Annotated in this window: 54 protein-coding genes and 1 tRNA gene (2 of these 55 cut by a window edge); 37 read left to right on the top strand and 18 right to left on the bottom strand. The window is 69.8% G+C overall.

Going from position 1 to position 56581, the window contains the following annotated elements; all coding sequences use genetic code 11:
- From eccA3 to eccE, 11 genes are all read left to right on the top strand, one after another.
- Positions 1–1195, top strand: the 3' portion of a protein-coding gene (eccA3, locus tag QGN31_RS01855; protein ID WP_009952520.1) for a type VII secretion system ESX-3 AAA family ATPase EccA3. Its footprint begins 659 nt before the window's first position; 1195 of the gene's 1854 nt are visible here — the last part of the coding sequence; its start codon lies beyond the left edge, outside the window; the stop codon is at positions 1193–1195.
- On the top strand, positions 1192–2811 hold the full coding sequence (eccB, locus tag QGN31_RS01860) for a type VII secretion protein EccB (RefSeq protein WP_008261687.1): 1620 nt from the start codon (positions 1192–1194) through the stop codon (positions 2809–2811). The genes eccA3 and eccB overlap by 4 nt, the downstream gene beginning before the upstream one ends.
- Positions 2808–6797, top strand: coding sequence for a type VII secretion protein EccC (locus QGN31_RS01865; RefSeq protein WP_014385965.1), 3990 nt, complete (start codon positions 2808–2810; stop codon positions 6795–6797). The genes eccB and QGN31_RS01865 overlap by 4 nt, the downstream gene beginning before the upstream one ends.
- Before the next feature lie 2 nt (positions 6798–6799).
- On the top strand, positions 6800–7108 hold the full coding sequence (locus tag QGN31_RS01870; protein ID WP_008261668.1) for a PE family protein: 309 nt from the start codon (positions 6800–6802) through the stop codon (positions 7106–7108).
- A 2-nt stretch (positions 7109–7110) separates the two neighbouring features.
- Positions 7111–8601, top strand: coding sequence for a PPE family protein (locus QGN31_RS01875; RefSeq protein ID WP_043955456.1), 1491 nt, complete (start codon positions 7111–7113; stop codon positions 8599–8601).
- Between the two features lie 64 nt (positions 8602–8665).
- The gene (gene esxG / locus QGN31_RS01880) at positions 8666–8959 is read left to right on the top strand and encodes a type VII secretion system protein EsxG (protein WP_008261664.1); all 294 of its coding nucleotides are present in this window, start codon (positions 8666–8668) and stop codon (positions 8957–8959) included.
- Positions 8960–9002: 43 nt separating this feature from the next.
- Positions 9003–9293: a WXG100 family type VII secretion target gene (locus tag QGN31_RS01885; protein WP_008261663.1), complete on the top strand. Its 291-nt coding sequence runs from the start codon at positions 9003–9005 to the stop codon at positions 9291–9293.
- 20 nt (positions 9294–9313) lie between these two features.
- Positions 9314–10216 (top strand): ESX secretion-associated protein EspG, encoded by a 903-nt coding sequence (locus QGN31_RS01890; protein WP_008261661.1) that lies wholly within the window; start codon positions 9314–9316, stop codon positions 10214–10216.
- Positions 10217–10294: 78 nt separating this feature from the next.
- Positions 10295–11719: a type VII secretion integral membrane protein EccD gene (gene eccD, locus QGN31_RS01895; RefSeq protein WP_085978390.1), complete on the top strand. Its 1425-nt coding sequence runs from the start codon at positions 10295–10297 to the stop codon at positions 11717–11719.
- The gene (gene mycP, locus QGN31_RS01900) at positions 11716–13125 is read left to right on the top strand and encodes a type VII secretion-associated serine protease mycosin (protein WP_014381361.1); all 1410 of its coding nucleotides are present in this window, start codon (positions 11716–11718) and stop codon (positions 13123–13125) included. The genes eccD and mycP overlap by 4 nt, the downstream gene beginning before the upstream one ends.
- A gap of 2 nt (positions 13126–13127) precedes the next feature.
- Positions 13128–14159, top strand: a complete 1032-nt coding sequence (gene eccE / locus QGN31_RS01905) for a type VII secretion protein EccE (protein ID WP_041785830.1) — start codon at positions 13128–13130, stop codon at positions 14157–14159.
- On the opposite strand, the gene QGN31_RS01910 is transcribed toward eccE, so the two are convergent.
- Positions 14149–15336: an alpha/beta hydrolase family protein gene (locus QGN31_RS01910; RefSeq protein WP_085978357.1), complete on the bottom strand. Its 1188-nt coding sequence runs from the start codon at positions 15334–15336 to the stop codon at positions 14149–14151. The genes eccE and QGN31_RS01910 overlap by 11 nt on opposite strands.
- Positions 15337–15512: 176 nt before the next feature.
- Between QGN31_RS01910 and QGN31_RS01915 the strand changes: the two genes are divergently transcribed.
- Positions 15513–16292, top strand: a complete 780-nt coding sequence (locus QGN31_RS01915; protein WP_009955670.1) for a trans-aconitate 2-methyltransferase — start codon at positions 15513–15515, stop codon at positions 16290–16292.
- 28 nt (positions 16293–16320) lie between these two features.
- On the opposite strand, the gene QGN31_RS01920 is transcribed toward QGN31_RS01915, so the two are convergent.
- Together QGN31_RS01920 and bluB are read right to left on the bottom strand one after the other, a co-directional pair.
- A complete protein-coding gene (locus QGN31_RS01920; protein ID WP_014943065.1) occupies positions 16321–17718 on the bottom strand; it encodes a sulfatase family protein in 1398 nt (465 codons plus the stop codon).
- Positions 17719–17787: 69 nt separating this feature from the next.
- Positions 17788–18456, bottom strand: coding sequence for a 5,6-dimethylbenzimidazole synthase (gene bluB, locus QGN31_RS01925; protein WP_014381357.1), 669 nt, complete (start codon positions 18454–18456; stop codon positions 17788–17790).
- Positions 18457–18503: 47 nt separating this feature from the next.
- Here bluB and QGN31_RS01930 point away from each other — a divergent pair, with 47 nt between their 5' ends.
- Positions 18504–18788 carry a hypothetical protein gene (locus QGN31_RS01930; RefSeq protein WP_014943064.1) on the top strand — a complete coding sequence of 95 codons (285 nt, stop codon included), beginning with the start codon at positions 18504–18506 and terminating at the stop codon, positions 18786–18788.
- On the opposite strand, the gene QGN31_RS01935 is transcribed toward QGN31_RS01930, so the two are convergent.
- Positions 18772–19254, bottom strand: a complete 483-nt coding sequence (locus QGN31_RS01935) for a hypothetical protein (protein WP_014385961.1) — start codon at positions 19252–19254, stop codon at positions 18772–18774. The two genes, QGN31_RS01930 and QGN31_RS01935, sit on opposite strands and share 17 nt — an antisense overlap.
- Positions 19255–19334: 80 nt before the next feature.
- Here QGN31_RS01935 and QGN31_RS01940 point away from each other — a divergent pair, with 80 nt between their 5' ends.
- Together QGN31_RS01940 and QGN31_RS01945 are read left to right on the top strand one after the other, a co-directional pair.
- The gene (locus QGN31_RS01940; protein ID WP_043955451.1) at positions 19335–20021 is read left to right on the top strand and encodes a phosphatase PAP2 family protein; all 687 of its coding nucleotides are present in this window, start codon (positions 19335–19337) and stop codon (positions 20019–20021) included.
- A 55-nt stretch (positions 20022–20076) separates the two neighbouring features.
- Positions 20077–20736 (top strand): L,D-transpeptidase family protein, encoded by a 660-nt coding sequence (locus QGN31_RS01945; RefSeq protein ID WP_009955662.1) that lies wholly within the window; start codon positions 20077–20079, stop codon positions 20734–20736.
- A 4-nt stretch (positions 20737–20740) separates the two neighbouring features.
- Here the strand turns inward: QGN31_RS01945 and QGN31_RS01950 are convergent, their stop codons facing one another.
- On the bottom strand, positions 20741–21217 hold the full coding sequence (locus tag QGN31_RS01950) for a nuclear transport factor 2 family protein (RefSeq protein ID WP_014383424.1): 477 nt from the start codon (positions 21215–21217) through the stop codon (positions 20741–20743).
- A 58-nt stretch (positions 21218–21275) separates the two neighbouring features.
- The gene (locus QGN31_RS01955; protein WP_014381353.1) at positions 21276–21908 is read right to left on the bottom strand and encodes a TetR/AcrR family transcriptional regulator; all 633 of its coding nucleotides are present in this window, start codon (positions 21906–21908) and stop codon (positions 21276–21278) included.
- A gap of 38 nt (positions 21909–21946) precedes the next feature.
- Here QGN31_RS01955 and QGN31_RS01960 point away from each other — a divergent pair, with 38 nt between their 5' ends.
- The 4 genes from QGN31_RS01960 (at position 21947) to QGN31_RS01975 (ending at position 27302) form a co-directional block, all read left to right on the top strand.
- On the top strand, positions 21947–23176 hold the full coding sequence (locus tag QGN31_RS01960; protein ID WP_009955659.1) for a hypothetical protein: 1230 nt from the start codon (positions 21947–21949) through the stop codon (positions 23174–23176).
- Positions 23177–23330: 154 nt separating this feature from the next.
- Positions 23331–25322 carry an Hsp70 family protein gene (locus tag QGN31_RS01965; RefSeq protein ID WP_014381351.1) on the top strand — a complete coding sequence of 664 codons (1992 nt, stop codon included), beginning with the start codon at positions 23331–23333 and terminating at the stop codon, positions 25320–25322.
- Positions 25323–25454: 132 nt separating this feature from the next.
- A complete protein-coding gene (locus tag QGN31_RS01970) occupies positions 25455–26849 on the top strand; it encodes a DUF7159 family protein (RefSeq protein WP_014943062.1) in 1395 nt (464 codons plus the stop codon).
- A 66-nt stretch (positions 26850–26915) separates the two neighbouring features.
- On the top strand, positions 26916–27302 hold the full coding sequence (locus QGN31_RS01975; RefSeq protein ID WP_008261626.1) for a hypothetical protein: 387 nt from the start codon (positions 26916–26918) through the stop codon (positions 27300–27302).
- Between the two features lie 14 nt (positions 27303–27316).
- Here the strand turns inward: QGN31_RS01975 and QGN31_RS01980 are convergent, their stop codons facing one another.
- Positions 27317–27976 (bottom strand): DUF3060 domain-containing protein, encoded by a 660-nt coding sequence (locus QGN31_RS01980; protein WP_008261624.1) that lies wholly within the window; start codon positions 27974–27976, stop codon positions 27317–27319.
- 57 nt (positions 27977–28033) lie between these two features.
- On the opposite strand from QGN31_RS01980, the gene QGN31_RS01985 reads away from it, so the two are divergent.
- A complete protein-coding gene (locus tag QGN31_RS01985; protein WP_026071147.1) occupies positions 28034–29053 on the top strand; it encodes an NADP-dependent oxidoreductase in 1020 nt (339 codons plus the stop codon).
- A gap of 116 nt (positions 29054–29169) precedes the next feature.
- On the top strand, positions 29170–29997 hold the full coding sequence (locus QGN31_RS01990; RefSeq protein WP_009956078.1) for a glycoside hydrolase family 16 protein: 828 nt from the start codon (positions 29170–29172) through the stop codon (positions 29995–29997).
- A 3-nt stretch (positions 29998–30000) separates the two neighbouring features.
- Here the strand turns inward: QGN31_RS01990 and QGN31_RS01995 are convergent, their stop codons facing one another.
- Positions 30001–31536 carry a glycosyltransferase family 39 protein gene (locus QGN31_RS01995; protein WP_036429635.1) on the bottom strand — a complete coding sequence of 512 codons (1536 nt, stop codon included), beginning with the start codon at positions 31534–31536 and terminating at the stop codon, positions 30001–30003.
- Between the two features lie 71 nt (positions 31537–31607).
- Here QGN31_RS01995 and QGN31_RS02000 point away from each other — a divergent pair, with 71 nt between their 5' ends.
- The 3 genes from QGN31_RS02000 to QGN31_RS02010 all read left to right on the top strand — a co-directional run bounded on the left by QGN31_RS02000 (position 31608) and on the right by QGN31_RS02010 (position 33356).
- Positions 31608–31913 (top strand): hypothetical protein, encoded by a 306-nt coding sequence (locus tag QGN31_RS02000; protein WP_008261617.1) that lies wholly within the window; start codon positions 31608–31610, stop codon positions 31911–31913.
- A gap of 30 nt (positions 31914–31943) precedes the next feature.
- The gene (locus QGN31_RS02005; protein ID WP_008261616.1) at positions 31944–32618 is read left to right on the top strand and encodes a GAP family protein; all 675 of its coding nucleotides are present in this window, start codon (positions 31944–31946) and stop codon (positions 32616–32618) included.
- 66 nt (positions 32619–32684) lie between these two features.
- Positions 32685–33356 (top strand): GAP family protein, encoded by a 672-nt coding sequence (locus QGN31_RS02010; protein WP_008261614.1) that lies wholly within the window; start codon positions 32685–32687, stop codon positions 33354–33356.
- Here the strand turns inward: QGN31_RS02010 and QGN31_RS02015 are convergent.
- Entirely contained in the window at positions 33344–34117 is a 774-nt protein-coding gene (locus QGN31_RS02015; protein WP_014943061.1) for a hypothetical protein, read from the bottom strand. The two genes, QGN31_RS02010 and QGN31_RS02015, sit on opposite strands and share 13 nt — an antisense overlap.
- A 41-nt stretch (positions 34118–34158) precedes the next feature.
- Here QGN31_RS02015 and QGN31_RS02020 point away from each other — a divergent pair, with 41 nt between their 5' ends.
- Positions 34159–35667 carry a bifunctional phosphatase PAP2/diacylglycerol kinase family protein gene (locus QGN31_RS02020; protein WP_014943060.1) on the top strand — a complete coding sequence of 503 codons (1509 nt, stop codon included), beginning with the start codon at positions 34159–34161 and terminating at the stop codon, positions 35665–35667.
- On the opposite strand, the gene QGN31_RS02025 is transcribed toward QGN31_RS02020, so the two are convergent.
- The 4 genes from QGN31_RS02025 to QGN31_RS02040 form a co-directional block, all read right to left on the bottom strand.
- Complete coding sequence (locus QGN31_RS02025; RefSeq protein WP_008261608.1) at positions 35603–37042, bottom strand: FGGY family carbohydrate kinase; 1440 nt, start codon at positions 37040–37042, stop codon at positions 35603–35605. The genes QGN31_RS02020 and QGN31_RS02025 overlap by 65 nt on opposite strands.
- Complete coding sequence (locus tag QGN31_RS02030) at positions 37039–38442, bottom strand: mannitol dehydrogenase family protein (protein WP_014385954.1); 1404 nt, start codon at positions 38440–38442, stop codon at positions 37039–37041. The genes QGN31_RS02025 and QGN31_RS02030 overlap by 4 nt, the downstream gene beginning before the upstream one ends.
- Positions 38443–38486: 44 nt before the next feature.
- The gene (locus QGN31_RS02035; RefSeq protein ID WP_008261604.1) at positions 38487–38831 is read right to left on the bottom strand and encodes a DUF732 domain-containing protein; all 345 of its coding nucleotides are present in this window, start codon (positions 38829–38831) and stop codon (positions 38487–38489) included.
- A gap of 153 nt (positions 38832–38984) precedes the next feature.
- On the bottom strand, positions 38985–39323 hold the full coding sequence (locus tag QGN31_RS02040; RefSeq protein WP_008261601.1) for a DUF732 domain-containing protein: 339 nt from the start codon (positions 39321–39323) through the stop codon (positions 38985–38987).
- Positions 39324–39714: 391 nt separating this feature from the next.
- Here QGN31_RS02040 and QGN31_RS02045 point away from each other — a divergent pair, with 391 nt between their 5' ends.
- Positions 39715–40212, top strand: coding sequence for a hypothetical protein (locus QGN31_RS02045; RefSeq protein ID WP_036389690.1), 498 nt, complete (start codon positions 39715–39717; stop codon positions 40210–40212).
- A 148-nt stretch (positions 40213–40360) separates the two neighbouring features.
- On the opposite strand, the gene QGN31_RS02050 is transcribed toward QGN31_RS02045, so the two are convergent.
- Positions 40361–41167 carry a L,D-transpeptidase gene (locus QGN31_RS02050; RefSeq protein ID WP_014943058.1) on the bottom strand — a complete coding sequence of 269 codons (807 nt, stop codon included), beginning with the start codon at positions 41165–41167 and terminating at the stop codon, positions 40361–40363.
- 265 nt (positions 41168–41432) lie between these two features.
- Between QGN31_RS02050 and QGN31_RS02055 the strand changes: the two genes are divergently transcribed.
- Positions 41433–42212: a hypothetical protein gene (locus QGN31_RS02055; protein WP_014385952.1), complete on the top strand. Its 780-nt coding sequence runs from the start codon at positions 41433–41435 to the stop codon at positions 42210–42212.
- A 113-nt stretch (positions 42213–42325) separates the two neighbouring features.
- Here QGN31_RS02055 and QGN31_RS02060 read toward each other — a convergent pair whose 3' ends face one another.
- Together QGN31_RS02060 and QGN31_RS02065 are read right to left on the bottom strand one after the other, a co-directional pair.
- Positions 42326–43462 (bottom strand): LLM class flavin-dependent oxidoreductase, encoded by a 1137-nt coding sequence (locus QGN31_RS02060; protein ID WP_014943057.1) that lies wholly within the window; start codon positions 43460–43462, stop codon positions 42326–42328.
- 283 nt (positions 43463–43745) lie between these two features.
- Positions 43746–43819: transfer RNA gene (locus QGN31_RS02065), tRNA-Gly, on the bottom strand.
- A gap of 175 nt (positions 43820–43994) precedes the next feature.
- Here QGN31_RS02065 and QGN31_RS02070 point away from each other — a divergent pair.
- The 7 genes from QGN31_RS02070 (at position 43995) to QGN31_RS02100 (ending at position 52457) form a co-directional block, all read left to right on the top strand.
- Positions 43995–44630 (top strand): hypothetical protein, encoded by a 636-nt coding sequence (locus QGN31_RS02070; protein WP_026071149.1) that lies wholly within the window; start codon positions 43995–43997, stop codon positions 44628–44630.
- A 29-nt stretch (positions 44631–44659) separates the two neighbouring features.
- Entirely contained in the window at positions 44660–45232 is a 573-nt protein-coding gene (dcd, locus tag QGN31_RS02075; RefSeq protein ID WP_008261591.1) for a dCTP deaminase, read from the top strand.
- 48 nt (positions 45233–45280) lie between these two features.
- The gene (locus QGN31_RS02080) at positions 45281–47551 is read left to right on the top strand and encodes a DUF7159 family protein (protein ID WP_050989398.1); all 2271 of its coding nucleotides are present in this window, start codon (positions 45281–45283) and stop codon (positions 47549–47551) included.
- Positions 47552–47721: 170 nt separating this feature from the next.
- Positions 47722–48828 (top strand): DUF7159 family protein, encoded by a 1107-nt coding sequence (locus QGN31_RS02085; RefSeq protein WP_008261587.1) that lies wholly within the window; start codon positions 47722–47724, stop codon positions 48826–48828.
- Between the two features lie 164 nt (positions 48829–48992).
- Positions 48993–50459, top strand: coding sequence for a DUF7159 family protein (locus QGN31_RS02090; RefSeq protein ID WP_420029137.1), 1467 nt, complete (start codon positions 48993–48995; stop codon positions 50457–50459).
- A 96-nt stretch (positions 50460–50555) separates the two neighbouring features.
- Positions 50556–51881, top strand: coding sequence for a UDP-glucose dehydrogenase family protein (locus QGN31_RS02095; RefSeq protein ID WP_008261583.1), 1326 nt, complete (start codon positions 50556–50558; stop codon positions 51879–51881).
- Between the two features lie 114 nt (positions 51882–51995).
- Complete coding sequence (locus QGN31_RS02100) at positions 51996–52457, top strand: TauD/TfdA dioxygenase family protein (protein WP_014385948.1); 462 nt, start codon at positions 51996–51998, stop codon at positions 52455–52457.
- Positions 52458–52475: 18 nt separating this feature from the next.
- Here QGN31_RS02100 and QGN31_RS02105 read toward each other — a convergent pair whose 3' ends face one another.
- Together QGN31_RS02105 and QGN31_RS02110 are read right to left on the bottom strand one after the other, a co-directional pair.
- Entirely contained in the window at positions 52476–53798 is a 1323-nt protein-coding gene (locus tag QGN31_RS02105) for an MFS transporter (protein WP_014943053.1), read from the bottom strand.
- A 239-nt stretch (positions 53799–54037) separates the two neighbouring features.
- A complete protein-coding gene (locus tag QGN31_RS02110; protein WP_014385946.1) occupies positions 54038–54694 on the bottom strand; it encodes a class I SAM-dependent methyltransferase in 657 nt (218 codons plus the stop codon).
- A gap of 100 nt (positions 54695–54794) precedes the next feature.
- Here QGN31_RS02110 and QGN31_RS02115 point away from each other — a divergent pair, with 100 nt between their 5' ends.
- The 3 genes in view from QGN31_RS02115 to rfbA are tightly spaced (at most 34 nt apart) and all read left to right on the top strand, a layout consistent with a single transcriptional unit that may run on beyond the window.
- Complete coding sequence (locus QGN31_RS02115; RefSeq protein ID WP_008261574.1) at positions 54795–55550, top strand: maleylpyruvate isomerase family mycothiol-dependent enzyme; 756 nt, start codon at positions 54795–54797, stop codon at positions 55548–55550.
- Positions 55551–55579: 29 nt separating this feature from the next.
- On the top strand, positions 55580–55954 hold the full coding sequence (locus tag QGN31_RS02120; RefSeq protein ID WP_009954015.1) for a nuclear transport factor 2 family protein: 375 nt from the start codon (positions 55580–55582) through the stop codon (positions 55952–55954).
- A 34-nt stretch (positions 55955–55988) separates the two neighbouring features.
- A protein-coding gene (gene rfbA, locus QGN31_RS02125; protein ID WP_014943052.1) for a glucose-1-phosphate thymidylyltransferase RfbA crosses the window boundary here: on the top strand, positions 55989–56581 show its 5' portion. Its footprint extends 283 nt past the window's final position; 593 of the gene's 876 nt are visible here — the first part of the coding sequence; its start codon is at positions 55989–55991; its stop codon lies beyond the right edge, outside the window.

Raw genomic sequence — 56581 nt, forward strand, 5'->3', positions numbered from 1 at the left:
CTATCTCGAGGAGCCCGAGGGGCCGGTCGCGGTGGCGGCCGTCGACGGCGCGCTGGCCAAAGCGCTGGTGCTGCGCGCCCACGTCGACGAGGACTCGGCGAGCGAAGTGCTGCAGGACCTTTACGCGGCCCACCCCGAGAACGAACAGGTCGAACAGGCCCTGACCGACACCAGTTTCGGCATCGTGACCACCACGGCGGCGCGCATCGAAGCCCGCACCGATCCGTGGGATCCCGAAACCGAGCCCAGCGCCGAGGATTTCGTCGACCCCGCCGCCCACGAACGCAAGGCCGTGCTGCTGCACGAGGCCGAACGCCAGCTCGCCGAGTTCATCGGCCTCGAAGAGGTCAAGAACCAGGTGTCGCGGCTGAAGAGCTCGGTCGCCATGGAGCTGGTCCGCAAGCAGCGTGGGCTCGCGGTCGCGCAGCGCGCCCACCACCTGGTCTTCGCCGGCCCGCCCGGAACCGGTAAGACCACCATCGCCCGCGTGGTCGCCAAGATCTATTGCGGCCTGGGGCTTTTGAAGCGGGAGAACATCCGCGAGGTGCACCGCGCCGATCTCATCGGCCAGCACATCGGCGAGACCGAGGCCAAGACCAACGCGATCATCGACAGCGCGCTCGACGGCGTGCTGTTCCTCGACGAGGCCTACGCACTGGTCGCCACCGGCGCCAAGAACGACTTCGGGCTGGTGGCCATCGACACGCTGCTGGCGCGGATGGAGAACGACCGCGACCGCCTGGTGGTCATCATCGCCGGGTACCGGGCCGACCTGGACAAGTTCCTGGACACCAACGAGGGCTTGCGTTCCCGATTCACCCGCAACATCGACTTCCCTTCCTACGCACCGTCGGAACTGGTCGAGATCGCGAACAAGATGGCCGAGCAGCGCGACAGCATCTTCGAAAAGGCCGCGCTCGACCACATGGAGGAGTTGTTCACGAAGTTGGCGACCGAGTCGACACCCGATGCCAACGGAATTTCGCGACGCAACCTGGACATCGCCGGTAACGGTCGATTCGTCCGAAACATCGTCGAACGCTCCGAAGAAGAACGAGAGTTCCGGCTCGACCATTCGGAACACGCCGGAACCGGCGAATTCAGTGACGAGGAGCTGATGACGATCACCGACGACGACGTCGCAAGGTCGGTTGAGCCGCTGCTGCGCGGCCTCGGGCTGTCGGTGCCGGCATGACGTCCAATCAGCAACCCGACGAACGCCGTTCGTTCTCGTCTCGCACCCCGGTCAACGACAATCCCGACCAGGTCGAGTACCGCCGCGGCTTCGTCACCCGGCACCAGGTGAGCGGCTGGCGTTTCGTGATGCGCCGGATCGCCTCCGGTATCGCGTTGCACGACACCAGGATGCTCGTCGACCCGCTGCGCACGCAGTCGCGCGCGGTGGCGATGGGCGCCGTCCTGCTGGTCACCGGTTTGGCCGGCTGCTTCGTGTTCTCGCTGATCCGTCCGAACGGGACGGCCGGCACCAACGCCGTGCTCGCCGACCGGTCCACCGCCGCGCTGTATGTCCGTGTCGGTGAGGATCTGCATCCGGTGCTCAACCTGACCTCGGCCCGACTGATCACGGGTCGGCCGGTGGACCCGACCATGGTGAAAAGCAGTGAGCTGGACCGGTTTCCGCGCGGCAACCTGATCGGTATCCCCGGTGCGCCGGAACGGATGGTGCAAAACCCCTCGACCGATGCGAACTGGACGGTGTGCGACGCGGTCAGCGAGCCCGGGGGGCACGCCGCACACAGCACCGGTGTCACGGTGATCGCCGGCCGGCCGGACAGCAGCGGCGCCCGCGCCGCCACGCTCCCGCCGCGGCAGGCGATGCTCGCCGACCGTGACGGCACCACGTGGCTGTTGTGGGACGGCAAGCGCAGTCAGATCAACCTCACCGACCAAGCGATCACGAACGCACTTGGCTTGGGGCAGGGCAACTCCGAGATCCCCGCGCCCCGCCCGATCGCCCTGGGCCTGTTCAACGCGATTCCCGAAGCCCCGCCGCTGACCGCGCCCGGCATCCCGAACGCCGGTGCGCCGGCGCCCTTTACCGTGCCGGCACCGATCGGTGGGGTCGTGGTGTCCTACACCCTGGACCAGAGCTCCTCCGGGGCGCCGCGCTACTACGCGGTGTTGCCGGACGGCCTGCAGCAGATCTCGCCGGTGCTCGCCGCGATCCTGCGGAACACGAATTCCTATGGGCTGGACCAACCGCCGCGGCTGGGCGCCGACGCGGTGGCCAAGCTGCCGGTGTCGCGGATGCTGGACACCGCGCGGTACCCCGACCAGCAGGTCGGGGTGGTGGATGCGGCCAAATCGCCCGTCATGTGCGCCTATTGGAGCAAGCCCGCCAAGGCCGCCAGCAGCTCGGTGAACCTGCTGACGGGCTCGGCCCTGCCGGTCGCCGAATCGATACGCACCGTCGACCTGGTGGGCGGCGGCTCGCCGGCCACCGCCGCCCGCGTCGCCCTGGCGCCGGGCACCGGCTACTTCACCCAGACCGTCGGCGGCGGGCCGAACTCGCCGGGCGCCGGGTCGCTGTTCTGGGTCTCTGACACCGGTGTCCGCTACGGCATCGACAACGAGGCCGAGCACTCGGCCGCCGGGCAGAACAAAACCGTTGAGGCCCTTGGCCTTACCGGGTCGCCGGTCCCGATCCCGTGGTCGGTGCTGTCGCTGTTCGCGAGCGGCCCGACATTATCGCGCGCCGACGCGCTGCTGGCACACGACGGGCTGACGCCCGACCAGAAGCCCGGCCGCGTCACTGCCGCTGCTAGGGAAGCCGAGGGAGCCCCCCGATGAGCCGACTGATCTTCGAAGCGCGCCGCCGGCTGGCGCCGCCGGTGACCCGCAAGGGCACCATCGCCATCGAGGCCCCGCCCGAGCTGCCGCGGGTGATCCCGCCGTCGTTCCTGCGCCGCGCGATGCCGTACGTGCTGGTGATCCTGATCGTCGGCATGATCGTCGCGCTGTTCGCGACCGGAATGCGGTTGATCTCCCCGCAGACGCTGTTCTTCCCGTTCGTGCTGCTGCTCGCCGCGACGGCGATGTACCGCGGCAACGACAACAAGACGCGCACCGAGGAGGTCGACGCCGAACGCGCCGACTACCTGCGCTACCTGTCGGTGGTCCGGGACAACATCCGCACCCAGGCCGCCGCGCAGCGCGCCGCCGCGCAGTGGTCCCACCCGGAGCCCGCGGCGCTGGCCGCCGTGCCCGGATCGCGCCGTCAGTGGGAGCGCGACCCGCACGATCCCGACTTCCTGGTGCTGCGGGCCGGACGCCACCACGTGCCCCTGGCGACCGCGCTGCGGGTCAACGACACCGCGGACGAAATCGACCTGGAACCGGTGTCGCACAGCGCATTACGCAGCCTGCTCGACACCCACCGCACGGTGCGTGACGTGCCGACCGGGATCGACCTGGCCAAGGTCTCGCGAATCACCGTGCTGGGCTCCGAGGACGAGGCGCGCTCGGCGATGCGGGCCTGGGTGGCCCAGGCGGTCACCTGGCACGACCCGACCGTGCTCGGGGTCGCGCTGGTCACCCCCGACCTCGAGAGCCCGGACTGGTCGTGGCTGAAGTGGTTGCCGCACATTGACATTCCCGGTGAGCTCGACGGCGTCGGGCCGGCCCGCTTGATGGCCACCAACGTCGACGAACTGGTCGCCAAGCTGGGGTCCGCGCTAGTCGACCGCCCGGCGTTCACCGGCGAACCCGCCGACGCGCTGCGGCACCTGCTGATTATCGTCGACGACCCGGACTACGACCTGAACGCCTCGACGCTGGCGATGGGCCGCGCGGGCGTCACCGTCGTGCACCGCGGCGCCACCGCCCCGCACCGCGAACAGTATTCGGACCCCGAGAAGCCGATCCTGCGCATCACCGCGGCGGACGGCGCGGGCGCCCGGACCCACTCCATCGAGCGTTGGCAGACCGGCGGCTGGCAGCCGTACATCGACGACGCCGACCAACTGGGCGCCGACGAGGCCGCCCACCTGGCGCGCCAGCTGTCGCGCTGGGACTCCAACCCGACCCACACGGGGTTGCGTTCGGCGGCCACCCGGGGCGCCACGTTCACCACGATGCTGGGCATCCCGGACGCGTCGCAACTGGATGTGCCGACGCTGTGGGCGCCGCGGCGTCGCGAGGACGAGCTGCGCGTTCCGATCGGGGTCACCGCGACCGGTGAGCCGCTGATGTTCGACCTCAAGGACGAGGCCGAGGGCGGGATGGGCCCGCACGGTCTGATGATCGGTATGACGGGATCGGGTAAGTCCCAGACCCTGATGTCGATCCTGTTGTCGCTGTTGACGACTCATTCCGCGGACCGGTTGATCGTCATCTACGCCGACTTCAAGGGTGAGGCGGGGGCCGACAGCTTCCGCCACTTCCCGCAGGTTGTCGCGGTGATCTCCAACATGGCCGAAAAGAAGTCGCTGGCCGACCGATTCGCCGACACGCTGCGCGGCGAGGTGGCCCGCCGGGAGACGCTGCTGCGCGAGGCCGGCCGCCGGGTGCAGGGCAGCGCGTTCAACTCGGTGGTCGAGTACGAGAACGCCATCGCCGCCGGGCACGACCTGGCGCCGATCCCGACGCTGTTCGTGGTGGCCGACGAGTTCACGTTGATGCTGGCCGACCACCCGGAGTACGCGGAGCTGTTCGATTACGTTGCCCGCAAAGGCCGTTCGTTCCGCATCCACATCCTGTTCGCGTCGCAGACGCTGGATGTCGGCAAGATCAAGGACATCGACAAGAACACCTCCTACCGCATCGGGTTGAAGGTGGCCAGTCCCAGCGTGTCCCGCCAGATCATCGGGGTGGAGGACGCCTACCACATCGAATCCGGCAAGGAGCACAAGGGCGTGGGCTTCTTGGTGCCCGCGCCGGGCGCGACCCCGATCAAGTTCCGCAGCACCTATGTCGACGGCATCTACGATCCGCCGCAGAAGGCCAAATCGCTTGTGGTGCCGTCTATCCCGGAGCCCAAGGTGTTCACGGCCGGGCGGGTCGAGCCCGATCAGGACACCGTGATCACCAGCCCCGACGAGGTCGAACTGACCGGGCCGCCGCGCAAGCTCATCGCCACCATCGGCGACCAGCTGGCCGGGTACGGGCCGCGCGCGCCGCAGTTGTGGCTGCCGCCGCTGGACGAGCCGATCCCGGTGAGCGCGATGCTGGCCCGGGCCGGTGTGCCGCCGCGGCAGTGGCAGTGGCCGCTGGGTGAGATCGACAAGCCGTTCGAGATGCGCCGCGACCCGCTGATCTTCGATGCCGCGTCGTCGGCCGGGAACATGGTCATCCACGGTGGCCCCAAGTCGGGGAAGTCGACTGCGCTGCAGACGTTCATGTTGTCGGCGGCCAGCCTGCACTCGCCGCGCGAGGTCACGTTCTACTGCCTGGACTACGGCGGCGGAAAGCTCCGTGCGATGGAGGGCCTGGCGCACGTCGGCAGCGTCGCCTCGGCGCTGGAGCCCGAACGGATCCGTCGCACCTTCGGCGAGCTCGAGCAGCTGCTGTTGTCGCGGCAGCGCCGGGAGGCGTTCCGGGACTCCCGCGGTGGGGTCCCCGACGACGGGTTCGGCGAGGTGTTCCTGCTCATCGACAACCTCTACGCGTTCGGCCGTGACAACACCGACCAGTTCAACACGCGAAACCCGTTGCTGGCCAAGGTCACCGAGTTGGTCAACATCGGGCTGGCGTATGGCATCCACGTCGTGGTCACCACGCCCAGCTGGCTGGAGGTGCCGCTGTCGATGCGGGACGGCCTGGGGTTGAGGCTCGAGCTCAAGCTGCACGATCCGCGGGACAGCAACGTGCGGGTGGTGGGCGCCCTGCGCCGGCCCGCCGAAGCGGTGCCGCACGACCAGCCGGGTCGCGGATTGACCATGGCCGCAGAGCATTTCCTGTTCGCCACCCCGGAGCTGGACCAGATCGCCGCGATCAACGACCGGTACCCGGGTATGGCGGCGCCCCCGGTGCGGCTGCTGCCCACCAACCTCGCCCCGGATGCCGTCGGGTCGCTGTACCGCGGGCCGGAGCAGGTGGTCATCGGCCAGCGCGAGGAGGACCTCGCGCCGGTGGTGGTCGACTTCGCCGACAACCCGCTGCTGATGGTGTTCGGTGACAGCAAGTCGGGGAAGACGACGCTGCTGCGCCACCTCATCCGCACGGTCCGCGAACACTCCACGCCGGACCAGGTCGCCTTCACGGTGCTGGATCGACGGCTGCACCTCGTCGACGAACCGTTGTTCGCCGACAACGAGTACACGGCCAACATCGACCGCATCATCCCGGCGATGCTGGGGCTGGCCAACCTGATCGAGTCGCGCCGGCCGCCGGCCGGCCTGTCGCCGGCCGAGCTGTCGCGCTGGACGTTCGCGGGCCAGACGCACTACCTGATCATCGACGACGTCGACCAGATTCCGGATTCGCCGGCGATGAGCGGCCCCTACGTCGGGCAGCGCCCGTGGTCTCCGCTGATCGGGTTGCTGTCGCAGGCAGCCGATTTGGGGATCCGGGTGATCGTCACCGCGCGGGCCACCGGTTCGGGACACGCGTTGATGACCAACCCGCTGCTGCGCCGCTTCAACGACCTGCAGGCCACCACGTTGATGCTGGCGGGCAATCCGCAAGACAGCGGCAAGATCCGCGGCCAACGATTCGGCCGCTTGCCGGCCGGGCGGGCGATCCTGTTGGGCGACAGCGATGGTCCGACGTACGTGCAGTTGATCAATCCCTTGATCGGGGAATCCGTAATGGCAAGTGAAGCGCAACGGGAGGAGTAGAGATGACGCTGCGAGTGGTTCCCGAAGGACTGGCCGCCACCAGCGCCGCGGTGGAGGCGCTGACGGCGCGGCTGGCCGCCGCACACGCGGCGGCGGCCCCGGCGATCACGGCGGTGGTCCCGCCGGCGGTCGATCCGGTGTCGCTGCAGACGGCCATGGGATTCAGCGCTCAGGGCCAGGAGCACTCGGCCATGGCGGCCCAGGGCGTCGAGGAGCTGGGCCGCGCCGGTCTCGGCGTCGGGGAAGCCGGCGCAAGCTATCTCGCGGGTGACACCGCGGCCGCTGCGACGTTCGGGATCGCGGGCGCCTGACGATGACTGCCCCCCTCGCCCCCATCTGGATGGCGTCGCCACCAGAGGTGCATTCGGCGTTGCTGAGCGCCGGTCCGGGACCGGGGCCGCTGTTGGCGGCCGCCGGTGCGTGGACCTCGCTCAGCGCCCAATACGCCACGGCGGCCGGGGAACTCAGTGCGCTGCTGGGGGAGGCGCAGGCGGGCGCGTGGGAAGGGCCGAGCGCCGAGCAGTATGTGGCGGCCCACCTGCCGTACCTGGCCTGGCTGCAGCAGGCCAGTGCCGACAGCGCGGGCGCCGCGGCGCAACAAGAGGTCGCGGCGACGGCGTACACGGCGGCGTTGGCGGCGATGCCGACACTGGGGGAGCTCGCCACCAACCACGCCGTGCACGCGGTGTTGGTGGGGACGAATTTCTTTGGCATCAACACCATTCCGATCGCGGTCAACGAAGCCGACTACGCGCGGATGTGGGTTCAGGCGGCCACCACCATGGGCACCTACCAGGCCGTCTCGGGTTCGGCGCTGGCCGCGGCGCCCCGCACCATGGCCGCACCGACCATCGTCAATCCCGGGAGCGAGACCAACAACCTCACGTCCAACGCCGCACAGAACACCGGGGACTGGTGGCAGAACTTCATCCAGCAGTTGTCGAAGTTCCTGCAGGACTTCTTCCAGAACATCCAGCAGATGCTGCAGGACTTCTTCTCGAACCTGCCGGCGTTCCTGGCGGCCAACGGACCGCTGCTGTTCTTCATCGCCTACCAGGTGTTCTTCAACGCCGTCGGCTGGCCGACCTGGGGTGCGATCCTGACCGCACCGTTCCTGATTCCGCTGCTGCTGGGGATCGGCCTCAGCTCCCTGCTCACCACGCCGGCCGAGGCCGCGCCGGAGGCGGCGGCCCCGGCCGCGGTGGCCCCCGTGCTGGCGTCGAACAAGCCGTCCATGCTGCCGGCGGTCGCCATGGCGCCGACGGTGGCGACTCCCGCCGCCGCCCCGGCCACCACGGTCGCGGCCGGCACCGGCGCGCCGGCGGCCCCGGCGCCGGCGGCGGCGGCCGGAAACTTGGCCTACGTGGTCGCCTACGGCGCTGACCCGGACACCGGCGTCGGTCCCACCCTGACCGGGCGCGGCGGGGCCAAGGCGCCCGCGGCGACGATCCCGGCGGCCGGCGCGGCGGCACCGGCCCGCGCCGAGGCGCGGGCTCGGCGCAGGCGGCGAGCCGCGCTGCACGACCACGCCGACGAATTCGCGGACATGGAATCCGATTTCGGTGTGCCCCCGGACTACGGCGACGAGGAAGAGCTGGCGGCCGCGGTGGCTTCGGCCCACGGGGCCGGACCGCTCGGGTTCGCCGGAACCAAGCAGAGGCAGAAGGCGTTTCAGGCGGCGGGATTGACCAAGCTGGCCGACGACGATTTCGGCGGCGGCCCACGGATGCCGATGGTGCCCGGCACGTGGGAGCAGGACGCCGTCAACGGTAGGGGCCCAGCCGAACCGGGGAAGGGGGGATAAGGCAGTCAGCCACATCCAGGTGAACTACTCCAAACCCCAACGGACGCAATAGAAAGGAATCACCATGAGTATGTTGGACGCTCATATCCCGCAGTTGGTTGCCTCGCAGTCGGCGTTCAGCGCCAAGGCCGCGTTGCTGCGCAGCACGATCAGCCAGGCCGAGCAGGAAGCGATGTCGGCGCAGGCCTTCCACCAGGGCGAGTCCTCGGCGGCGTTCCAGGCCGCGCACGCGCGGTTCGTGGAAGTCGCCGCACGGGTCAACACGCTGCTGGATATCGCCCAGGCCAACCTCGGCGACGCCGCCGGCACCTACGTGGCCGCGGACGCGGCGGCCGCCTCCGGTTACACCGCGTTCTGATCCAGCCACCCTTAGACGCCACCAAACCGCGAAAGGACTTCTGATGTCGCAGATCATGTACAACTACCCGGCGATGTTGAGCCACGCCGCCGACATGTCGGGCTACGCCGGCACGATGCAGGGGCTCGGCGCCGACATCTCCGCCGAACAGGCCACGCTGTCCAACGCCTGGCAGGGTGACACCGGTATGACCTACCAGGTGTGGCAGGCCCAGTGGAACCAGGCCATGGAAAGCCTGGTGCGCGCGTACCAGTCGATGGCCAGCACCCACGAGGCCAACACCATGTCGATGCTGGCCCGCGACCAGGCCGAAGCCGCCAAGTGGGGCGGCTAGTTCGTGGCTGAACGAGCCTGATGGAACCAGCTCCCAACGCCGTCGAGCTGACGGTCGACCACGCGTGGTTCATCGCGGAAACGATTGGGGCGGGAAGTTTCCCGTGGGTATTGGCAATCACCTGCCCCTATCGTGATGCCGCGGAACGCAACGCGTTCCTCGACCGTCAGAAGGCGGAGCTCACCCAGATGGGCCTGGTATCGGAAGGCGGGCTCATCAACCCCGCGGTTGCCGAGTGGATCAAAGTGGTGTGTTTTCCCGAGCGGTGGCTCGACCTGCGCTACGTCGGCCCCGCCAAGGACGCCGGTGCGGCCGGCGGCGCCGGCGAGCTACTGCGCGGCATCGTCGCGCAGCGCGCCGGGGCCGGCGGCCGGCCGTCGAGGACGGTGGTCGCGTTGCGCAGCGCGCAGCTGATCACGTTCACCGCCATGGACATCGACGATCCGCGCGCCCTGGTTCCGGTCCTGTGCGTCGGGCTCGCCCAGCGGCAACCGGCTCGGTTCGACGAGTTCAGCATGCCGACCCGGGTGGGCGCCCGCGCCGACGAGCGGCTGCGTTCCGGTGCTCCACTCGCCGAAGTCCTTGACTATCTTGGTATTCCGCAATCGGCGCGTCCTGTGGTGGAGTCGGTGTTCAACGGGTCGCGAAGCTACGTCGAGATCGTCGCCGGCTGCCACCGCGACGGTCGACACTCCACCACCGAGGTGGGTATGAGCATTGTCGACGCAAGCGAGGGCCGGGTCCTGGTCAGCCCGTCCCGCGCGTTCGACGGCGAGTGGGTTTCGACCTTCGCGCCCGGCACCCCGTTCGCGATCGCCGTCGCGATCGAACAATTGACCGCCCAATTGCCCGACGCCGGATGGTTCGCCGAACACCGGCTAGCACGAGACTTTTCGAATTCAACACTGTCCGTCCAACACTGAAAGAAATAGAGAAGAGAGCACGATGTTCCAGGAACGGCCGCAACAATCTTCGAGGGTCCGGTGACGTCCGGAACCGTCATGCCGATCGTCCGCGTGGCAATTCTCGCGGACAGCAGGTTGACGGAAATGGCCCTGCCCGCCGAGCTGCCGCTGCGCGAAATCCTGCCCGCGGTCCAGCGTTTGGTGGTCCCGGCCACCGCGAACGGCGACGGCGAGGACGCCTCCGGCTCGCGCGGCGCCGCCGAGGTCGGTGGCGCGACCCAACTGAGCCTGGCGCCCATCGGTGGCGCGCCGTTCAGTCTGGACGCGAGCCTGGACACGGTCGGCGTCGTCGACGGTGACCTGCTCGCGCTGCAGCCGGTGCCGGCCGGCCCGGCCGCACCCGGAATCGTCGAGGACATCGCCGACGCCGCGATGATTTTCTCCACCTCTCGGCTCAAGCCTTGGGGCACAACGCATATCCAGCGTGGCGCGCTGGCCGCGGCGATCGCCGTGGCCTTCCTGGCGACCGGCCTGTCGGTCACCTACCGCGTCGCCACCGGCGCGCTGTCCGGGCTGGTTGCGGTCAGCGCGGTGGCGGCGCTGACCGCGATCGTCGGCCTGCTCGTCACGGCGCGCTCGGCGCGCACCGGCACGGCGCTGTCGATCGCCGCGCTGGTGCCCATCGCCGCCGCGCTGGTGCTGGCGGTGCCGGGCAGGTTCGGCCCGGCGCAGGTGATGCTGGCCGCGGCCGGGGTCACCGCGTGGTCGCTGATCGCCTTGATGGTGCCCAGCGCCGAACGGGAACGTATCGCCGGATTCTTCACCGCGACGGCGGTGCTGGGCGCCGCGGTGCTGCTGGCCGCCGGAGCCGAATTGCTCTGGCACGTCAAGCTGGTCGCCATCGGCTGCGGACTGATCGTGGCCGCGCTGCTGGTCACCATCGAGGCGGCGCAGATGTCCGCGCTGTGGGCCCGTTTCCCGCTGCCGGTCATCCCGGCGCCCGGGGATCCCACGCCGTCGGCGCCCTCGCTGCAGGTGCTCGAGGACCTGCCCCGCCGGGTCCGGATCAGCGACGCCCACCAGAGCGGATTCATCGCCGCCGCGGTGTTGCTCAGCGTCCTGGGCTCGGTCGCGATCGCGCTGCGCCCGGAGACGCTGAGCGGCGCGGGTTGGTACGTGGTGGGGGCGACCGCCGCGGCATCGGTGCTGCGCGCCCGGGTGTGGGATTCGGCCGCCTGCAAGGCATGGCTGCTCGCCCAGCCCTTCCTGGCCGCCGGCGTGCTGCTGGTGATCTACACGGCGACGGGACGCTACGGCGCCGCCCTCGGTGCGGCCGTGGTGCTCCTGGCGCTCGTGGCGGTGTGGATCGTGCTGGCGTTGAACCCGGGAATCGCTGAGCCGGAGAGCTATTCGCTTCCGGTGCGCCGGCTGGTGGGCTTCGCCGCGGCGGGACTCGACGCCTCGCTGATCCCCGTCATGGCGTTCGTGGTCGGGTTGTTCAGCCTGGTGCTCAATCGATGATTCGATCGGCATCAGCCTGCTTCGCGGCGGTGTTGGCCCTGTTGCCGGCCACCGCGACGTGGACGAGTCCGCCGGCTTTCGCGATCAGCCCGCCGACCGTCGATCCCGGCGTCCCCCCACCGAGCGGGGCGCCGGGGCCGGTGCAGCCGATGGAGCAGCGCGGACCGTGCGTGACGTCCGGGGTCATCCCGGGCAGCGATCCGGGCGCCCCCACGCCCAGCCAGTCGGCGCTGAATCTGCCTGCGGCATGGCAGTTCTCGCGTGGCGACGGTCAGCTGGTCGCCGTCCTCGACACCGGGGTGCGGCCGGGTCCGCGGCTGCCCAATGTCGAGCCGGGCGGCGACTTCGTCGAGGCCACCGACGGCCTGACCGACTGCGACGGACACGGCACGCTGGTCGCCGGGATCATCGCCGGCCAGCCGTCGCCGGACGACGGGTTCTCGGGCGTGGCCCCCGCGGCGCGGGTGGTGTCGATCAGGACGTCGTCGGCCAGGTTCTCCCCCCGCACGCCGGGCGGCGACCCGCTGATGGCGCGGGTGTCGACCGAGGTCACGACCCTCGCCCGGGCCATCGTGCACGCGGCCGACCTCGGCGCCCGGGTCATCGACGTCGGCTCGGCCACCTGCCTGCCCGTCGACCGCCCCGTCGACCAGGCCGCCCTCGGCGCCGCCGTGCGCTACGCGGCGGTGGACAAGGACGCGGTGATCGTGGCCGCCGCGGGCAACAGCGGACCGACCGGATCGTTCGCCGGTGGGACGTCGTGCGAATCCAACCCGCTCACCGACCTGAGCCGTCCGAACGATCCGCGCAACTGGGCCGGCGTCACCTCCGTGTCCATCCCGTCGTTGTGGCAGCCCTACGTGCTTTCGGTGGCGTCGCTGACCCCGGAGGGCCAGCCGTCGAAATTCACCGTGGCGGGCCCGTGGGTGGGTGTCGCGGCGCCGGGCGAGCGCATCGTGTCGGTGGGCAACGGTGACGGCGCGGGCCTGGCGAACGGCCTGCCCGACGACCATCAGCAACTGGTCGCCCTCAAGGGCACCAGCTACGCGGCCGGTTACGTCGCCGGCGTCGCGGCGCTGGTGCGCAGCAAGTATCCCGATCTGTCCGCCACCGCGGTGACGCATCGCATCACCGCGACCGCGCACAACGGCGCCCGCGACCCGTCCAACGTGGTCGGCGCCGGCAGCGTGGACCCGGTGGCCGCGCTGACCTGGCAGTTGCCCGCCGGCGACCAGCCGAGCGGGGCGGCGGCCAAGCAGGTCGCTCTGCCTCCGGCCCCGGCGCCCGAGAACACCACACCGCGGACCGTCGCGGTGGTCGGCACCGCCGTGCTGGCCGTGCTGGTCGCCGTGGCCGGCGCGGTCACCACCATCGCCGCACGCCGTCGAAAGGACCCCACCCCGTGAAGATGTCGATACCTACCCCCGGGAGCGGGCGAATCACGTTGGCGCTCTTGGCCATTGTGCCCGCGGTTATGGCCTACCCGTGGCGATCGCCACGAGACTACTGGCTGCTCGGCATCGCGGCGGCCGTCGTGATCGTGCTGTTCGGCTGGTGGGGTGGCCTGTATTTCACCACCTTGGTGCGCCGCCGCCTGGCGATCATCGGGCGCGCCAACGCGTTCACCCCGCAGCCCCCCGCCACGGCGACCACCGCCCTGGTCCGGGTGGGCGCACCGGAGGACGACTCCGATGTGCTGCCGCTGCCGCTGATCGCCGGCTACCTGGACCGCTACGGCATCCGGGCGGACAAGATCCGGATCACCAGCCGGGACAACGCCTCCGACGCGTCGCGGCGCGAGACCTGGATCGGGCTCACCGTGTCGGCGCCGGAGAACCTGGCCGCGCTGCGGGCCCGCTCGCCGCGGATCCCGCTGCAGGAGACCGCCCAGGTCGCGGCGCGGCGCCTGGCCGACCACCTCCGCGAGATCGGATGGGAAGCGACCGCCGTCGCACCCGACGACGTTCCCCGGCTGTTGACGTCCAACCCCCGCGAGCGGTGGCGCGGCGTGCAGCGCGGCGCATCGGATTACATTGCGGCATACCAGATCCGGGTGGATGAGGCCTTGCCGGAGACGTTGGACGCCATCCGGTCACATGCGGCCCGCGAGACCTGCACCGCGTTGGAGATCGCCGGCGACAAGGCCCACCCCACCGTCGCGGTGGCGTGCGCGTTCCAGACCGACACCCCGCCGGAGCGCACGGCGCCGCTGGACGGGCTGACCCCGCAGCGCGGGAACCACCTGCCCGCACTGACGGCGCTGGACCTGTTGTCGACGGCGCGGCTGGACGGACACACGACCGCGCCCGCGGGCCTGCTCGCCCAGCTGCACTGGCCCACCCTGGTCGGCGGGGCCCATCGGGCGTCGTCGGCCGGCGGCCCGGAAACCAACTCGGCAACCACCGAGACCACCGACACCCTCGAGGCCGCTAGAACATGACCTCCTGCAGGAACGCGGTCATCCGGCGCAGGTAGTCCAACTGGCTCACGTGCAACACGTGGCTGCCCGGAAACCAGTGCAGCGCACAGTGATCCCAGTGCCGCCATAGCTTGACGGCGTGGTCCGGCGGCGCCATCCGGTCGCCGAGGCCGGTGATGATCATCCGGCGGTCCCGGCCGACCAGCGGCGGGTAACTGAGCGGGCAGTGGTACGCCATGCCGGCGCTCAACGCCTCGTGGCTGATATCGGAGAGGCGCAGGCCCATCCGCACCAGCTTGTTGGCCGGGAACCATTCGTCGAACAGCGTCGCGGGAGTGACGACCGGGCAGTTGGGGATGGCGGCCTCGAGCCGATCGTCGGCGGAGGCCACCAGCGCCGAGGTGTAGCCACCCAGCGAGATGCCGGTGAGCGCGATCCGGTCGACACCGGTGTGGCGCAGGTAGTCGATGATGGAACGAAAGTCGTGCACGGCCTGGGCCATCGCCTCGGCGAAACCGCTGAGACCGCCGGCGAAATAGCCGAAACCGCTGAAGGGCGAGAACTTTTCGGCCCGCTTGCCGTGAAAGGGCAGCGTGTACATCAACACGTCGTAGCCCGCCCGGTAGTACCAGGGCAGCGAGAAGAACCGCCCGTTGGCCAGATACCACGACCCCATGAAGCCGTGGATGACGCACAGCGTGGGCCGCGGCCCGTCGTCGTGGCGCCAGTGCTGCGCGCGCACCATGTTGTTGGATCCCCACGCGCTCCAGCGCGCGCGCATCGCGGGGTTGATCGCGGTGAAGCTGCTGGGGAACGCGATGTTGTCGACCGTGCCGCGCGCGACCCACTCCGCCAGCGGGCTGGCGCGACGCGAGGTCACCCGCGGCAACTCGGTGGGCGCCGGAAAGGACCGCGCGGGATCTCCCGCCGCCCCCAGCTCGGCGTAGAAGTCGAGGTTGCTCCGCTCGGTCGAGGCATCGGATTGCCGCAGGGCGCCCGCGACCACGAACGGTGTCACCGTGGTGGTGAGCAGCGAGGCCACCCAGGTGCGCAGGGCCAGATCACCGAGGGCCGATGCCTCGACTACCATTCGCTGACGGGGCGACAACGCCGAGTGGGGGGGTAATCCGCCGGCGCCGGCCGGCACATCGGCGCCGGGAACGTCTGGAACGGGGACCGGCGGGTCGATCGGATCCATGTCGGGCGCCACGAACGCCGATGGTAGCCGGACGGGCTCGCGCTTCCAGGATGTTCGACCGGTTTCGGTCGCTACGGTCTTATCCCGGGACCACGGCGGTGATGCCGGTGCACCATAGGGGTAATACGGTTTGCTATCAGCCGGCTAGCGACGGCGCGTTGATCAGGAGGACCGACATGTGGGACCCGGACGTCTACCTGGCCTTTGCCGATCACCGCGGCCGGCCCTTCTACGATCTGCTGTCGCGGGTGGGCGCCGAGCGGGCGCGCCGCGTCGTCGATCTCGGTTGCGGGCCCGGACACCTGACGACATACCTGGGCCGGCGCTGGCCGGACGCGGTGATCGAGGCGATGGACAGCTCCCCGGAGATGGTGGCCGCCGCCAAGGAGCGCGGCATCGACGCCGTCACCGGCGACCTGCGCGACTGGAAGCCCCAGCCCGACACCGACGTGGTGGTCAGCAACGCGGCCCTGCACTGGGTGCCCGAGCATGCCGACCTGTTGCTGCGGTGGGCGGGCGAGCTGGCGCCCGGATCGTGGATCGGGGTGCAGATGCCGGGCAACTTCGAGTCCCCGTCCTACGCGGCGGTGCGGGCGCTGGCCCGCCGTGAGCCGTATGCGAAGTTGTTGCGCGACATACCGTTTCGCGTCGGTGCGGTGGTGCAGCCGCCCGCGCACTATGCCAACCTGCTGCTGGACGCGGGATGCCGGGTCGACGTCTGGGAGACCACGTATCTGCATCAGCTGACCGGCGAGCATCCGGTGCTGGAGTGGATCACCGGCACGGCGCTGGTCCCGGTGCGCGAGCGGCTCGACGACGACACCTGGCAGCAGTTCCGCGAGGAGTTGATTCCGCTGCTGTCCGACGCCTATCCGGCGCGCTCAGACGGCTCGACGATCTTCCCGTTCCGGCGGGTCTTCGTCGTCGCCGTGGTGGGCGGCGCGGGCCGCGCGTAGCGGGTCGCCACCATCGGACCAGCCGCGACTATCGCTGCGCGGGCTTGCCTTCTTCGATGCCCCGGTCGGCGGCGATGGCCGACCGCGGGGTCGGCTTGGCGCCGTGATGGATCTGCAGGTACGTCTCGGTGTACCGCGCGGCGATGCGGGTGCCGGCGAACTCCGAGGGGATGACGTCGCCGGTGCGCTGGCGCCAATCATGCAGCAGGACAGCGAGATCGGCCGCGACGTCCTCGACGTCCGCGCCGTCGTCGGCCAGCAGGTTGGTGGTTTCGGTGGGATCGGCGCGCAGATCGTAGAGCTCCCGCTCGGGCCGCGGCGCCGTGACGAGCGGGGCCACGGCCACCCCCGACGGGCTTTCCTCGATGTCCCAGGGCAGATCCAGCAGCGGCCGCGACGCGTAGTTCTCGATGTAGCTGTAGTCCTTGGTGCGGATCGCGCGAATCGGATCGAACGAGTCGTGATAGGTCTTCATCGTGTACACCTCGTCGCGCACCGGCGTGGCGGGCGGGTCCGCCTCCAGCAGGACGCCCGCGTGCGACACACCGTCGACGTCGGCGGGGGCGTCGATTCCCAACAGCCCCAACAGCGTTGGCACCAGGTCGACGGCGCTGAACAGCTCGTCGTAGACGCGTGGCGTCACACCCCGGTCAGTGGGTGGCCGGATGATCATGCCGATGCCGGTTCCCGCGTCGTACAGCGTGGATTTCGCGCGAGGGAACGCCGGGCCGTGGTCGGTGAAGAACACCACCCAGGTGGTGGCGTCTAATCCCGTGTCCGCCAGCGTGTCCAGCAACCGCCCGACGGCGGCGTCGGCCGCGCTGATCGCCCCGTAGAAGGCGGCCAGGTCGCCACGCACCTCGGGGGTGTCGGGCAGGTAGTCGGGCAGCTCGACGTCGGCGCCCTCCGCCGGGGTGTATCGGTCCTCGGGGTAGGGGCGGTGCGTCTCGAAAAACCCGGCGGTCAACAAAAAGGGTTGTCCCACCAGGCCATCGGCGCTTTGCCGCAACCATTCGTCGGCCTTGTCGGCGACGTAGTCGCAGTAGGAGTTCGATACGTCGAACTCGTCGAAACCCAGCCGCTTAGGGTAGGACGTCTCGTGCTGCATGCCGAAAAGCGCTGAATACCAACCCGATTCGGACAGGATTTGGGGGAGTGTGCGGATTCCGCTGCGGTATTCCCAGCCGTGGTGCGCCAGGCCGATGAGGCCGTTGGATTGCGGATAGCGTCCGGTGAACAGCGACCCGCGCGACGGCGAGCACAGCGGCGCGGTGGCGTGCGCCCGGGTGAACAGGATGCCCTCGGCCGCAAGGCGGTCCATTCGCGGGCTCGACACGTCCGGGTGCCCGTAGACGCCGAGGTAGCGGCCCAGGTCGTGCCAGTGCACGATCAGCACGTTGTCCTTGCCCGGCGTCAATTGCGTCACCTCTCACCTTGCCCCGCGACCGGCGACGATACCGCAACGTGCTGCGGCGATCCCCGCCGCGTCGGCTCGTCAGGCGGACGGGAGGCGCCCCCACCGGTTCTCGCAGACGAACTCCGACAGCGGCCGCGCCACGGCCCAGCCGTCCAGTTCGAGGGCCGGGCGATCGGGGAATTCGGGCACCGGCCCCAGGCACAGGATGGCCACCGGCTCCGCCCCGTCCGGCATGTCGAGCAGCGAGGCCAACCGTTGCGGATCGAAGAGCGACACCCAGCCCATGCCGAGCCCTTCGGATCGCGCTGCCAGCCACAGGTTCTGGATGGCGCACGACACCGACGCCAGGTCCATCTGCGGCAGGGTGCGCCGCCCGAACACGTGCTTGTCGCGGTCGTCGCCCAGCGCCACCACCAACAGTTCGGCGCAATCGAGGATGCCCTCCACCTTGAGCGCCAGGAATTCGTCGCCCCGCTCGCCCAGCGCGGCGGCCGTGCGCGGGCGTTCCTCGTCGACGAGTGCGTGGATGCGGCGCCGCAGCGCATCGTCGGTGATCCGGATGAAGCGCCACGGCTGCATCAGCCCGACGCTGGGCGCGGCGTGCGCGGCCTGCAGCAGGCGTGCCAGCAGCTCCTCGTCCACCACCGCGCCGGGAACGAACCGGCGCATGTCACGGCGTTCGGAGATGACGCGATAGACGGCGCGCCGCTCCTGCGGGCTGAATGCCTGATCGGTCACGTCAGCCATCGTAGGAAATCCGCATTAGCGTGGACGTGTCCCGAAGGGAGTGTCCCGTGAAGCCTTCCGATGTCCTCGAGCAGCTGGCCGCCGATCCCGCCGCCGGCCGCGGCTATGGCGAGCCCTACCAGACCCCCGACGGCACCACCGTCATCGTGGTCGCCAAACCGCTGGGAGTCTTCGCCATCCGCAACGGCCGGGCCACCTGGACGCCGGCCGTGGACGCGAATCGCATCGCCCTGATCGGAGTGGTCACCGGCCTGCTGGCCGGGGTGATCGGCAGCCTGGCGGTGCTGCGGCAGCCGCCGTGGCCGCGGATCACGATCAGGGACTATAGGTAACGCCGACCGCGCGGAACACGTATTCCGGCGGCATGTCGAACGCCAGCGACCGCCGCGGCAGGGTGTCGAGCACCTCGGCCGGGATGGCGACCTTGTAGTGCAGCGACAACTCGCCGCTGAACTTTTGGTCGACCGCGGAGACATCGACGTCGACCTGCAGGCCCGTCGACGAGATCTCCACGTTCGCGGCGCCGGTCTGCGGCGCGTCCCAGCGCACGCTGACGGTCGGGCCGGCCAGCCGGGGCAGCATCGACAGCGTTGCCAGCACCCGCTCCGAGGTCAAGGCCAGCGACCCCGTGTAGCTGGCGACGCCGTGCGGCAACCGCACCCCGGGGATGGTGCCGCTGAAACGCCGGGTCACCGCGACGTAATCGGCAAGGTAGATAAGGCCTTCCGATTCGACCTGGGCGTGCAGCTCGTCGGGCAGCTTGCCGATGCCGAACAACCTGCGGACAAAGACGGCCATACCGCCAGTATGACCGCGCGGCGCGACTCCGTGGGGCGGGCGCACGGCCGCCGCCGCGGCCGTGCTGGTATCGGTGGGTGATGACCCGCCCGAGGACGCCGTTGGCCGCCGGGATCGCCGCGCTGGCCGCGGCGGTGTACGCGCTCATGTGGGTGGGCTACCGCCAGCGCTGGGCGTGGCTGTACCGCGTGGACTGGTCCCTGCTGGACGGGGCGCGGGCGCTGGCGATCAAGCACCCGTCGTGGCTGCGGTTCGCCGAATCGGTGTCGTTCGTGCTGGGACCGGGCGCGCTGGCCGTGCTGGGGATCTCCGTGACGGTGCTCGCCCTGGTGATGCGCCAACTGCGGGCCGCGCTGGTGCTGGTGCTGGCGTGCGGGCCGTGCAACGAGTTCGCGACGGCGGCGGCCAAGGCGCTGGCCGACCGCCCGCGGCCGCCGACCATGCTGGTCCCGGCGGCCGCCACCTCGTTTCCGTCCGGTCATGCGCTCGAGGCGACCGCCGGGCTGCTCGCGATGCTGTCGTTCGCGCTGCCGATGATGAACGTGGCGGCGCGGCGCATCGCGGTCGCCCCGGTGGCGGTGGCGCTGCCGGCGGTCGGCCTCTCCCGGGTGGCGCTGAACGTGCATTACCCGTCCGACGTACTGGCCGGCTGGTCGCTGGGATACCTGTATTTCCTGGTGTGCCTCTGGGTTTTTCGTCCCCCCGCCCCGACCGTCCGAGCTAAAGCCCTGCGGCGGTGGGCATTTGGTCACGGCGCGGTGACCTAACCGGGGCTAAAGCTTTACTTGACCGCGAGGATGCGCGGGTCTGACGATGGAGTGCATGCACCGACTGCTCACGTCACTGTGCGCTGCGGCGTGCGTGATTTTCGCCTCGGTGGTGCTCGCGCCGATCGGCGCGGCTGCCGGCGCTCCCTGGTTCGCGAACGCGGTCGGCAATGCGACACAGGTGGTTTCGGTGGTGAGCACCGGCGGCTCGAACGCGACTATGGAGGTCTTCCAGCGCACCGGCACCGGCTGGCAGTCGCTGCGTTCCGGCATTCCCACCCACGTCGGTTCGGCGGGGATGGCGCCGCAGGCCAAGAGCGGCGTCCCGGCCACTCCGATGGGCGTCTACACCCTGGACTCCGCCTTCGGCACCGCGCCGAATCCCGGCACCGGGCTGCCCTACACCCAGATCACCGGGGGAAACTACTGGTGGAGCGGCGACGACCACAGCGCCACCTTCAACTCGATGCAGGTGTGCCAGAAGGCCCAGTGCCCGTTCAACACGGCCGAGAGCGAGAACCTGCAGATTCCGCAGTACAAGCACGCGGTCGTGATGGGCGTCAACAAGAACAAGACCCCGGGCGGGGGCGCCGCGTTCTTCTTCCACACCACCGACGGCAAGCCCACCGAGGGGTGCGTGGCCGTCGACGACGCTCAGCTGGTGTCGATCATGAAGTGGCTGCGGCCCGGCGCCGTCATCGCCATCACGAAGTAGCGCCTCAGTCGGTGGCGATGGCGCGACCGGGTTTGAGCGTGAAGTTCATGCCCTCCAAAGACATTGTGGCGTCATAGGTTCGGTCGTAACCGGTGCCGCTGATCTTCCACCCGGCCTCGGTGCGGCGGTAGGTGTCGCGGTAGAAGGCCGCCCCGATCAACATGAAGTTCAGGTCGGACACCATGACCCGGTCCTGCAGATACCAACTGCCCGTTGCGGTGTCGCCGGTGACGGTGATGTCCGGATGGGTCACCCGGTGCTCGGTGATGACGTTCGCGGGCAGCGACGTTCGCATGTACTCCACCAACTCGGCGCGGTTGGTGAAGTGCAGCTCGTTGCCGATCGACGGCCCGTAATCGGCCTTGATGTCCTCGGCCAGGGTGTCGGCGAAGTCATCCCAATGCTTGGTGTCCAGCGCGCGCAGATACCGGTATTTGACTTGCTTGATCGCTTCGATATCGGCGAGATCGTCGAGGGTCATCAGGTCATTGCAGCACACGCTGGTGCGCCGTCCGCGTTCGCATCGAAGAGCCGGCGGGTCACGTGTCGTGGTGGGCGAGGTAGGAGGTGACCATGTCGATCAGGGCACGCCGTTCCAGGCTCCAATCGATGGCCGTGCCCGTGACCATCTGCGCCAGCACCACACCGCGCAGCGTGGCCCAAATGACCTCGGCCACACCGGCATGCGCGGGTTCGGTGGTGATCAACCGCCCCAGCTGGCCGATCGCGGCGTTCATGTCGAGCAGGTGACGCCGCGACGACGGGTCCGGGCCGCCGCGGGTCTCGCGCAGGATTTCGAAGGCGGCCATCGACGTCGGGCTGCTGTAGCAGCCCCACGCGGTGTCGACGACGACCTCGATGCGGTCCCGCAGCGGCAGCTCGCTGACGTCGGCCGACGACAGGCTGTCCACCAGGCGGGCCACGCCGTCGTCCACGACGGCCATCAGCAGGCCGTTGCGGTCCCCGAAGTGGTACTGGATGACCCCCCAGGTCACGCCGGCGCGTTCGGCCACGTGCTTGGCGGTGGCGGCGGAAAACCCCTCCTCCACGATGCAGCGGACCGTCTCATCGATGATCTTCGCCCGGGTGTCATCGCCGCGCTTGCGGGGCGCGGTGGTACGCCGAGTGGGCCCGACGGGGCGACCGGGCGGCTGGCCGGCAACGATGGACATTGTTGACTTTATAACATAGCCGAGTCTATTTTTGGGGCGTGAGCAGCCCCTCGCGATACGCGCAACTGTCCCGTGACGAACTCGTCGTCCTGGTTCCCGAACTGCTGCTGATCGGACAGCTGATCGACCGGTCCGGGATGGCCTGGTGCATCTCCTCGTTCGGCCGCGACGAGATGGTCCAGATCGCCATCGAGGAATGGGCGGGCGCCAGCCCGATCTACACCCGGCGCATGCAGAAAGCGCTGAACTACGAGGGCGACGACGTGCCCACGATTTTCAAGGGCCTGCAGCTCGATATCGGTGCGCCACCGCAATTCATGGATTTCCGCTACACCGTCCACGACCGTTGGCACGGCGAATTCCAGCTGGACCACTGCGGCGCCCTGCTCGACGTGGAGCCGATGGGCGAACAGTACGTCTTCGGGATGTGCCACACCATCGAGGACCCGACCTTTGACGCCACCGCGATCGCGACCAACCCGCGCGCGCAGGTGCGCCCCATCCACCGCCCGCCGCGAACGCCGGCGGACCGCCATCCGCACTGCGCATGGACCGTCATCATCGACGAGTCCTACCCCGAGGCGCAGGCCATCCCGGCCCTGGAGGTCGTCAGCCAAACCCGCGCCGCGACATGGGAACTCGACCCCATCGATCGCTCGGACGAGGGGCAGGCGGACTACTCGGGCCCGTTGCTGTCCGACTTCGACTTCGCCGCCTTCTCGCATTCGGCGCTGGTCCGGATGGCCGACGAGGTGTGCCTGCAGATGCACCTGCTGTACCTGTCGTTCGCGATCGCGGTGGCCGCGCGTGCCGCCGGCGACGACGAATCCCTCGGCGTGTGCACCCGCGGCCTGATCGGCATCGCGGGCGTGGCCGCCGAACGCATTCACCGCGCGCTGAAGCTTCCGGGCGGGGCCGAAGGCGTCCTGCGGGTGCTCGAGCTGCACCCGCTGCTGAACCCCGCGGGCTACGTTGTCGCCGAGACGGAGTCGAACCGGCTGCACGTCCGCCCGTCGCCGGCGCACGACGACCGTGCCTGGATCTCGTTGTGCTCCCCGGAATCCGTGCAGCCGCTGCAGGCGATCGCCACCGCGGTGGATCCGCGCATCGAGGTTCGAGTTAGCGGAACCGCCACCGACTGGACCGCCGAACTGGTTGAAACCGACTCGCCCACCGAGGAACTGCCAGAGGTTTCGGTGGTCCGGGTCAGCGGCGGATCGACCTTCCAGTTCGAGCCCAGGCGTTCGCTGCCGCTGACGGTGTTGTAACGAAAAGCTACTTGTCAAGGGGTTTTCGGTACCGCTTCGGTGACGCAAGCGCATCGAGCGGATACCAATGACATTGCGAAGCATCGGCTTTGGGCGTGTCCGAGGCTATGGTTAACGCTGGCCACCGACCCCTATAGACGAAGGTTTTCGCTCTATGTACGACCCACTTGGGTTGTCGATCGGGACCACGAACCTGGTCGCTGCGCGTAATGGAAGCCCACCGGTTAACCGCCGCTGCGTGCTCACCCTTTATCCGCACTGTGCACCGAAAATTGGTGTGCCCGAAGAGAATCCGCCGCTAGCCGAACCCGGCGTGCCGATGAGAAACTTCGTCGAGCGCATCGGGGACTCGGTCGCGCTGGTGTCGCCCGACGGTTCCGCGCATGATCCGGAGCTGCTGACGGTGGAGGCCCTGGACGCGATGGTGCTCGCCGCCGGCGCCGATGCGGCGGCTTCGGAGATCTCCATCGCCGTTCCCGCGCACTGGAAACCGAGCACGGTGCAAGCGCTGCGCGACGCCCTGCGGACGCACGTGGGGTTCGTCCGAAGCGGAATGGCGCCCCGCCTGGTCTCGGACGCGATCGCGTCGCTGACCGCGGTGAAATCCGAGCTCGGCCTGCCCGACGAGGGCATCGTCGGGCTGCTCGACTTCGGCGGCAGCGGCACGTCGGCCACCCTGGTGAACATCGCCGGTGACTTCGAACTCGTCAGCGCCACCATGCGCTACACCGCGTTGTCCGGCGACGAGATCGACCAGGAATTGCAGCTGCGCGCCTTCGAGGAGCTGGGCCACGGCAGCGGCCTGGACCCCGGCAGCACCGCCGGTGTCGGGCAGCTCGGCGAACTCAGGGAACAGTGCCGCGCGGCCAAGGAACGCCTTTCGGTCGACATGGCCACCGACATCGTCGCCGAGCTGGGCGGGCGCAGTTGCAGCCTGACGGTGACGCAGGACGACCTCGAAGAGCTGATCCAGGATCGGCTGACCGGCTTCATCTATGCCTTCGACGACATGCTGGTGCGCTACCGCAAGAGCTGGTCGGACCTCGCGGCGGTGGTCACGGTCGGTGGCGGGGCACGCATTCCGCTTGTGACCGAACGACTTTCGATGCACGGGCGCACGCCGATCCTGACGCCGTCGCAGCCGGCCTTCGCGGCGGCCTGCGGGGCGCTGATCCTGGCCTCCCGCGGGGGCGAGCTGGATCTGCGAACCCGCACGTCGATCGGGCTGCTCGCGACGGCCGACGCCGCCGGCGACGTCGTGGACCTGGGCGCCGGCGACGTGCTGGTGATCGACGACGAGGCGCTCACGGATCGCGAACTGGCGTGGTCGCAGACCGACGACCCCGGCGACCTGCGGATGCGATTCGGCGGCGAAACCTACGACGAAGACGGTCCGGCCGGCTGGTCGATGCGGCTCAACGTCATCGACCCACCCCGGGAACGGCGGCCCTGGCGGCGCCTTCGGATCTCCCAGCTGATCATCGGGATGTCCGCGGTGGTCGCCATGACCGCGGTCGGCGGCGTGGCCTACACGCTGACCGGGATCGAGAACCGTCAGGCCCCGCCGGCGCCGTCGGTCGCGCCGCCGCCCGCGCCGTCCGTCAAGCCCGCGGCGCCGGCTCCGGCCGCCCCGCCGCCGCCCACCGCCGTGCCCCCACCCCCGCCGCCGAGCGCGCAACCGGTCCCAAGTCCTGCGCCGCCGCCGCCCGAACCGCCACCGTCACCGCCGCCACCGCCACCGCCACCGGTCGTGGTGACCACGGCGCCACCGGCGCCGGTCTACACCCCGCGGCACACGGCGCCACCGACGACGACCGCGCCGCCGCAGCCGACGGTCACCACCACGGTCCCGCCGTCACCGACGGCCACGACGACGTCGCCGCCTCCGCCCACGAGTGAGGAGCCCGTCACCACCAGCACCACGACCACGGTGCCCATGACGACGGAGTGGATCCACGTCCCGCTGCTGCCGGTGCCGATACCGATCCAGGTTCCGCAGAAGCAGGCCCCGGCGACCCCCCAGTACCCCCAGTACTCGCCGCAGTACCCGTCGAACGAGTATCCGCAGTACCAGCCGTATCCAGGGAATGAGTATCCGCAGTATCCGGGAAGTTCGCAGAATCCCTACTGGGGCCCGGGTTATTAGCGTCGGTCCTGCTTAGGCGGTCCATCTGCGCGGCCATGCGCGCGCGGGTAACGTTTGTGTCACCAAGTTCGGATGGGGTCTCCCCGTCATGCCCTCGCTCGGGGGGCGTTCGAAAGACCTTGGAGGCGTTACGTGGACATCGTGCTTGGGGTGTCGATAGCTCCCGGGACGGTCCGCCTGGTAGCGATCGAAGGCCAAGACGCCGACGGTGTGACCGTCGAACAAGAAGAGTTCGAGGTGGGCGCCGCCGGCAATGCGGTCGATCGGGTGATCGACGCGATCGGCGGCACCCGCGAAGGAGTGGTCGAGGGCGGCCACCGGTTGAGCTCCACCGGGGTCACCTGGACGAACCCCGCCGACGTCGCCGCGCTGCGGGCGGCCATCAACGCCAGCGATCTCGGCGACGTGATGATGGTCGCGCCCTTGCTGGCTGCGGCCGCGCTGGCGCAGACGGTCGGCGACGCGCTGGCCTACGAGCGCATCGCGATGCTGTTCGTGGAGACCGCCAGCGCGACGCTGGCCGTGGTCGAGGTCGGCGACGGTTCCATCGTCGACCTGCACCGGCGCCGGATCACCGGCACCGCGGCGCCCGCCGAGCTGGCGACGATGGTCGCCGGTCTCGACGCGGGCGGGTCCGCGGCGGACGGCGTGTTCATCGTCGGCTGCGGCGCCGACATCGTTGCGCTGAAACCCGCGATCGAGGCGGCCACCTCGCTGCGGGTGACCGGACCCGAGGAGCCGGACATGGCGCTGGCCCGCGGGGCCGCGCTGGCCTCGGCGAACGCGCCGCTGTTCGCGTCGTCGACCGCGGCCCTGGCCTACGCCCTGGACCCGGGCACCGGGGAATTCGGCCCTTTGGCCGTCGGTCCGAGCCACCTCGACCTGTGGGGCGACGCCGGCACGGGCACCGGTTTCCGCGCGTACAGCGCCCTGGCCGACGACGCCGAGGAAGACGAAGACCAGCGGCCCCCGCGCCGGAGCCGCGCCATGCTGCTCGCCGGCAGCGCCCTGGCCGGCATCGCCGCCGTGATCGCCGGGGTCGTGCTGGTGACGCTGACGGCGGATCAGCCGGCGGGTGAGGGGCACAACGCCGGCGTCAGCGTTGCCACCCCCGGCATCCAGCTGCCGGCCGCGCCGCCCAGCACCCCGCCCCAAGCGCAGCCGCCCGCCCCGAGCACGTCCCCGCCGGCGCCCGCGCCCACCGCCGAGGTGGCCGCCCCCGCGCCCGCGCCCGCCCCGATCGCGCAGCAACCCGCGCCGCAGACCACGGCCACGTCGGCGCCCCCGGCGCCCGTCCGTCGCGCCCCGACCCGCCAAACGCCGCAGTACGTGCCCCAACCGGTCGAGCAGGCGGCACCCCCGCCGGCCGCGCCTGCCCCCGCTCCCCCGCCGGTCGCACCGCCGCCGCCGCCGCCACCGGCCGCGCCGCCGCCGCCCAGGCCCGCGCCGGTGACCATGTACCTGCACTTCCCGTTCGTCACCGTGCCGATCCCGATCACCCCGCCGGCGCCGCCCCCGGCCCCCTAGCACGTGGCACACGCGCGGAGTTGAGCGCACACTGGCAATGACGGCACGCGCTGGCGAGGAGGTCGGATGGGCGAGCACGGTGGGTTCGGATTCGACCCGGACGAATTCGATCGCATGATCCGCGAAGGCAGCGAAGGGCTGCGCGACGTGTTCGAGCGCGTCAGCAGGTTCGTCGCCGCTCCCGGTGGCAGGTCGGGCTGGTCGACGATCTTCGAGGACATGTCGCGGCGACCCCGCCCCGCGCCCGAGACCGCCGGCGAGGCCGGCGAGGGCGTGTGGGCCATCTACACCGTGGACGACGGCGGCGGCGCGCGCGTCGAACAGGTCTACGCGACCGAGCTCGACGCCCTGCGCGCGAACAAGGACAACCTCGACCCGAAACGCAAGGTGCGGTTCCTGCCCTATGGCATCGCGGTCAGCGTCCTCGACGACGACTCCGAAGAGACTGCGTAGCAGTCGTTTTCGGCTCAGCCCTGGGTGACGACGTTCGAGTCGCCGGAGTTGCTGATCTTCGGCGTGCCCGAGTGGTAGGTCACCTTGTTGTTGAAGCCCGACGCGGTGATGGCGTCGGCGGCCTCGATGGTGACCGCGTTTTGCACCCCGGAGACCGAGAGGCTGGCGCAATGCCCGGTGATCGTCACCGTGTTGGACACGCCGCTGACGCTGACGATGTTGTCGTTGCAGGCGATGGTCCGGCTCTCGTTGATGCCCGCGACGCTGAGCCGGGCGCCGCGCGGCGGGGCGGGTGAGGTCGACGGCGCTGCTCGCCGCGAGGCCGACGGGGCGGGACTCGTCGAGACGCTCGGCGGCGAGGTGATGAATGACTTCACGCCGGAAATCTGGTGTGCGGCAAAGGCGGCGATGCCTCCCGCGAGTGCGATCACACCGATCACGATGACGGTGCCAAGGATCCACCACACGCGGTTGCCCGAGGGGCTCGGCGGCGGCGGTCCGGTGACCGGGCCGCCGTAGGTCCACGCCGGCGGCGGTGGCGGGGCGCCCGGGGTCGGCGGCGGATGGGCCTGGCCGGCGGACGCGGAGCTGCCCTGCTCTGAGGCCCACGCCGACTCGGCGAGCGGGCGCTCGAGTTCCCGGATCCGCTCTTCCGGGTCATCGTTTGCTGCCATGCATTGAATATGCCATTCGCTTCTGCGTTTTCGGCCCGTTCGGTAGTTTTGGGGATCGTGCCCGATTTGCCGAACCGCCAGGTGTTGTTGCGTCGTCGCCCGTCGGGGCTCGTCCGGCCCGACGACACGGAAATGGTCACCGCGCCCGCGCCCGAACCCGCCGAGGGGGAGGCGCTGCTGCGCACCACCTACGTCGGCATCGACGCGGCCGCCCGCACCTGGCTCGACGACCAGCCCAGCTACCTTCCGCCGGTGCAGCTGGGTGAGGTCATCCGCGCGGCCGGCATCGGCGAGGTGGTCGCGTCGCGGTGTGACGCGTTCGCCGTCGGCGACGTCGTCACGACGCTGACCGGGTTTCAGGAATACGTGATCATCCGCGACGACCTGTTCAGCACGCCGATCCCGGGCGAGGACGACCAGCTGGCGATCATGTCGGTGTACGGGCCGACCGGCGCCACCGCCTATTTCGGGATGACCGACATCGGCCGACCGCAGCCCGGGGAGACGGTGGTGGTGTCGGCGGCCGCGGGGGCCACCGGATCGGTGGCCGGGCAAATCGCCAAGATCGCCGGCGCCCGGGTGGTGGGCATCGCGGGCGGCCCGCAGAAATGCCGGGCGGTGGTGGAGGACTTCGGGTTCGACGCGTGCATCGACTACAAGAACGACGACATCGTCGCGGCGCTCAAAAAGCATTGCCCGCAACGGGTGGACGTCTACTTCGACAACGTGGGCGGGCCCATCCTCAACGCCGTGCTGGGCCGGCTGGCCCCCCGCGCGCGGGTGGTGCTGTGCGGCGTCATCTCCAGCTACCTGACCGGCGACCACCCGGGGCCGGCGAACTACGTGAACCTGTTGTCCAAGACCGCGCTGATGCAGGGCTTCAACGCGCTGGACCAGTGGGGCCGCTTCGACGAGGCGTTCGCCGCGCTGCGCGGCTGGGAGGCGCAGGGCCGACTTCACCACCGGCAGACCATCTTTGAGGGCATCGAGTCGTGTGTCGACGCCCTCAACGGCCTGTTCACCGGCGTCAACGTCGGCAAGACGCTGGTCAAAATCAGCGAACCCGGCGCGCGCTGAGGCCGCGGGATGCGCCGCACCCCCACCGCGTGGTGTTATAACACCGTTTGCGAGAGTTGCCTGGGGAGAGCGCGCCGGGCTTGACGTGCCGGCTTTCAACGATGGGTGGTTTGTAGATGGATCGTCGCAGCATGATGTTGATCTCGGGGCTCGGCATGCTGGGGGCTGCGATGCGCTTGCCGGGTGCCTGGGCCACCCCGCCGGCGCCGCAGGCGCCGCCGGCCGCCGGCGGCGGGCCCTACATCTTCGCCGACGAGTTCGACGGGCCGGCCGGCTCGCCTCCCGATCCCGGCAAGTGGACGATTCAGACCTGGCAGGACGACGTGTTCCCGCCCGTGGAGGGGATCTACCGCGACGATCGCCAAAACGTGTTCCAGGACGGCAATTCCAACCTCGTCCTGTGCGCAACCCACGATCTGATGAGCAACACCTACTACAGCGGCAAGCTGCGCGGCAACTTCCGCAGCATGATCAACCAGACCTGGGAGGCGCGGATCAAGCTGGACTGCTTGTTCCCCGGCCTGTGGCCGTCCTTCTGGGGTGTCAACGAGGACCCGCTGCCCGACGGCGAGGTCGACATCTTCGAGTGGTACGGCAACGGCGACTGGGCCCCCGGCACCACGGTCCACGCGGCGTCCAACGGGAAGACCTGGGAGGGCAGGTCGATTCCCGGTCTGGTCGACGGCAACTGGCACACGTGGCGAATGCACTGGGGCGAAGAGGGATTCGAGTTCTTCCGGGACGGGGCGCAGTACTACAAGGTGCCCAACAAGCCCATCCACGTCGCCGGCGGCGCGCCCGACGACTTCCGGTGGCCGTTCAACAACCCCGGCTACTGGATGACCCCGATGTTCACGCTCGCCGTAGGCGGGGTGGGCGCCGGTGACCCCGCCGCGGGTGTCTTCCCGGCGTCCATGCTGGTGGACTACCTGCGCATCTGGTAGCGGTCATTTCGTGGCTTTGAGCACCTGAACCAGGTTGAACTGCCACCGCTCGACCAGCCGGAAGCCCAGGTCGTGCGGCACCGCGAACGCCGGGGTCGGCCCGTAGCGGGGGCCCGGCGGCAGCGCGGCGCCCCGCTCGTGCGCCGGCTGTGACGGGTCGGCCTGGGTGATGATCCAGACCACGCCGCAGTGGCTCAACGGCTTGGCGACGACCTCGGGGATGAGGTTGGTGTCGAAGACGTCGTTGCGGTCGGTCGCGCGCTGCCACAGCGTCAGGTCGACCAGCTTGCGATAGGCATCCGGGCGAGCCGCCAGCAACGGGCGCATGGGGGCCGGCATGAACGTCACCGTGTCGTTCACCAGCAGACAATCGCCCGGCGCGGCCCGCGCGGTGATCAGGTCGGCCACCTGGCTGTAGTCCATCCCGTATTTGGCGTACGGGTTGCGCTGCGCCCGAACATAATTCGGCGCCGCCGCCACGGCGAACAGGCCGACCAGCGCCGCGGTGACCCAGGGCCTGGCGGCCACCGCGCCGCCGCAGACCCCCAGGATCAGCGCCATCGCGGGCGCGGTGAACGACAGGTAGCGCGGCGTGTAGATCGAGTGCACCAGCACCGAATAGGTCAGGATCGCGGCGGTGGGAATGGCCAGCCACCCCGCCGCGAGCACCAACAGCTGCCGCTCCGATGGCGCCAGCCGCGCGGACCCGCTGAGCCACAACACAATCGCCGCACACATCAGCAGCGCCGCCAGGATGGCGAACGGGGGGCTTCGCTCGAAATACTGTTGCATCACCACGTCTTCGATGGTGCGGTGACCGATCGGGGCGACCCAGCTGATCTGGTGCGCCTGGCCGGCCACCGTCAACAGGAACGGCAACACCGCACCCACCGCCACGGCCGAGGCAGTGGCGAAGCGCGCCAACACGGTTCGGCCGCGGTGGAAGACGACGACGAAGACGACGTACGCCCCCAGCAGCAGCGCGATATACGCGTCGAGCACGATCGAGAGGGCCAGCGCGACACCGTAACCCAGCCACAACCGCCGGGTGTCGCGGCGCGCGGCGTGGACGAGCAGGACCGTCAGCCACACCGCGGCCATCATCGACAGGGCATAGGGCCGCGCCTCGATGCCCGCCCACGTGGTGCGGGGCAGGATCGCGCAGAACGTGCCGGAGGCGATCGCGACTGTCCGCGACGAGAACTGCTTGCCCAGCACCACCACGCCGGCGGCCGCGCCCCCCGCCGCCAGGCCACTCGGCGCGCGCGACCAGAACTCGGTGGCCGGAAAGACCTGAAACCACCCGTGCATGAGCAGGTAGTACAGGCCGTGGACGGCATCGACATTGCCCAGCATGTGCCACATCTGGGCCAGCGAACGGCTGTAGGAGGCCGAGATGGTCGCGGCCTCGTCGTACCAGAAGGAGGGCCGGGCGGCCCCGGCCATGCTCACCGCGACGGCCAGCGCCGCGACGAGCAACGGGTCCAGCGCGGCCGCCACGGCAGGCCGGCGGCTGCCGAGCACGCCGGGGCTGAACACATCGCTATGGTGCCAGAACGGCCCGGGAGGATCGGCCGACCGGGCCCCTGATTCGAACGTATGATCGATCAATGGGACGGCTCGCATCGATCGGGTACAACGGCCAACCGGTCCGTGACCCGTTTCGCGCGGTCCGCCCGCCCATCGCCGTCCTGGTCGACCTGACGGTGCTGTTCCCGCGTGAGCCGCACCGCTCGGGGCGCTATCAGCCCAACGGGCTGCAGCTGCACAAGGTCGTCGAGGGCCGGCTGAGCTGCTGGGCCCTGTGCGAGCAGGGCGACTGGTGGGGCCTGGTGACCTATCCCGTCGCCTACGGATCCCGGCGCAAGACCGTGACGCACTGGGTGCCGGCCTGGACGCTGCGCCGCAAAGCCTGACCGCACCGCGCAATGCGATGATTGCTGCCCGTGGACGCAAGTTGGGCCTCGGTCCTGAGCAAGCTCGTCGCGCTGGCGGCCGTCATTGCGCTGTCACCGATCACGGTCATCCCCGCGGTGCTCGTGCTGCACGCGCCCCGGGCGCGCCCGGCCAGTCTCGCCTTCCTCGGCGGCTGGCTGGTGGGGCTGGTCGCCTTCACGGCGGCGTTCGTCGCCGGCTCGGAGGCGCTCAGCGGCTTCCATGCGACCCCGCCGAAATGGGCGTCCTGGGTGCGCCTGGTCTTCGGGGTGGCGCTCCTCGCGCTCGCGGCGTTCCACTGGTTCACCCGGCACCGCCACCGCAGCATGCCGCGGTGGATGCGGTCGTTTTCCACGCTCTCCCCGGCGCGCGCCGGGGTGGTGGGGGCGGTCCTGGTGCCGCTGCGGCCCGAGGTGCTCATCCTGTGCGCGGCGGCGGGTTTGGCCGTCGGCAACAGCAGCCTGAGCGCCGGCGGCGAGTTGGTCGCGGCCGCGATCTTCGTCGTCGTCGCCGCGTCGACGGTGGCGATCCCGATCCTGGCCTATGCCGGCTCGGGTGACCGCTTCGAGGGAACGCTGGAACGTCTCAAGGCCTGGATGGAGGCCAACCACGACGCGATGCTGGCCGTGATCCTGTTCCTGATCGGGTTGATCGTGCTCTACAACGGGATTCGCGCGCTGGCCTGACCCGCGTTCGGCCGACTCCGGCGCGTTTCGGCGTCACTTCGGCACGGCAATGGGAGGATGCCGCCCATGGCAGGAAGCTGGGGCACGGTGCTGACCGGGCTCGTTCCGCTCGGACTGGTCATCTCGCTGTCGCCGCTCACGGTCATCCCGGCGGTGCTGGTGCTGCAGGCGCCGCGGCCGCGGCCGAGCAGCCTGGCGTTCCTGGGCGGTTGGCTGCTCAGCCTGGCCGCGCTGACGGCGCTGGCCGTCGCGGCCTCCGGGCTGCTCGGCGGCTTGGACAAGGCGCCGCCGCGGTGGTCGTCGTGGCTGCGCGTGGTGCTGGGCGCGGCGCTGATCGCGTTCGGCGTTTACCGGTGGCTCCGCCGAAACGACCAATCCGAGTCGCCGGCGTGGATGCGCTCGTTCGCCAACATCACCCCGGCCCGCGCCGGGATCACCGGCGCGGTGCTAGCCCTCGTGCGCCCGGACGTGGCGCTCATCTGCGTCCCGGCCGGATTGGGGATCGGCACCAGCGGGCTCGGCGTCGCCGGCGACTGGGCGGCCGCCGCGTTCTTCGTCGCCATCGCGGCCTCAAGCGTCGCGATCCCGATCCTGGCCTACGTGGCCGCCGGCAGCCGCCTCGACGACACGTTGGCGCGCCTCAAGGACTGGATGGACCGCAACAACGCCGCCCTGCTCGCGGCCGTCTTGGTGGTGATCGGCGCGATGGTGCTCTACCACGGGATTCACGCCCTGTAGCCGCCGTCGGCCAGGCCGGCGTCGGCTTCGAGCCTGTTGGTCGCCCCAAAGACCAACTCGCGGAACAACTCCCGACCGTAGCCGGTGAGCATGCCCAGATAGCCGCGGGCCGCCCATTGCTGCGCGTGCCGCTCTTCGTGGTGCAGCACCCGGTCCAGGTCCAGCCGGGTGCAGCGCGGCGCGCCGTGCCCGTCAAGGCACCAGGTGTGCCCGGAGGCGACGACCCGGCACAGCTGCTCTGCTGGGTCGTCGAGCCGGCCCAGGTTCACCATGAAGATATCGCCCCACGTGGTGCCGCCCCGCTGGCTGAACAGCCGCTGGATCCAGTTGCCGCCCAACCCCATCAGCATGCCGTTGGGGGTGGTGACCAGGCGCCCCCCGTTGCGGTGCACGAACGGGACGTTGCGGGTGTAGCTCCAGCCGTTTGCCTGCTGCCGCAAGCGGATTCGGGTCACCTCGGCGGCGCAGTGGGGGGTGGCCGGGAAGTCGGTGGGTCGCTTGCCCGCCGCGCCGTAATCGCTGCCGGCGTTCAGGATGTAGGTCATCAGCGCCGCCGCGCGAGCGTCGCCCCCGCCGGCGCTGGGCGGCAGCAGGAAGAAGGATTGGCCGGCCGGGTCCTTGATCTCTTGCATCCTCGCGAGGACCACGAAGCTGGCGCGCGTGATGTCGTGGCGCCGGCTGATCTCGGCGAGCGCGTGCGGGGGCACGCCGCGGCGCTCGGCGTTCTCCCGCCATCTCGTGCAATAGCCCTGTGCGTCCATGTCTTTCCGTTCGATTGTCACCCATGGTTAGGGTGGAGCGAATGAACAGGCGGCCCTGGCGACGCGCGCGCGGCGTCAAACAGATCACCCGAGGACTCGGCACGCTGGATCGCGAGCTGTTCGACGCGATCGCCGAGACGGACACCCCGCTGCTGGACACGGTCATGCCGCGGTTGACGCGCGCGGCCGACCATTCGAAGCTGTGGCTGGCCATCGGCGCGGCCCTGCTGGCCACCGGCAGGCACAGCGCGCAGCGCGGCGCGACCCGCGGGCTGGTGACGCTGGCCGCCACCAGCCTGGTCACCAACCAGTTCGCCAAGCGCATCCGGCGGCGCCCGCGTCCCGGCTACGACTTGGTGCCCCTCGTCCGGCAGGTCCGCCGCCGCCCGACGTCGAATTCCCTGCCGTCGGGGCATTCGGCCAGCGCGGCCGCGTTCGCCGTCGGGGTCGGCCTGGAGAACCCGCCGCTGGGCTTCGGGCTGGCGCTGCTGGCCGGGCTGGTGGGCCTGTCGAGGGTGGCGACCGGCGCGCATTACCCGGGCGACGTCGTCGCCGGGTTCTGGATCGGGTCCGGCCTGGCCGTGCTGGGTGGCCGCCTCGTGCCGCCGATCGTCGAAACCGCCCTTCCGCGAACGGAACCGCTGCGCGTCGAGACGCCGCCGCGGCCCGACGGCGCCGGCGTGGTCCTGGTCATCAACCCGGAGTCGGGCAGCGGCAGCGGGGCCCGCGTGCTCGACGAGGTGCGCGCCGAGCTGCCGAAGGTGGACATCCGCGAGCTGGGTCCCGACGACGACCCCGTCGAGGTCTTGCGTGGCGCGGCCGCCGGCGCCGAGGTGCTCGCGGTGGGCGGTGGCGACGGCACGGTGGCGGCCGCGGCCGGGGTGGCCATCGACGCCGGGCTCCCGCTGGCGGTCTTCCCCGCCGGCACGTTCAACCACTTCGCCAAGGACATCGGCTGCGACACCGTGGCCAAGACCGTCGACGCGATTCGGCGCGGCAGCGTGGCGTGCGTGGACCTGGTGTGCCTCAACGACTCTCAGATGGTGCTCAACACCGCCAGCATCGGCGCCTACCCGGCGTTCGTGCGGCGGCGCGAAAAGCTCGAGAAGCGCATCGGCAAGCCGCTGGCCGGTCTTTACGCGATGCTGCGCACGCTGCGCAAGGAAGAGCCGGTGCGCATCTGTTACGACAACAAGACCCTGCTGACTTCGCTGTTCTTCCTGGGCAATTCGCTGTACCTGCCCACCGGTTTCGCGCCGGCGCGGCGGACCCGCATGGACGACGGCCTGATCGATGTTCGCATCCTCGAGGCGGGCCGGCCATGGGCCAGGACCCGGATCCTGACCGCGCTGGCGCTGGGCCGGCTGGAACGCAGCCCGCTCTACCACGAGTTACAGGTGCCCGAATTCAGCTTCAGCGCCGTCGACGGCCCCACGACCGTTGCCCGCGACGGCGAGGTCGGGGACAAATACGACCAGGCCCGCTTCACCGCGAAATACCGGATCCTTCCGGTGTTTCGTCCGCTTCCCGACGCGCGGCCCCCTCGGTGAGATCGCGCACCCGCGCGTAGCGGGCGGGCACCTCGGGCGAGGGTTCGGCGGTGTATTCGTGCGTCGGCGGCGGCTCCCACGCAGGCGGCCGGGGCGAGCCGCTCAGCGCCCAGGCCGCCTGCCGCGCCGCGCCCGCCGCGACGTACTGCGCCGGGGCGGGCGCCAGCACCGGCATGCCGAACACTGCCGGCGCTATCTCGCGCAGCGCCCTGGATTGCGCGCCGCCGCCGACCAGCAGGATGCGGCGCGCGACGACACCGCGCGCGGCCAGATGCGCGACGCCGTCGGCGAGCGAGCACAGCAGTCCCTCCACCGCGGCCCTGGCCAGGTTGGCCGCGTTCGCGTTGGAGACCCGCAGGCCGTGCAATGCCCCGGTTGCGTTGGGCCGGTTGGGTGTTCGCTCACCTTCGAGGTAGGGAACCATGACCACACCTTCGCTGCCCGGGGGCGCCGACAGCGCGAGCGTCGACAGCTCGTCGTGATCGACCCGCAGCATCGCGGCCGCGGCGTCGAGCACCCGCGCGCCGTTGAGCGTGCACACCAGCGGAAGGTAGCGCCCGGTGCCGTCGGCGAATCCGGCGACATACCCCGCGTCGTCGCGGACCGGATCCGCGGTGACCGCGGCCACCACCCCCGACGTGCCGATCGAGACGATCACGTCGCCCTCTTGGGCGCCGAGGCCCAGCGTCGCGGCGGCGTTGTCGCCCAGACCCGCACCGAATAGTGTTGTGCCACTGCTTGTCCCGTCGGATGGGCCCAGCACGGTGGGCAGCCGCGGACGTCGGCCGCGCAGCGCCAGTTCCAGCAGATCGAGGCGGTAGTCGCCAGTGGCGGCGTCGTAGTAGCCGGTGCCGCTGGCGTCGCTGCGATCGGTCGTCAGCCCCGCGATGTCGGCGTCACCGCGCAACCGCCACGTCAGCCAGTCGTGGGGCAGGCAGACCGCCGCGGTGCGGTCCGCGTGGCGCGGCTCGTGGTCGGCGAGCCAGCGCAACTTCGCCACGGTAATCGCGGCCAGCGGCACGACGCCGACGGCTTGGGCCCACGCGCGCGCCCCGCCCAGCTCGCGCACGAGGGCGTGCGCGGCGTCGGCCGAGCGCACGTCATTCCACAGCAGCGCGGGCCGCACCACCGCGCCGGTTTCGTCCAGGCACACCATGCCGTGCTGCTGCGCGCCGACGGCCACAGCATCGACGCCATCCAGCCCGCCCGCGTTCGCAATGGCCTCTCGCGCGGCGGATTCCCAAGCGCGCGGGTCGATTTCGGTCCCGCTCGGGTGGCCGGCCTGGCCCTCGCGGACCACCGCTCCGGTCTCGGCGTCGCACACCAGCACCTTGCAGGATTGCGTCGAGGAGTCGATCCCGGCGACCAGCGTCATGACGCGTCGTCCCCGACCAGGGCCCGCAGCGTGGCGCGCGCGCCGCGGCGGTGCAGGCAGTCCAGGGTCCACCGGTAGGCGTCGCGGAAGCGCGGGGCGTCGATGAGGTCGCCGAACACCGGGCGGTTGGCCAGAAACGCGTCCTGGTCGTCGCGTTGCGAGCGGGCGAGCGGCACCAACGTGTCGGACAGCCGGTCGATCACCTCGATCGGTTGGCCCTGTTCGTCGACGCCCTCGGCGTAGCGGGCCCAGCTCGCGACGATCGCCGCGGACAGCCGCACCGGACCGCCGGTGCGCAGATTGTCGTGCACGACCGGCAGCAGCCATTTCGGGATGCGGTCCGAGGAGTCGGTGCACAGCCGGGCGACGGTGTCGCGCGCGTAGGCGTTGGCGAACCGGGGGAGTAGTTGGTTGCGGAACTCGGTCAGCCCCGGGATTCGTGTCAGCGTCGGCATGGCCTCCGAATCCAGGTAGCGGGCCAGGAATTCGGCGATCACCGGATCCTGGGCGGCCTCGTGCACCAGGCGGTATCCGGCCAGGTATCCGAAGTAGCACAGGCCCTGATGGCCGGCATTGAGCAACCGCAATTTCATTGCCTCGTACGGCGCGACGTCGTCGACCAGCTGCACACCGGCCTGGTCCAGGGGCGGGCGCCCGTCGGCGAAGTCGTCCTCGATCGCCCACATGGCGAACGGCTCGGCCACCACGGGCCGGGCGTCGCGCACGCCGTATTCGGCCTCCAGCCGCTCGGCCACGTCCGGCGTGGTCACGGGCGTGATCCGGTCGACCATCGAGTTGGGAAAGCGTGTCTTCTGGTTCATCCACTGTGCGAGTTCGGGATTGGTGCGCTGTGCGTAGGACGTGAATGCGCGCCGCGCCGTGTCCCCGTTGCCGACGATGTTGTCGCAGGACACGACGGTGGGGGAGGGCAGGCCGCGCGCCCGGCGCCGGTCGCACGCCTCGGTCACCAACCCGAACACCGCGCTCAGGGGCGGCTGGTAGCCGCCCTCGGTGATGGTGAGTGAGATGATCCGGGTTGCCGGGGCGGCGAGCAGTTCGATGACCGCGTCGGGATCCTCAGGCGCATAACGGAAGTCGACGATGGAGCCGATGACCCGCGGTTCCCGCGTGCCGTCGGGGTGTTCGAGGGTCAGCGTGTACAGGTGGTCCTGGTCGCGCAGCGCGTCGCGCATCTGTTGGTCGCCCGGCAGCACGCCGACACCGCAGATGCCCCAGTCCCGCGCGAGCCCGGCGTTGAGCAGCCGGTCGATGTACATAGCCTGGTGGGCGCGGTGAAAGCCGCCGACACCGAAATGCGCTATGCCGATGCCGATTTGGCTGCGGTCATAGGTCGGGACGGGGATGTCGAGACCGGTCAGGTTCCGTGCGTTCAGCTTCACTCGAGTGTCACCTTAGCGCGGAGTCCGCTGCGGCTAGCTGATTGCTAGGCGTTGGGGCAGAGGTCGCGCAGGGCGAAGATCACCACGTCGGCGGCCTGGCGGCCGTTGATCCCGCCGGAGCCCTGGTCGGCATCGGAGCGCTGCAGCGCCAGCAGCTCCAGCTGCTGCGGCGAAGCGCCCCACGAAAGCTGCTGACACAGATCCGCGCCCATCTGCAACAGCGCGTCGTCGCCGCCGTCGACGGCGTGGATCCCGGCGTTGTGCAGGTCGTTGAGGAAGGCGGCCTGGTCGGCCCGCGCCGGGCCGGCCCAGGCAATTCCCGAGATCAGAAGTGGACCCAACGTCAGCGCCGCTCCGATGAACCGGCCGTGCAGCCTGCGTGCCGCCATCCCACGTTCTCCTTGTGTCTTTGCGCGATGCGGATGATGCACCTTTACACAAAAGTGCATGGACCGCCGCGCGGGAGATCCGGAGGATGAATAGTCGGCGAAGACTGGCCGCGCGGCTGCGCGCGCGGTGTGCGAGGACTCAGCTCGGCGTGGCTAGCTTGGGCACAGATCGCGCATGGCGAAGACGACGATGTCGCCGGCCTGCTGGGGGCTGAGGCCGCCGGCTCCCTGTCGTTCGTCGGAGCGCTGCAGCGCCAGGCCCTCGAGCTGCGCGGGCGGGGCGCCCCAGGAAATTTGCTGGCAGATGTTCAGGCCCGCCTCCAGGAGTGCGGCGTCGCCGCCGGTCACGGCGTGGATCCCGTCCTTGTGCATGTCATTGAGAAAGCTGGCCGCGTCGGCCTGCGCGGGGCTGGCCCAGACGAGGCCGGCGAGAAGCGGGGCACCGAACAGCGCCGAGGCGATGAAACCGCCAGCTAGACGACGTGGTGACATATGCCCTTCCCCTCTGTCTGTCAACGGTTGCTCTCACGGTGTTCACTTCTATGTAACCTCCTGGACAGACTTTGTGCATCAAAAATTCCCTGTGAATGACCTGCGGGTAAATAAAGTCCGCGGGATTCGAAGTCGGCGGCCGACCCCGGGAGAAGCCCCAGAACGCATGCGTGTCGGCGCAGGTCAGCGATGTCCGTCGGCGGTGTTCCGATTCGTGACAGCGTTGTGACGTCACCATTTGGAAACGGCGCGGTGCGGCGTGGCTCGTGTCGCGTGTCGGCTGCTGACAATTGGCCCGGTCGTGAAGGACGGCCTCGGTACGGCTAGGCGGGCCTGCTGCACTGATTGATTGCGGAAATAGCTGAGCGTGAATGAAGGAGAGTTGGCGCTGATGGCGATCGTCGATCGGTTCAACATGAAAGTAGTTGCCGGCGCTGGGTTGTGCGGAGCAGCTATAGCGTTGAGCCCCGACGCGGCGGCCGCCCCGCTGATAACGGGCGGCCACGCGTGCATCCAGGGGCAAGCGGGCGACGCGGCGCCGGCCGCCGGAGGTCCCGTGGCCGCGGGCGCGCCGGCGGACATGTGCGCGGCGCCGCTCACTGACATGTCCGGCGTGCCCATGGCCGTGCCCGGACCGGTGCCGCTCGGTGCTCCGGTGCCGATCGTGCCGCCACTGCCGCTCGCGCCGCCCGTGCCGGTCGTGCCGCCGGTGCCGGTGGTGCCCGCCGGTGCGCCGCTGATCGCCCTGGGCGGGCCGGTGGCGGGTGCTCCCTTGGAGGCGGCCGCTCCGATCATCGACATGGCCGGGGTGAAGGACGCGCCGACCGGCCCGGCGCCCACCGGCGGGCCGACGTCCGGTCAGCCGATTCGCCCGGGCCCCGCGAGCTGAGCCCGAACGTGTGCGGGCCCCTGGTTCCTACCAGCGGGCCCGTTCCGTTGCGTGCCCCAACACAATCGAAGCTCCGCACCCGTCTTGCATGTGGGTGCGGAGCTTCGTTTGCGAGGGCCGCTTGACGCAGCCCGGTCTGACTGAGGCGCTAGTCCTGGACGATCACCGGGTCGCCGACGTTGACGTGGTTGTAGTACCACTCGGCGTCATCGGGGCTCAGGCTGATGCAGCCGTGGCTGACGTTCTCGAGCCCCAGTGATTGGACGGCCCAGGGGGCCGAGTGCACGAACAGTCCGCGGTTGGTGATGCGGACGGCGTAGTTGACCGTGAGCAGGTAGCCGTTGGGGTCGTCGACGGGGATGCCGACGCTGCTCGAATCCATGGTCACCGCAGGCTCTTTCGAGAGCACGGTGTACGAGCCGACCGGCGTCGCGTATTCCGGCCTGCCGAGCGAGGCCGGCATCACGCCCTGCTCCCCGAAGTGCGGGCGATGATGCGGCGCCGGGAGTTGGGTCGGCGGTCCCGCCTCGGCCCCGTCGATGCTCACGGTGAACGTGTGCTGCGAGATGCTGGCCACCCCGATGACGGCGGGACCGGTTTTGATCTCCGAGGTCGCCTGGCCCACCGTCAGCGCAATTGTGCTGTGCGCCGGCCAGTATCGATCGGGCACCCACTGGACGACCTTGTTGTCGAGCCATTCGAACTTGCCCGTCATCGCGGGCGTCGACTTGACCTCAACCGCCCGCTCGGCCGCGCTCCGGTCGGTGACCGGACCACGGAACGTCACCACCACGGGATGCGCCACGCCCACGACCTCGCCGCGCGCCGGTGAAACCGACGCGATGGCAGGACCATGCGACAGGTTGGCCGACGCGAGGCCCACACCGGCCGGCGCTACGACCATTCCGGCAGCGACCCCGACGACCCCAAGAACACACCGAACACCGGTCCGCATGGCCTCAATTCCCTTTTAACTGACATCGTTGCAATAGGGATGATAAATGGCGTCTGACCTGCGAAAGCGCAAGGGCACGTGGATATTCGGCCACGCAACGGTCACGTTTTGACAACGGGAGGTTTGGTTCGGCGGCCTGGCGACGGGACGCGGGCGCTTCCAGCGAAGCGATCAGCGGAGCTGTTGACGATGGATCGCGCCGGCAATATGGTCAACTGGCTGATATCAACTACTTGACACCGGCTGTCGAATCAGAGGTTGCGTCATGGAATCACCGGACCTCGCTCGTCCGTTTGCACCGCACCGTCAGCGCGCCTATGTAGGCCTGCTGACGGTCGTCGGCGTCGTCTTCGTCTTCATGACCATTGCGGAGGCCACCCGGCTGCTACCCCCGACGCTGACGGTGGATGTGGCGGCGAATTTGATCTTCGGCATCCCGGTGCTGCTGCTGCCGCTCATCCTGTTCTGGAAGGGAAGGGGAGAGCAGCGATCCCGTCTGCAGCTTGCGGCCGAGCTGACACTGATCTACATCCCTCTGACGGCGGGAAGCCAGCTGACATATGAGTTGCCGTTCTTGCTCGGTCACCCGTTCAACCTGTGGACCGCCACCACGGACCCCGGGTGGCGGTGGCTGTGGTGGCAGTACGGCCTGGCCGATACCCGCTACCGCAGCGACGACCCGTGGATCTTCGGCCTGGAATTCGGCGCGGTGCTCGTCGGCATCATGCTCACCATCGTGTGGCTTCGTTTGTTGCGCAAGGATTTACCCGACGAGTCGCGGATCAAGTGTCTTTGGCTGACGTTCTTCGGCGTCGCGGTGCTGCTCACCGGGACCCTCGTCTATTACGTCAGCGAAATCCGCACCGGCTTCAACGACATCGGCCAGGGCGCTTACGGCCTGTGTTTCAAGCTGGTCGGGGAGAACGTCCCCTACATGATCCTGCCGGTCTTCGTCCTCTACGCCATTTATCTCCAGGTCGATTACCTGACCAGGCGCGCCGGGGCGACTACACAGGCGCCCGCGCCGGTCAACGCCGGGGTGTAGTTGAAGCGTCGGGCGGCACCGCCACGGGATCGCTGAGCCGGGTAGGGCAGGCCAACGCGTCGGCACCCTCGACAGGCGCGCAAAACCGTTGGGACAAGCCAGGTTCGGTGCTTTCACAGCCTCGCGATTCCGCGGAGGATCTTCATGAAGGGCAACGCGCTGGACAGCCCGCGACTGAGTTGGGGCTGGATGGTGCTCATGTTGAGCAGCGTCGGATACCGGACACCGTGATCGCGGTAGGTGGCGAGCTGATCGAGGACCTCGTCAGGTGTTCCGCTGAGCAGGCATCGCCGCATCAAAGCCCGCGGTACCGCATCGATGTGGGCGAGCGTCGTCGCCTCGTCGAGTAGCTGCGGCAGGAGGTCCTGATATCCGGTGCATCCCTCTCCCATCGGGTGACGGGCGCCGTGCTCGGCCCATTCCACATCCGGGAGAAGGAGGGCATACGTGCGGGCGGGCACTGACTCCAAGGCGTCGTCGACCTCGGCCGTACTGCGCCCGGTCACGACGAACTGCGTGATCGCGGCGACGATGGAGTACGGATCCCGGTTGGCGTCGTCGGCGGCCGCGCGAACCTGTTCCAACCCGGTTGCGTACCGTTCCGGGCTAACGATCGCCACTGGGAACCACCCGTCGGCGTAGCGACCCGTCGCCCGCAACATCCGCGGTCCGTGCGAGGCCACCCAGATCTGCGGCCGGTTGCCTTTGACGGCAGGCAAGGTGAAAATCGCGTTGCGCAGGGGGAACCATTCCGAATCTCGATTCACCAACTGCCCGTTGGAGTTCCACAGCGCACGGATCGTCGCCAGCCCCTCCTCGAATCTGGCCACCGGCTTGGACCAGTCCACCCCATATGGCTCGTTGCCTTCGCGTTCCCCGGTTCCGATCCCGAGGACCGCGCGGCCCCGGGTCATCAGGTGCAGCGTCGCCGCGGCCTGCGCCGTCACGGCCGGATTCCGGCGGCCGGTGTCGGTCACGCAGGTGCCCAGTCGCATCCGGTTGAAACGATGCCGGCCGGCGAGGTGCCCGAGCGTCGTCCACGGCTCCAGGAATGCGTCCGCATGGGGCGCCAGTCGGGCTATCCCGCTGTACTTCGGCGTCATCACCGCTCGCGGCAAAAAGGCATTGAGATGGTCGGGCAGCCAGTACGAATCAGCACCGGTCAGCATGGCTACCCGATAACCCATTTCGGCCGCCGCCGTCGGCCCGAACCGGCTATGCAGTGGCGCTTCGACGACACCGAACTTCACTGCCTCGCCCCCCGGTTGACGCGGCGGAAGACCGCATGGTGGCCAGCGGTGAGACTTAGCAGCGGTCGTTGCCCTAGCGCCGGCATGGACAGCCGCGCCGTGGGTGCCGTATCACGCCGCCAACGTTATGTAGGGCCGAGCAAACGGGACTAGCCATCGCGCGCGGCTCTGTGGCCAGACTGCGCATGGCCCGCCGATCGCCGTGGCGTCGCCTCGACCAAGGAAGAGATTCGGTGCCCGGGCCGCGCTGCCCAGCATGTGAAAGCGTTACCGCTGGTGGATGTGGAGCCGATGACGGGAATCGAACCCGCGTATTCAGCTTGGGAAGCTGATGTTCTGCCATTGAACTACATCGGCACAGTCGCCTCAGAAGGCTAGCATCCAGCACCGCGCCCGCCGGCGCGCCCAGGAGGCCTGACCTCCCCCGGCAACCGGGTCCTAAGAGCGGACACGCGAAATCTAAGACGCCTATCTAACTATTCTCATAACGCTCAGATTTATTATTTCGTTATCGCAACGTAATGTGCTCCGGGTGGGTCGACACGAATTAGCCAGGAAGCGACGTAAACCGTCAGTGGTCCTGGCTGCGGTGCTCGCCCCCGCGGCGGTGTTCTTCGCGGTGTCCGCCGACGTCCATCCATTTGCACCGCACAACCAGGCCAAACCCGTTATCAGCGAGCCCGCCCCCTGTTGCGTGCAAATCGTGACAGCCGCGTCGAAGCGGCCCGCTAAAGCGCTGGTTGACGGCGAGCCCGCCGCGGCATCGCGCTACCACACGCGATCGCGCTTCCTGCCCGCCGGCGTCGCGCCGGAGCAGGGCCTACAGGTCCGCACGATCTTGGTCGAGCGCAGCATCAGCGCGGAGTTCCCCCAGATCCACGAGATCGGTGGGGTGCGGCCAGATTCGCTGCCCTGGCATCCCCGCGGGTTGGCGCTCGACGTCATGATCCCCAACCCCGGCAGCGCGGAGGGCATCGCGCTGGGAAACTCCATCGTCGCCTACGTGATGCAGAACGCCACCCGGTTCGGGATCCAGGACGCGATCTGGCGCGGCGTCTACTACACCCCCGGCGGAGCGCAGGCCAGCCGGCTCGGCCACTACGACCACGTGCACGTCACGACCACCGGCGGCGGATATCCGACCGGCGACGAGGTCTATCTCCGCTGAACCCGCTGCCCAGCAGATAGGCTCGTCGCGTGCTGCTCTCCGATCGCGACCTCAGGGCCGAAATCAGCGCCAGCCGGTTGGGCATCGACCCCTTCGACGACGCCCTGGTGCAGCCGTCCAGCATCGACGTTCGCCTCGACTGCATGTTCCGGGTGTTCAACAACACCCGCTACACCCACATCGACCCGGCCAAGCAGCAGGACGAGCTGACCACCCTTGTCGAGCCCGTCGAGGGGGAGCCGTTCGTGCTGCATCCCGGCGAGTTCGTGCTCGGCTCGACGCTGGAGCTCATCACGTTGCCCGAGGACCTCGCGGGACGGCTGGAGGGCAAGTCGTCGCTGGGCCGCCTCGGCCTGCTGACGCATTCGACCGCCGGCTTCATCGATCCCGGCTTCAGCGGTCACATCACCCTCGAACTGTCCAACGTCGCGAACCTGCCGATCACGCTGTGGCCGGGCATGAAGATCGGTCAGCTGTGCATCTTGCGGTTGACCAGCCCGGCCGAACACCCTTACGGCAGTTCGAGAGTGGGCTCGAAGTACCAGGGCCAGCGAGGACCCACGCCGTCGCGCTCCTATCAGAACTTCATATCGTCTACATAGGTTCTGCGGGGCCCGCTCGCCCCCGTTCTGCGCGATACTTAGTTAGCCATGGTTTTTACCTCCGCCTGGCCGTGGTTCACCGCAATGCCTTTGGAGGGGTTTGTTTTGGATATCGTGCTCGGGGTGTCGATGGCACCGTCGTCGATCCAAATGGTTGTCCTGCAAGGCGAATACGCCGACGGCGCCACGGTAGAAGAGGACGCGATCGACGTCACCGGCGCCGACGACGCGGCGACCGTGAGCGCGTCCGACCGGGTGATCTCGGCGATCTTGGGCACCCGTGAGGGTGCCGCCGATGCCGGCCTCGAGCTGTCGTCCATCGGGGTGACGTGGACCGATCAGTTCGAAGCTGCCGCCCTGCGCGACGCGCTGACCGCTCACCGGCTCGACAACGTGATGCTGGTCTCGGCGTTTCTTGCCGCGGCGGCGCTCGCGCAAAACGTCGGCGGCGCAATGGGTTACGAACGCACCGCCGTACTCCTGGTGGAGCCCGATACCGCCACGCTGGCCGTCGTGGAGACCTCCGACGGCTCCATCCCCGATGTGTACAAGCAGCAGATCCATGCCGAGTCCTACGGCGCCGCCGCCGAGCAGCTCAGCGGAATGGTCGCCGGGCTGGAGAAGCTGGAATACCGCCCGGACGGGCTGTTCGTGGTGGGCTCGGGCGTCGATGTCGCCCCGTTGAAGCCGGCGCTGCAGACGACGACGGCGCTCGACGTGAGCGTGGCCGAGGAGCCGGAGACGGCGCTGGCCCGCGGCGCGGCGCTGGCGTCGGCGAATGCCCCGCTGTTTGCCTCCTCGACCGCCGCGCTGGCCTATGCGCAGGACCCCGGCACCGGCGCCGTCGACCAGCACTCCCTGCCCGAGTACCTCTATGTCCCGTTCGGTCCCGACGCCGGCGACGACGAGCTCGCCTACAGCGCGGTGGCCGATGAGGACGCCGACTCGCCGACCGTGGTCATCGAACGGCTCTTCCTTCCCGAAGAGAGTCAGCCGCAGCGGCGGCCGGCGCTGCTGATCGGCAGCGGGCTGGCGGTGGCTGGCATCAGCGCAGTGTTGGCGCTCGAGATCGCGCTCGCGATCGGGATCCGCACGACGGGCACCGTCGCGTTGCAGCCCACCCCGAACCAGCACCTGATCGTTCCCACCGAGCAGGCGCCGGCGCCGGTGCAGGCGTCCGCGCCGGAGGCGAAGATCAGCCTGCCGGCCCCGGTGGCGGCCCCCAAGCCGTTGAATCCCCCGGTCGCGGCCCCGCTGCCCGCGCCTCCGCCGCCGGAAGCCCCTCCCGTACCGGCGGCGCCGCCGGTGGTCCCCGTTCCCGTCGTGGTTCCGCCCCTGCCAGTCCCGGTGCCGGTGCGCATCCCTGTTCCCAACCCGGTGGTAAGGCCGCCGCTGTTCGAGGCACCGCCGCGCGTGTCAATCCCTCAACCGGCGCGGCCGCAACCGCCGGTGCAAATTCCTCAGCCGCCGACGCCCCCGAAGGTGGGCGGCACCGTTCCGCAGTCGCCGCCGCATCAAACGCCTCCCGGTGAAGGCACCCCGCCCAAGCCGGGCGCTCCGGGTAACTCCGGTGGCGGTCACGTGCCGACGCCGGGTTCGGGGGGTTCCGGTGGTGGGCATGTCCCGACGCCGGGTTCGGGTGGTTCCGGTGGCGGCCACGTGCCGACACCCGGTTCGGGTGGTTCCGGTGGCGGCCACGTCCCGACGCCCGGGTCGGGCGGCTCCGGCGGAGGCCACGTGCCGACGCCCGGGTCGGGCGGTTCCGGTGGCGGCCATGTCCCGACGCCCGGGTCGGGTGGTTCCGGCGGTGGTCACGTGCCGACGCCCGGGTCGGGTGGTTCCGGTGGTGGCCATGTCCCGACGCCGGGTTCGGGTGGTTCCGGTGGTGGCCATGTCCCGACGCCGGGTTCGGGTGGTTCCGGTGGTGGCCATGTCCCGACCCCGGGTTCGGGTGGCGGCCATGTCCCGACGCCCGGTTCGGGTGGCGGCGTACCGAAGCCTGGTGGGGGCGGCCCGGGCGGACTCGGCGGCGGCCACGCTCCTGCGCCCGGCGGCGGACTTGGCGGCGGTCACGCTCCTGCGCCCGGCGGCGGACTTGGCGGCGGTCACGCTCCTGCGCCCGGCGGCGGATTTGGCGGTGGCCACGCTGCGCCGGCGCCTAAAGGCGGCGGTGGCTTCGGCGGCGGGCATAGCGGCGGTGGCCTGGGCGGCTTCGGCGGCGGCCACAGCGGCGGCGGCCTGGGCGGTTTCGGCGGCGGTCACGGTGGCGGCGGTGGCTTCGGCGGCGGTCACGGTGGCGGTGGCGGCGGCCACAAATAGCCTCGGTTTGCCGAGCCTCCCCCCACCAAGCGGCGCATGGGGCACAGCTTCGGCGGTCACGGCCACCGATAACTCAGCAGGCTAGGGTGGCGTCGCGAACCCCCATGCGGCGCCGGCGCGGCTGTGCTGGCGCAGCACAGCAACCAAGCGTCTGGCGATTTGGAGGAGCGGTGGAGGTCGTACTCGGTGTGTCGATGGCACCGGAGACAGTCCGCATGGTGCTCGTCGAAGGCGCTGCCGCGGGCGGGGTGACCGTCGATCAGGACGGCTTCGACGTCGTCGGCGACCCGACCCCAGCTGCCGCCGCGGATCACGTCGTCGCGGCCATTCTCGGCACCCGCGACAGCGCGGCCCTGGGCGGTTACCAGCTCAAATCGAGCGGAGTGAGCTGGACCGACCCGGCCGAGGCGGCGGCCCTGCGAGATGTGTTGGCGGCGCGCAGGATCGAGAACGTGATGCTGGTCTCGGCGGTGATGGCCGCCGCGGCGCTGGCGCAGGCGATGGGCAGCGCGACCAACTGGGCCCGCACGGCGTTGCTGCTCGTCGAACCCACCAGCGCGACCCTCGCGGTCGTCGACACCTCCAACGGGACCGTCACCGACGTGCACCGGCACCCGCTGCCCGGCCGCGACGACGTCGCGCTGGCGAAGCTGACGGCGATGGTCTCGGGCGCCGAATCAATGCGGGCGCGGCCTGACGGGCTGTTCCTCGTCGGCTCGGACGTGGACATCCCGTTGATCAAGCCAACGCTCGAGGCCGCCACGTCGCTCTCGGTGACCACGCCTGAGGAACCCGAGATGGCCCTGGCCCGGGGTGCCTCGCTGGCCGCGGCGAACGCACGGTTGGGCGCGCCGCGGACGATCACGATGCCGTCCGCGCGGATTTCCTCGACCGAGGCGACCGGGTCCGCCCACAACCCCGACGCGCGGGCCGCCCGGTCACGCGAGCGGCACAGCCGAAAGCCGGCGGCCACCGTCGCGCTCGTGATGACCATTTTCGTCACCGGCTTCGTCGCGTTGGCGCTCGCGCTCGTCTTCGGCCGCGATCCGGACACGGGCCAACCACCGGAGGTCAGCACGAACGTCGTCGCTCCGCAGGCCCCGTCGCCCCCGAACACCGGCCCGCCCCCGCCGCCGCCCCCTGCGCCGGCGCCGCCCGAAGCCCCGACGCCCGAAGCGCCCCAGGCACCTGCGCCGTCCCCGCCGCAATCCGGCGACCACCCACACTGGGACGACTGGCTGCATCGCCATTTGGGGCCCGATTTTCCGGTCCCCTAGCCCCGCCGCGGACGGGTCCCGGCCCACCCCCCGGCCGCCGAACACGCGTAAAATCGGGGCACTAGGGGAATAACGGTGGGGACTCAGCGATGTCACGCGCCATCATTTCGTGCGACGGCGACGCCCTCACCGCGAATGACTAGCAACCGACTATTGGAGGAGCTTTGGACACCGTACTTGGTGTGTCGATGGCGCCGACCGCAGTCCGGATGGTGCTGGTCGAGGGGGAAAACGGCGACGGTGCGACCGTCGATGAAGACAATTTCGACGTGACGACGTCCACTGACGCAGCAACTGTCACCGCCTCGGACCAGGTAGTCTCCGCCATCTTGGGGACGCGTCAGGGCGCGGCGGAGGGTGGCTACCAACTGGCGTCGACCGGGGTCACCTTCACCGACCCCGTCGAGGCGGCCGCGCTGCGCGACAAGCTCGCCGCCCACAAGGTCGAAAATGTGATGCTGGTCTCGGCCTTCCTGGCCGCGGCCGCGCTGGCCCAAGCGGTCGGCCACCGAACCAACTACGCGCAGACCGCGCTGCTCTACATCGAGCCCGACACCGCAACGCTGGCGATCGTCGACAGCGCCGACGGATCCATCGCCGACGTCCGGCGCCAAGTCCTTCCCGAAGACGACGAGGCGGCCGTCGCCGAGCTGACGCGGCTGGTCTCCGGCGCGGAGAACATGGAAAGCCGCCCGGACGCCGTGTTCGTCGTCGGCTCCGGCATCGACATCCCGCTGATCAAGCCCGCGCTGGAGGCGGCGACCACCCTGCCGTTGACGGCGGCCGAGGAACCGGAAACGGCGCTGGCCCGCGGCGCCGCGCTGGCGTCGGCGCATGCCCCGCTGTTCGCGTCGTCCACCGCGGCCCTGGCGTACGCGCAGGATCCCGGCACCGGCGCGATCAATCCGCTGGCCGTGGCGCCCGGCTACTTCGACGCACCCGGCGACGCCGGGGTGGATGCCCTGGCGTACAGCGCCGTGCCCGACGACCCCGACGACTTCTTCACCGGCTCGCAGACCGCCGCGACCGAGCTCGTCGGCGCGGACTATCGCGGGCGCAACTTCAGGTTGGTGGGCAGCGCCGTGGCGGCGGTCTTCGTCATCGGCGTGGTGGCGCTGGTCGTCTCACTGGCCATCGCCATCCGCCCGACGGCGAATGTGCGGCCCAGCCCGAATGAGAACGTCGTGGTCGCGCCCACTCGGCCCGCCCCGGCGCCCGCGGCCCCGGCTCCGGCGCCTGCCCAGGCGCCGGCGGCTCCCGCGCCCGCCCCGGAGGCGCCGGCGCCCGTTCCAGAGGCTCCCGCCCCGGCTCCGGCCGCCCCGGCTCCGGCCCCGGTGGCGCCCGCGCCGATCCCGGTTCCGGCGGCCCCGCCGCCCGCTCCCGCTCCGCCGCCGGTCGCGCCCGTTCCGGTGCCGATCCCGCTGCCGATCCCAGGCATCGGCGGTCCGCCCGGTGGCGGGTGGGGCCCCGGTCACGGCGGAGGCCACGGGGACCACGACGACGGCTTCCCCGGTGGCCCGCGCGGCGGCTTCGGCGGCGGGCCGCGCGGCGGTTTCGGCGGTGGCCACGGTCACGGCGGATTCGGCGGGGGTGGCCCACGCATCAACATCCCGGGCATCCCGGGGATTTAATAGGCCGGCGGAGCGGCGGCCACCCGTCATCTTCCGTTTGCCTCCCGCTTAGCCCGGCGACGCGGTTAGCTCATCGGGGTCGCTTACACCAGTGGTATGCGATGCACCGTGTTCGGCACGGGATACCTCGGTGCCACCCACGCGGTCGGGATGGCGGCGCTCGGACACGACGTCCTCGGGATCGACATCGACCCGGGCAAGGTGGCCAAGCTCGCCGGGGGTGACATCCCCTTTTACGAGCCAGGCTTGCGAAAGTTGTTGAACGAGAACCTGGCTGCGGGTCGGCTGCGGTTCACCACCGACTACGACGCGGCCGCCGACTTCGCCGACCTGCACTTCCTGGGCGTGGGCACACCGCAGAAGAAGGGCGAATACGGCGCCGATCTGCGCCACGTCTATGCCGTGATCGACGAGTTGGTGCCCCGGTTGACCAGTTCGGCGGTGTTGGTGGGCAAATCGACGGTCCCGGTGGGCACCGCGGCCGAGTTGAACCAACGCGCCGCCGCGCTGGCGCCGCGCGGGGTGGACGTCGAAATCGCCTGGAATCCGGAGTTTCTGCGCGAGGGCTACGCGGTGCAGGACACCCTGCGCCCGGACCGCATTGTGCTTGGGGTCCACCAGGATTCGGTGCGCGCCGAGGCCGCGGTTCGTGAGCTGTACGGTCCGCTGCTGGACGCGGGGGTGCCGTTCCTGGTGACGGATCTGCAAACCGCGGAGTTGGTCAAGGTCTCCGCCAATGCCTTTCTGGCGACGAAGATCTCGTTCATCAACGCCATTTCCGAGGTGTGCGAGGCGGCCGGCGCAGACGTCAGCCTGCTGGCGGATGCGCTCGGATACGATCCCCGCATCGGACGCCAATTCCTCAACGCCGGTTTGGGTTTCGGCGGTGGCTGCCTGCCAAAGGACATCCGGGCATTCATGGCGCGCGCCGGGGAACTCGGGGCCGACCAGGCGCTGACGTTTCTGCGTGAGGTGGACAGCATCAACATGCGTCGCCGCACCCGGATGGTGGAACTGGCCAGCGCGGCGTGCGGCGGGTCGCTGCTGGGCGCCAACGTCGCGGTGCTCGGCGCGGCGTTCAAGCCCGAATCCGACGACGTGCGCGACTCGCCCGCCCTCAACGTGGCGGGGCAACTGCAGCTCAACGGCGCCGCGGTCAACGTCTATGACCCCAAGGCGCTGGACAACGCGCAGCGCCTGTTCCCGACCCTGAACTATGCGGTCTCGGTCGAAGAGGCCTGCGAGCGCGCGGATGCCGTGCTGGTGCTCACCGAGTGGCGGCAATTCGTCGAGCTCGATCCCGACGACCTGGCCGACGGGGTGCGCGCCCGCGTCATCGTCGACGGCCGCAACTGCCTGGACACCGCCCGGTGGCAGCGGGCGGGCTGGCGGGTGTATCGGCTCGGCGCGCCGCGACCGTAGGGACACAAGAGCGGGCTTTCCTTCAGTTCGATTTCAACCCCTCTCGCGGGATCGGATCGTCGTTACCCTCAAAAGTCCGACACCGTAGGTGTCTACCAAGGCCTTTCACAACTGGTGCGTGGCTTCATCGACGGGCTTCCCGGCGAGCACCGGTTCGGTGCCACGCTGGCATTCGAACGCAGCGCCGAGAAGATCGGCGAGCTGGTTCGCGGCAAGCCGTTGGCGGCAATCCATCCGGTGGTGCGGGTGCACCCCGAGACCAACGAGCGCGTGGTGTATGTCCACCAGTTCTTCACCAAGGAGATCGTCGACCTGTCCCCGCGGGAGAGTCGTCACGTCCTGGACCTGTTGTTCGAGCAGATCTCCCGCCCGGAGTATTCGGTTCGATTCAAGTGGGAGCCGGGAAGCGTTGCGTTCTGGGACAATCGGGCCACGTTGCATCTCGCGCCGCGCGACTTCGAGCATCTCGATCACGAGCGCGTGCTGCATCGGATCACGCTGGTCGGCGACATCCCGGTCGGCCCGGACGGGCGCCCATCGGAGCCGTTGGAGGGCCAGTTCTTCGGGGCCGCCTGACAGGGCGTGGGCCCGACCTCACCGGCTCCGGTGCGACCACAGCAGGCCGAGCACCCCGAACGCCGCCACCGCGGTGGTGGTCAGCGCTACCGGCCACAACGCCCCGCCCACGTGGGCGACCACCGAGGTGAGCAGCAACGGGATGAGTCCGCCGATGATGGTGGAACTCTGGCCGGACAACGACATTCCGGTGTAGCGGACCCGGGCCGGGAAGGACTCGGCGAGGTATTTGGGCAACGCGCCCCACACGACCCACATCGGCGCGCCGATCAAGGTCTCGGTGATCAGCAGCGCCGCCACCGTCGACGAGGCGGAGAGGACGGCCAGCAGCCCCGCCGTCGGCAACACGAGCAATCCGAGTAGGCCCGCGCGGACCACCCTCGGCGCGCCGACCCGATCGGCGAGCCAGCCGCCCAGCAGCGTCAGCACCCAGAACACGGTGACGTGCACGGCGGAGATTCCCAGCAGCACCGACGAGGCCGGCCGGGCAAGGCTTTTGGTGCCGTAGCCGGTGAGAAAGACGGTCTCGACGAAGAACGGGACGGTCACGCCGCCCAAATAGACCCCGAAGCAGACCAGCATGGTGCGGCCGTGCTGACGAACGGCCTCGCGCAACGGGAAACGCGACAGTTCGCCGCTGCGGTGCAGCGCGGTGAACTCCGGCGATTCCATCACCCGCAACCGGATGAACAGGCCGACGACGCTCAGCGCGATCCCGAACAGGAACGGCACCCGCCAACCCCACGTCACGAAACTGTGTTCGCTCAGCAACGAGGCCAGGATGAACAGCGAGCCGGTGGCCAACCCCTGGCCCAGCGTCGCCCCGGTCTGCACCAGCGATCCCCAGAAACCGCTGCGGTGTGGCGGGCTGGTCTCGGTGACCACCAGGACCGCGCCGGCCCATTCGCCGCCGAGCCCCACCCCCTGAAGAAACCGCAACAACACCAGCAGCGCGGGCGCCGACCACCCTATCGCGCTGTAGCTGGGCAGCAACCCCATCAGAAACGACGGGATGCCCATGATCAAAAGCGTTGCCACCAGCATCTTCTTGCGTCCAAGGCGATCACCCAAGTGCCCGAAGACGACCCCGCCCAAAGGGCGGGCGACGAACCCCACCGCGAAAGTGCCAAGTGCGGCAAGCACTCCGGCCGTGGCCGAGGCGCGCGGGAAGAACAGCGGACCGAAGACCAGGGTGGCCGCAAAGCCGTAGAGGAAGAAGTCGTACCACTCCAGCACGCTGCCGGCGAGACTGGCCAACGCCACCCGGCGCATGCCCGGGACGGGTGCCGCCTCTGCGGGCGGGGTCGCCGCCCGGGTGCTTTCCTGCTCTGCGATCGTCATCGAGGTCTCCGAATGGTCGGCCGGTCAAGCTCCGCGCACCCGCGCCGGCGATCGAAATGACCGGCGCGAGTGGGGCATCGCGGCGAGTACGACCGTCCGGAGCCCCTGCCCAGTTCAGCGCCATCGGGCGCGATTGACGACGGTTGAAATCAGCTTGAAAGCAACTGATTACGCGGCACAACCCGATTTCGGAGGAACCCGGCGCGCGTCACCGTCATGAAATATGTTGCGGCTCGGCGCTATTGGCCGGCCCGGGCGTGCAGCATGGCTCGGGGGTATTCCCCGCCATCTTGAGAAAGGTCGATCCGAACGTGCTCGAACCCGGCCGCCCGGAGCGCGTCGGCCACCGGAGCAGCGTCGGAGAGCGCGCGAAACGGCAACGCGGCGGCGACGTCGTCGGCGTAATGGTGGCCCGCCACGTGCGGGTTCAGCGAGACGTCGGCGATCAGCGTCGCGTCCGGGGCCAACACCCGCCGCCACTCCGCGAAGGCCTTCTCCGGTTCGAGCAAGGTCCAGATGAAGTGCCGCGCCGTCAGCGCGTCGAAGCTGGCGTCGGGGAACGGCAGCTTTTCGGTGACACCCTCCACGAACTCGACAGTCGCGGCGGTGGCGGCGGCCTTGGCGCGGGCCCGGGCCAACATCGCCTCGGAGGCATCCACGCCGGTCACCCGGTGGCCGAGCTCGCTCAGCAACAACGCGACAAAGCCCGTGCCCGTGGCGATATCGAGCACCCGCGAACGCTCCGGGATTGCGCTCAGCGCCGCCGTCCACAGTCGACGTTCCGGCTCCGAGGAGATACCGTGCGCGGCCCGCTGGTCATATTCCGAACCCTCGCGCTCCCAAAACGCGCGGATCGCCGCGTGCGCGTCCGGGAGGCCCGCGCTGTCAGCAAGCACGGCACCTGGTCCATCGCCTCGTCATCGACGACAGTCTGCAGGGCGCGGGATCCCCACGGCAAGGCGAGCGGGCGCGGCCCACGCGAGTAGCCTGACCGGCGTGGACTATGCCGGCGCATTCCTCGACGAGAACCGGGCTTTCGCGGAGCTGTTCGACGGTGCCGACGAGTCCACGCCGGTGCCCACCTGCCCGGAGTGGACCCTGCGGCAGCTGTTCCGCCACGTCGGGCGCGGCGACCGCTGGGCGGCCCAGATCGTGCGCGACCGGCTCGAGAGCTACCTCGACCCCCGCACCGTGGAGGGCGGCAAGCCGCCGCCCGACCCCGCCGACGCGATCTCCTGGCTCCACGGCGGCGCCCAGCGGCTGGTGGACGCCGTCGAGCTGACCGGGGTGGAGACGCCGGTCTGGACGTTCCTCGGGCCGCGCCCGGCGAACTGGTGGATCCGGCGCCGGCTGCACGAGGTGGCCGTGCACCGGGCCGACGCCGCGATCGCGCTGGGCACCGATTTCGCCCTCGAGCCCGACATCGCGGCCGACGGAATCACAGAATGGCTGGAGCGGGTCGCGATCCAGGCGGGCGGCCAGGGGGCGCCGCTTCCCCTCGAGGACGGGACCACCCTGCACCTGCATGCCACCGACCCCGGCCTCGGCGAGGCCGGGGAGTGGACGGCCGCCGTCGATCAGGGCCGGGTCACGTGGTCGCACGAGCACGGCAAGGGCAGCGTGGCGCTGCGCGGCGGCGCCACCGAGCTGCTGCTGGCGATTTTGCGCCGGCGCCCGCTGGCCGACACGGGCGTCCAACTGTTCGGGGACGAAGCCGTGTGGGAGCGCTGGTTGGACCGTACGCCGCTCTAGCCGCGGCGCCGCACGGTAATTTGCACACCATGACCACATCGGAGATCGCCACCGTTCTGGCATGGCACGACGCCCTCAACGCCGCGGACATCGAGACCTTGGCCTCCCTGTCCAGCGACGACATCGAGATGGGCGACGCGCACGGGGCCGCACAGGGCCACGAGGCGCTGCGCAGCTGGGCCGCCTCGCACCGGCCGGCGACCGAGCTCGGCCGGATGTATGTGCACGACGGTGTCGTCGCCGTCGAACTCAAACCCGGCAGCACCGGCGATCCGGGGGCCGCCACCGACGCCGCGCTGACGTTCCGGGTGGTGCGCGACCACGTCACCTCCGTGTTCCGGCACGACAGCCTGGCGTCGGCGCTGGCGGCCACCGAGCTCACCGAATCCGACGCCGTCGACTAGGGCCAGACCAGGACCACAGGCACAGGAGCTATCCATGCGCGGAATCATCTTGGCAGGCGGGTCGGGCACCCGCCTGCATCCGATCACCACGGGCATCAGCAAGCAGTTGCTGCCGGTCTACGACAAACCGATGGTCTACTACCCGCTGTCCACCCTGATGATGGCCGGAATCCGCGACATCCTGGTGATCACCACCCCGCATGACGCGCCGGGATTTCAGCGGCTCCTGGGCGACGGCTCGCAATTCGGCGTCAACATCACCTACGTGACACAGGACCGGCCCGACGGTCTGGCCCAGGCGTTCGTTTTGGGCGCCGACCACATCGGCAACGAGTCGGTGGCTTTGGTGTTGGGAGACAACATCTTCTACGGACCGGGACTGGGCACCAGCTTGCGCCGATTCCAAAGCATAAGCGGGGGAGCGGTTTTCGCGTACTGGGTGGCCAACCCGTCGGCCTACGGTGTGGTCGAATTCAGCGACGACGGCCTGGCGCTGTCCTTGGAAGAGAAACCCAAGACACCGAAATCCAACTACGCGGTGCCGGGTTTGTACTTCTACGACAACGACGTGATCGAAATCGCCAAGGGCCTCAAGAAATCGGCACGCGGCGAGTACGAGATCACCGA

Origin of the sequence: Mycobacterium sp. 2-64 (genome assembly GCF_035918375.1) — a bacterium.
Lineage (GTDB): Bacteria > Actinomycetota > Actinomycetes > Mycobacteriales > Mycobacteriaceae > Mycobacterium > Mycobacterium intracellulare.

Bases quoted from the DNA above. Each gene is read 5' to 3' on its own strand.
- QGN31_RS02055 (WP_014385952.1), top strand. From the start codon at position 41,433: ATGGAATCACCGGACCTCGCTCGTCCGTTTGCACCGCACCGTCAGCGC.
- QGN31_RS02080 (WP_050989398.1), top strand. From the start codon at position 45,281: ATGGTTTTTACCTCCGCCTGGCCGTGGTTCACCGCAATGCCTTTGGAG.
- QGN31_RS01875 (WP_043955456.1), top strand. From the start codon at position 7,111: ATGACTGCCCCCCTCGCCCCCATCTGGATGGCGTCGCCACCAGAGGTG.
- QGN31_RS01865 (WP_014385965.1), top strand. From the start codon at position 2,808: ATGAGCCGACTGATCTTCGAAGCGCGCCGCCGGCTGGCGCCGCCGGTG.
- bluB (WP_014381357.1), bottom strand. From the start codon at position 18,456: ATGGCTGACGTGACCGATCAGGCATTCAGCCCGCAGGAGCGGCGCGCC.
- eccD (WP_085978390.1), top strand. From the start codon at position 10,295: ATGCCGATCGTCCGCGTGGCAATTCTCGCGGACAGCAGGTTGACGGAA.
- QGN31_RS01870 (WP_008261668.1), top strand. From the start codon at position 6,800: ATGACGCTGCGAGTGGTTCCCGAAGGACTGGCCGCCACCAGCGCCGCG.
- QGN31_RS02050 (WP_014943058.1), bottom strand. From the start codon at position 41,167: ATGCGGACCGGTGTTCGGTGTGTTCTTGGGGTCGTCGGGGTCGCTGCC.
- QGN31_RS02095 (WP_008261583.1), top strand. From the start codon at position 50,556: ATGCGATGCACCGTGTTCGGCACGGGATACCTCGGTGCCACCCACGCG.
- mycP (WP_014381361.1), top strand. From the start codon at position 11,716: ATGATTCGATCGGCATCAGCCTGCTTCGCGGCGGTGTTGGCCCTGTTG.
- QGN31_RS02015 (WP_014943061.1), bottom strand. From the start codon at position 34,117: ATGGACGCACAGGGCTATTGCACGAGATGGCGGGAGAACGCCGAGCGC.
- QGN31_RS02035 (WP_008261604.1), bottom strand. From the start codon at position 38,831: ATGGCGGCACGCAGGCTGCACGGCCGGTTCATCGGAGCGGCGCTGACG.
- QGN31_RS02010 (WP_008261614.1), top strand. From the start codon at position 32,685: ATGGCAGGAAGCTGGGGCACGGTGCTGACCGGGCTCGTTCCGCTCGGA.
- QGN31_RS01950 (WP_014383424.1), bottom strand. From the start codon at position 21,217: ATGACCCTCGACGATCTCGCCGATATCGAAGCGATCAAGCAAGTCAAA.
- QGN31_RS01910 (WP_085978357.1), bottom strand. From the start codon at position 15,336: ATGGATCCGATCGACCCGCCGGTCCCCGTTCCAGACGTTCCCGGCGCC.
- QGN31_RS01935 (WP_014385961.1), bottom strand. From the start codon at position 19,254: ATGGCCGTCTTTGTCCGCAGGTTGTTCGGCATCGGCAAGCTGCCCGAC.
- QGN31_RS01965 (WP_014381351.1), top strand. From the start codon at position 23,331: ATGTACGACCCACTTGGGTTGTCGATCGGGACCACGAACCTGGTCGCT.
- QGN31_RS02000 (WP_008261617.1), top strand. From the start codon at position 31,608: ATGGGACGGCTCGCATCGATCGGGTACAACGGCCAACCGGTCCGTGAC.
- esxG (WP_008261664.1), top strand. From the start codon at position 8,666: ATGAGTATGTTGGACGCTCATATCCCGCAGTTGGTTGCCTCGCAGTCG.
- QGN31_RS01990 (WP_009956078.1), top strand. From the start codon at position 29,170: ATGGATCGTCGCAGCATGATGTTGATCTCGGGGCTCGGCATGCTGGGG.
- QGN31_RS01955 (WP_014381353.1), bottom strand. From the start codon at position 21,908: ATGTCCATCGTTGCCGGCCAGCCGCCCGGTCGCCCCGTCGGGCCCACT.
- QGN31_RS02025 (WP_008261608.1), bottom strand. From the start codon at position 37,042: ATGACGCTGGTCGCCGGGATCGACTCCTCGACGCAATCCTGCAAGGTG.
- QGN31_RS01890 (WP_008261661.1), top strand. From the start codon at position 9,314: ATGGAACCAGCTCCCAACGCCGTCGAGCTGACGGTCGACCACGCGTGG.
- QGN31_RS01940 (WP_043955451.1), top strand. From the start codon at position 19,335: ATGACCCGCCCGAGGACGCCGTTGGCCGCCGGGATCGCCGCGCTGGCC.
- QGN31_RS01915 (WP_009955670.1), top strand. From the start codon at position 15,513: ATGTGGGACCCGGACGTCTACCTGGCCTTTGCCGATCACCGCGGCCGG.
- QGN31_RS02020 (WP_014943060.1), top strand. From the start codon at position 34,159: ATGAACAGGCGGCCCTGGCGACGCGCGCGCGGCGTCAAACAGATCACC.
- QGN31_RS01980 (WP_008261624.1), bottom strand. From the start codon at position 27,976: ATGGCAGCAAACGATGACCCGGAAGAGCGGATCCGGGAACTCGAGCGC.
- eccB (WP_008261687.1), top strand. From the start codon at position 1,192: ATGACGTCCAATCAGCAACCCGACGAACGCCGTTCGTTCTCGTCTCGC.
- QGN31_RS02105 (WP_014943053.1), bottom strand. From the start codon at position 53,798: ATGACGATCGCAGAGCAGGAAAGCACCCGGGCGGCGACCCCGCCCGCA.
- QGN31_RS02120 (WP_009954015.1), top strand. From the start codon at position 55,580: ATGACCACATCGGAGATCGCCACCGTTCTGGCATGGCACGACGCCCTC.
- QGN31_RS01945 (WP_009955662.1), top strand. From the start codon at position 20,077: ATGCACCGACTGCTCACGTCACTGTGCGCTGCGGCGTGCGTGATTTTC.
- QGN31_RS01975 (WP_008261626.1), top strand. From the start codon at position 26,916: ATGGGCGAGCACGGTGGGTTCGGATTCGACCCGGACGAATTCGATCGC.
- QGN31_RS01885 (WP_008261663.1), top strand. From the start codon at position 9,003: ATGTCGCAGATCATGTACAACTACCCGGCGATGTTGAGCCACGCCGCC.
- QGN31_RS02040 (WP_008261601.1), bottom strand. From the start codon at position 39,323: ATGTCACCACGTCGTCTAGCTGGCGGTTTCATCGCCTCGGCGCTGTTC.
- QGN31_RS02045 (WP_036389690.1), top strand. From the start codon at position 39,715: ATGGCGATCGTCGATCGGTTCAACATGAAAGTAGTTGCCGGCGCTGGG.
- eccE (WP_041785830.1), top strand. From the start codon at position 13,128: ATGTCGATACCTACCCCCGGGAGCGGGCGAATCACGTTGGCGCTCTTG.